General features: G+C 43.1%; 43 protein-coding genes (1 of these 43 cut by a window edge). 29 read left to right on the top strand and 14 right to left on the bottom strand.

Annotated elements, in window-relative coordinates; translation table 11 throughout:
• The 6 genes from OCU30_RS14480 to OCU30_RS14505 all read left to right on the top strand — a co-directional run.
• A protein-coding gene (locus tag OCU30_RS14480) for an AAA family ATPase (RefSeq protein ID WP_077314351.1) crosses the window boundary here: on the top strand, positions 1-432 show its 3' portion. 1101 nt of this gene lie to the left of the window's left edge; 432 of the gene's 1533 nt are visible here — the last part of the coding sequence; its start codon lies beyond the left edge, outside the window; it ends in the stop codon at positions 430-432.
• Entirely contained in the window at positions 429-1268 is an 840-nt protein-coding gene (locus OCU30_RS14485) for an HNH endonuclease (RefSeq protein WP_077314350.1), read from the top strand. Before OCU30_RS14480 ends, OCU30_RS14485 begins: the two co-directional genes overlap by 4 nt.
• Before the next feature lie 124 nt (positions 1269-1392).
• Entirely contained in the window at positions 1393-3393 is a 2001-nt protein-coding gene (locus tag OCU30_RS14490; protein ID WP_077314349.1) for an ATP-dependent nuclease, read from the top strand.
• A gap of 2 nt (positions 3394-3395) precedes the next feature.
• Positions 3396-5162, top strand: a complete 1767-nt coding sequence (locus OCU30_RS14495) for a UvrD-helicase domain-containing protein (RefSeq protein ID WP_077314348.1) — start codon at positions 3396-3398, stop codon at positions 5160-5162.
• A gap of 414 nt (positions 5163-5576) precedes the next feature.
• A complete protein-coding gene (locus OCU30_RS14500) occupies positions 5577-6107 on the top strand; it encodes a GNAT family N-acetyltransferase (protein WP_077314347.1) in 531 nt (176 codons plus the stop codon).
• Between the two features lie 705 nt (positions 6108-6812).
• Positions 6813-8399, top strand: coding sequence for a BCCT family transporter (locus tag OCU30_RS14505; protein ID WP_077314346.1), 1587 nt, complete (start codon positions 6813-6815; stop codon positions 8397-8399).
• 209 nt (positions 8400-8608) lie between these two features.
• On the opposite strand, the gene OCU30_RS14510 is transcribed toward OCU30_RS14505, so the two are convergent.
• A complete protein-coding gene (locus OCU30_RS14510; protein WP_077314345.1) occupies positions 8609-8980 on the bottom strand; it encodes a glutathione S-transferase N-terminal domain-containing protein in 372 nt (123 codons plus the stop codon).
• Positions 8981-9441: 461 nt separating this feature from the next.
• Between OCU30_RS14510 and OCU30_RS14515 the strand changes: the two genes are divergently transcribed.
• The gene (locus OCU30_RS14515; protein WP_077314344.1) at positions 9442-11376 is read left to right on the top strand and encodes a M6 family metalloprotease domain-containing protein; all 1935 of its coding nucleotides are present in this window, start codon (positions 9442-9444) and stop codon (positions 11374-11376) included.
• A gap of 347 nt (positions 11377-11723) precedes the next feature.
• Positions 11724-13283 (top strand): pectinesterase family protein, encoded by a 1560-nt coding sequence (locus tag OCU30_RS14520; protein ID WP_261821316.1) that lies wholly within the window; start codon positions 11724-11726, stop codon positions 13281-13283.
• Between the two features lie 119 nt (positions 13284-13402).
• Here the strand turns inward: OCU30_RS14520 and OCU30_RS14525 are convergent, their stop codons facing one another.
• Entirely contained in the window at positions 13403-13840 is a 438-nt protein-coding gene (locus tag OCU30_RS14525) for a DUF3859 domain-containing protein (RefSeq protein ID WP_077314342.1), read from the bottom strand.
• Between the two features lie 292 nt (positions 13841-14132).
• Between OCU30_RS14525 and OCU30_RS14530 the strand changes: the two genes are divergently transcribed.
• The 5 genes from OCU30_RS14530 (at position 14133) to OCU30_RS14550 (ending at position 18666) form a co-directional block, all read left to right on the top strand.
• Positions 14133-14738, top strand: coding sequence for a MarC family protein (locus OCU30_RS14530; RefSeq protein ID WP_077314341.1), 606 nt, complete (start codon positions 14133-14135; stop codon positions 14736-14738).
• Positions 14739-14833: 95 nt separating this feature from the next.
• Positions 14834-15835: a Gfo/Idh/MocA family protein gene (locus OCU30_RS14535; protein WP_077314340.1), complete on the top strand. Its 1002-nt coding sequence runs from the start codon at positions 14834-14836 to the stop codon at positions 15833-15835.
• Between the two features lie 156 nt (positions 15836-15991).
• Positions 15992-17173: an amino acid aminotransferase gene (locus OCU30_RS14540; RefSeq protein ID WP_077314339.1), complete on the top strand. Its 1182-nt coding sequence runs from the start codon at positions 15992-15994 to the stop codon at positions 17171-17173.
• A 27-nt stretch (positions 17174-17200) separates the two neighbouring features.
• A complete protein-coding gene (locus tag OCU30_RS14545; RefSeq protein WP_077314338.1) occupies positions 17201-17941 on the top strand; it encodes an ATP-dependent zinc protease family protein in 741 nt (246 codons plus the stop codon).
• Positions 17942-18279: 338 nt separating this feature from the next.
• Positions 18280-18666, top strand: coding sequence for a hypothetical protein (locus OCU30_RS14550; protein ID WP_077314337.1), 387 nt, complete (start codon positions 18280-18282; stop codon positions 18664-18666).
• A 426-nt stretch (positions 18667-19092) separates the two neighbouring features.
• Here OCU30_RS14550 and OCU30_RS14555 read toward each other — a convergent pair whose 3' ends face one another.
• The 3 genes from OCU30_RS14555 to fruB are packed head-to-tail and all read right to left on the bottom strand — an operon-like array spanning position 19093 to position 22956.
• Complete coding sequence (locus OCU30_RS14555) at positions 19093-20847, bottom strand: PTS fructose-like transporter subunit IIB (protein ID WP_077314336.1); 1755 nt, start codon at positions 20845-20847, stop codon at positions 19093-19095.
• Positions 20848-20862: 15 nt separating this feature from the next.
• Positions 20863-21813: a 1-phosphofructokinase gene (gene pfkB / locus OCU30_RS14560; RefSeq protein WP_077314335.1), complete on the bottom strand. Its 951-nt coding sequence runs from the start codon at positions 21811-21813 to the stop codon at positions 20863-20865.
• Positions 21814-21822: 9 nt separating this feature from the next.
• On the bottom strand, positions 21823-22956 hold the full coding sequence (gene fruB, locus OCU30_RS14565; RefSeq protein WP_077314334.1) for a fused PTS fructose transporter subunit IIA/HPr protein: 1134 nt from the start codon (positions 22954-22956) through the stop codon (positions 21823-21825).
• Positions 22957-23297: 341 nt separating this feature from the next.
• On the opposite strand from fruB, the gene cra reads away from it, so the two are divergent.
• The 3 genes from cra (at position 23298) to OCU30_RS14580 (ending at position 28586) form a co-directional block, all read left to right on the top strand.
• Positions 23298-24284: a catabolite repressor/activator gene (cra, locus tag OCU30_RS14570; RefSeq protein ID WP_077315076.1), complete on the top strand. Its 987-nt coding sequence runs from the start codon at positions 23298-23300 to the stop codon at positions 24282-24284.
• 123 nt (positions 24285-24407) lie between these two features.
• Positions 24408-25550, top strand: a complete 1143-nt coding sequence (locus tag OCU30_RS14575; protein WP_077314333.1) for an exonuclease SbcCD subunit D — start codon at positions 24408-24410, stop codon at positions 25548-25550.
• Positions 25551-28586: an AAA family ATPase gene (locus OCU30_RS14580; protein ID WP_077314332.1), complete on the top strand. Its 3036-nt coding sequence runs from the start codon at positions 25551-25553 to the stop codon at positions 28584-28586. It begins immediately after the preceding gene.
• 98 nt (positions 28587-28684) lie between these two features.
• On the opposite strand, the gene OCU30_RS14585 is transcribed toward OCU30_RS14580, so the two are convergent.
• The 4 genes from OCU30_RS14585 to OCU30_RS14600 form a co-directional block, all read right to left on the bottom strand.
• A complete protein-coding gene (locus OCU30_RS14585) occupies positions 28685-29596 on the bottom strand; it encodes a TonB family protein (protein WP_077314331.1) in 912 nt (303 codons plus the stop codon).
• A 4-nt stretch (positions 29597-29600) separates the two neighbouring features.
• Positions 29601-30032, bottom strand: coding sequence for an ExbD/TolR family protein (locus tag OCU30_RS14590; RefSeq protein ID WP_077314330.1), 432 nt, complete (start codon positions 30030-30032; stop codon positions 29601-29603).
• Positions 30025-30642, bottom strand: a complete 618-nt coding sequence (locus OCU30_RS14595; protein WP_077314329.1) for a MotA/TolQ/ExbB proton channel family protein — start codon at positions 30640-30642, stop codon at positions 30025-30027. Before OCU30_RS14595 ends, OCU30_RS14590 begins: the two co-directional genes overlap by 8 nt.
• Positions 30643-30717: 75 nt before the next feature.
• Positions 30718-33513 (bottom strand): M16 family metallopeptidase, encoded by a 2796-nt coding sequence (locus OCU30_RS14600; RefSeq protein WP_077314328.1) that lies wholly within the window; start codon positions 33511-33513, stop codon positions 30718-30720.
• Between the two features lie 139 nt (positions 33514-33652).
• Here OCU30_RS14600 and OCU30_RS14605 point away from each other — a divergent pair, with 139 nt between their 5' ends.
• On the top strand, positions 33653-36115 hold the full coding sequence (locus tag OCU30_RS14605) for a TonB-dependent receptor plug domain-containing protein (protein WP_077314327.1): 2463 nt from the start codon (positions 33653-33655) through the stop codon (positions 36113-36115).
• Between the two features lie 109 nt (positions 36116-36224).
• Here the strand turns inward: OCU30_RS14605 and clcA are convergent, their stop codons facing one another.
• Positions 36225-37667 (bottom strand): H(+)/Cl(-) exchange transporter ClcA, encoded by a 1443-nt coding sequence (gene clcA, locus OCU30_RS14610; RefSeq protein ID WP_077314326.1) that lies wholly within the window; start codon positions 37665-37667, stop codon positions 36225-36227.
• A 306-nt stretch (positions 37668-37973) separates the two neighbouring features.
• On the opposite strand from clcA, the gene OCU30_RS14615 reads away from it, so the two are divergent.
• A complete protein-coding gene (locus OCU30_RS14615) occupies positions 37974-38969 on the top strand; it encodes a CobW family GTP-binding protein (protein WP_077314325.1) in 996 nt (331 codons plus the stop codon).
• Between the two features lie 150 nt (positions 38970-39119).
• On the opposite strand, the gene ylqF is transcribed toward OCU30_RS14615, so the two are convergent.
• Positions 39120-40064: a ribosome biogenesis GTPase YlqF gene (gene ylqF / locus OCU30_RS14620; RefSeq protein WP_077314324.1), complete on the bottom strand. Its 945-nt coding sequence runs from the start codon at positions 40062-40064 to the stop codon at positions 39120-39122.
• Between the two features lie 544 nt (positions 40065-40608).
• Between ylqF and OCU30_RS14625 the strand changes: the two genes are divergently transcribed.
• The 10 genes from OCU30_RS14625 to OCU30_RS14670 all read left to right on the top strand — a co-directional run bounded on the left by OCU30_RS14625 (position 40609) and on the right by OCU30_RS14670 (position 53329).
• Positions 40609-42192, top strand: a complete 1584-nt coding sequence (locus OCU30_RS14625) for a carboxylesterase family protein (protein WP_159439125.1) — start codon at positions 40609-40611, stop codon at positions 42190-42192.
• Between the two features lie 798 nt (positions 42193-42990).
• Complete coding sequence (locus OCU30_RS14630; RefSeq protein WP_077314322.1) at positions 42991-43536, top strand: hypothetical protein; 546 nt, start codon at positions 42991-42993, stop codon at positions 43534-43536.
• Between the two features lie 17 nt (positions 43537-43553).
• Positions 43554-44081, top strand: a complete 528-nt coding sequence (locus OCU30_RS14635; RefSeq protein WP_077314321.1) for a hypothetical protein — start codon at positions 43554-43556, stop codon at positions 44079-44081.
• Positions 44082-44604: 523 nt separating this feature from the next.
• Positions 44605-46914 (top strand): FdhF/YdeP family oxidoreductase, encoded by a 2310-nt coding sequence (locus tag OCU30_RS14640; protein WP_077314320.1) that lies wholly within the window; start codon positions 44605-44607, stop codon positions 46912-46914.
• Positions 46915-47116: 202 nt separating this feature from the next.
• Complete coding sequence (locus tag OCU30_RS14645) at positions 47117-47578, top strand: hypothetical protein (RefSeq protein WP_077314319.1); 462 nt, start codon at positions 47117-47119, stop codon at positions 47576-47578.
• A gap of 37 nt (positions 47579-47615) precedes the next feature.
• Positions 47616-48062: a GNAT family N-acetyltransferase gene (locus OCU30_RS14650; protein ID WP_338061953.1), complete on the top strand. Its 447-nt coding sequence runs from the start codon at positions 47616-47618 to the stop codon at positions 48060-48062.
• 276 nt (positions 48063-48338) lie between these two features.
• Positions 48339-48857, top strand: a complete 519-nt coding sequence (locus tag OCU30_RS14655) for a sugar dehydrogenase complex small subunit (protein WP_077314318.1) — start codon at positions 48339-48341, stop codon at positions 48855-48857.
• Entirely contained in the window at positions 48857-50437 is a 1581-nt protein-coding gene (locus tag OCU30_RS14660) for a GMC family oxidoreductase (protein ID WP_077314317.1), read from the top strand. Before OCU30_RS14655 ends, OCU30_RS14660 begins: the two co-directional genes overlap by 1 nt.
• A gap of 1 nt (position 50438) precedes the next feature.
• Complete coding sequence (locus tag OCU30_RS14665) at positions 50439-51785, top strand: c-type cytochrome (protein WP_077314316.1); 1347 nt, start codon at positions 50439-50441, stop codon at positions 51783-51785.
• A gap of 302 nt (positions 51786-52087) precedes the next feature.
• Positions 52088-53329, top strand: coding sequence for an MFS transporter (locus OCU30_RS14670; protein WP_159439124.1), 1242 nt, complete (start codon positions 52088-52090; stop codon positions 53327-53329).
• A 60-nt stretch (positions 53330-53389) separates the two neighbouring features.
• Here the strand turns inward: OCU30_RS14670 and OCU30_RS14675 are convergent, their stop codons facing one another.
• On the bottom strand, positions 53390-54268 hold the full coding sequence (locus tag OCU30_RS14675; RefSeq protein ID WP_077314314.1) for a LysR family transcriptional regulator: 879 nt from the start codon (positions 54266-54268) through the stop codon (positions 53390-53392).
• 24 nt (positions 54269-54292) lie between these two features.
• Positions 54293-54868 (bottom strand): TetR/AcrR family transcriptional regulator, encoded by a 576-nt coding sequence (locus tag OCU30_RS14680; protein WP_077314313.1) that lies wholly within the window; start codon positions 54866-54868, stop codon positions 54293-54295.
• A gap of 125 nt (positions 54869-54993) precedes the next feature.
• Here OCU30_RS14680 and OCU30_RS14685 point away from each other — a divergent pair, with 125 nt between their 5' ends.
• Entirely contained in the window at positions 54994-55530 is a 537-nt protein-coding gene (locus tag OCU30_RS14685; RefSeq protein WP_077314312.1) for an HPP family protein, read from the top strand.
• Positions 55531-55593: 63 nt separating this feature from the next.
• Here the strand turns inward: OCU30_RS14685 and OCU30_RS14690 are convergent, their stop codons facing one another.
• Complete coding sequence (locus tag OCU30_RS14690) at positions 55594-57282, bottom strand: sensor domain-containing diguanylate cyclase (protein WP_077314311.1); 1689 nt, start codon at positions 57280-57282, stop codon at positions 55594-55596.
• Positions 57283-57671: the final 389 nt, after the last annotated feature.

The raw sequence follows: 57671 nt of genomic DNA on the forward strand, positions 1-57671 counted from the left end.
ACAATCGAAGAAAGAAGTTTAGTTTTTTTGGACGAGCCAGAGGCTCATCTCCACCCACCTCTTTTATCTGCTTTTATTCGCTCTCTTTCAGATCTTTTAATAAATAGAAATGCAGTTTCAATAATAGCAACTCATTCACCCGTGGTTCTTCAGGAGGTACCTAGAAGTTGTACATGGAAGCTTTGGAGAAGCGGTCATCTATCAAAAGTTGAAAGGCTTGAGACTGAATCATTTGGAGAAAATGTAGGAATATTGACCAGAGAGGTTTTTGGATTAGAGCATACAGATTCTGGATTCCACAATTTACTAAACGATGCTGTTGATAAGTTTGACAGCTATGAGGCTGCAATAAATAGCTTTGATAGCCAATTGGGGTTGGAAGCAAAAGGTATCTTGCGTGCTTTATATGGTGTGAAGAGAACTAAGGCATGAAAAAATTAACCCGACCAAATGATGACGCAGTAGTTGTCTTTGAGGCATGTATCGACCGTGTTCGAAATGCAGATCTCAAGCACCGATTACAATCTTGCTCAGTAGAAGTTGGTGAAGCATCAGCTGAATTTGACCAGAAAGCCTCTGTGGCAGAGTTACATACCATTGAGGCCAAAGAAAGTGTAGCGAATGTAGTTTCAGTTGATGAGATGAAAAAGGTCTACACAGATCGAATGGCTAAAAAATTAGCCCCAGGTAGAGTTTACTATGATAAATTAATGTCACTGCCCGAGCATGGAAGGTGTCCTCTATGTTCTCAACGAGTTGTGTCTACATTAGATCATCATTTACCTAAAGCTCATTATCCGTCTTTAGCTGTATCTCCATTAAATCTTATTCCTGCTTGTCAGGATTGCAATAAAATCAAAAGTGAAGATATACCGCTAAATTCAGAGAAAGAAACACTACACCCATACTACGATGATGTGGAAGGTTTTTTATGGGTTAAAGCAAAATTAACAGAATCAGTCCCTGTTGTTGTGGAATTTTATGTCGAACCTCCTGATGATTGTGATGATGTATTAATAGAAAGACTCAAGCACCATTTTATCACTTTTGATTTAGCCGCCCTTTATTCTTCACATGCAGCCGAAGAGCTTGCAAATATAGAATTTATAGCAAGAAAAATATTCGAAGATAGCGGTAGTATTGAATTAAGGGAGTATTTAAGTGATATGGCAGACAGTAGAAAACAGGTGAGCATAAATTCATGGCAGGCGGCTTTTTATACTTGTTTGTATGAAAGTAACTGGTTTTGCCAAAACAGATTTCAATAAAAAAGGCTAACAAGTTGCAGCACGCGGATAAATTACTCGCTGCGCTCCTAATTTACCGGTGAGCAAAGCGTTATGTTTTTTTGGAATATCAGGAAGTCTGTTTCACTCGTTTTAAGGAAAAAGAATGAAAATAAAAAGCGCCCGTATAAAAAACTACAGGCTTTTAAAAGATGTCTATCTAACTCTTGCTGACAGGACAACCCTCATTGTTGGGCGCAACAATGCGGGTAAGACTTCTTTTGCTGAAATATTTCGAAGTTTTCTAAGTCAGTCTGGAGCTAAAATTTGTTACGAAGATTTTAACCAGTCTTGTTTAGCCGGCTTTGAGGTGGCTTTAAATGCCTTTATGAACAACCACACAGATGAGGAAATTCGCCACCTAATACCAACGATTGAGTTGGAACTTCGAATCGACTATAAGGATGATGAGGACGATTTCGGAGCTTTAGGTGATTTCATAATTGATCTTGACGATACATTATTCGAAACCTGTATATTAGTTTCCTATCAGTTGAAAGACGGAAAAGTTAAAGAATTTTTTCATAATTTGAATATAGAAAATCGTAAAAAATACTTTTCAGATTTACGAAGCCTTATCAACCAGCATTTCGAACCAGCGATATATGCGATTGAACCGACTAATGCAGACAATAAAGTCAGACTTGAGTTTTCAGCATTTAAGCGCTTGATATTGTCTGGTCTTATAAATGCTCAACGCGGCCTTGATGATGAAACACATAGTGAACGAGATGTTCTTGGTAAATCATTGGGAAACATATTTAAAAGTGCAAACAGTATTAGTGCGCCTGAGGAATTTAAAGCTAAGTCAGAAGAAATCAATAAAGTTGTAGAAGAACTGCAAGAAAAAGTCGATACCGATTTTCAGGAGAAAGTAAAATCGCTTTTGCCAACGCTGAATATATTTGGGTATCCCGGCCTGAAAGATCCAAACTTAAATGCTGCTACAGAGTTGAATGTAAAATCACTTCTGGAGAGCAACACCAGAGTGTTTTACGAAGGCGATGATCACTTTACTCTGCCTGAAACCTACAATGGTTTAGGTATCCGAAATTTGATTTTCATTCTCTTTCGGATTTATGAATACTTCAGAGAGTTTCAGTCGCAGTCCACTCCGCCGAAAGGACATTTGATTTTCATTGAAGAACCCGAAGCCCATCTACACCCGCAAATGCAGGAAGTATTTATACGGCAGCTTGAGGAAATAGTCGGAGAGTTTCAAAAACAACTTAATGACGGAAAATTGTGGCCAGTTCAGTTTGTGGTCAGCACGCATTCTTCCCATATTGCCAATGAGGTAGATTTTAGCAAAGTGCGTTACTTTTTATCCAAGAGTGGAAAAGAGACTAAGGTCAAAGATCTAGGAGAAGCGTTTGGCAGCTATGAGGTTAAAGCGGACAAGGAGTTCTTGCAGAAGTATTTAACGCTGACTAAATGTGACCTATATTTCGCGGATAGAGCAATTCTTATCGAAGGCGCGACTGAAAGAATTCTCCTGCCAGAGATGATCAAAAAAGTGGATGATACAAAACAGCGCGGTTTACGCAGAAAGTATATGTCTGTGGTCGAGGTAGGCGGCGCATATGCTCATCATTTTTATAAATTCATTGATTTCCTTGAGCTTAAGACTCTGTTCATTACTGATTTGGATTCCGTAAAGAAGACCAAGGGTAAGAAGAATACAACATACCCAGCTTCCTGTGTGAGTGAAGGTACACATTCAAGTAATGCAGGCCTCTCCAATTGGTTTGGTATGGAAGGATACGCAAGTTTGGGTGATATTTACGCCAAAGCAGAAAAGTCCAAAGTTTCAGGATGCCGTAGAGTGGCATTTCAGGTCAACGAGGATGAAAAAGCTATATGCGGGCGTAGTTTTGAAGATGCATTTATTTTGGCAAATACAAATCTGTTTGAATTACATGGTTTGGGAGGTGTAGAGCTAGAATATTCCGTTTTTGAAAGAGCTAAGAAAATTGGAAATGAAAGCAAGGCCAATTTTGCCATTGAGTATTCTATGGAAAAAACAGATTGGGCCGTGCCTAAATACATTTGTGAAGGGTTGGAATGGCTGGATAGCGATGATGCAGTCAAGGCTGAGGAGGTTTAGCAATGACAAAGATAAGCCCAGCAGAGCAGGCATCTATCGAGGCGTTGGAGCAGCTCAGAAGCTGTATCAATAAACACCAGTGCTTCCGTTTGGAAGCTGGTGCAGGTGCAGGTAAAACCTATTCTTTGATTGAGTCGATTAGGTATCTGATATCCAGTCGTGCAGACGAATTTTTAGGTAATCGGCAGCGAATTGCTTGTATTACATACACAAACGTTGCAAAGAATGAAATAAAGGATAGAACGGATCATCACCCTGTTATTTTCGCAGATACAATTCACGCATTCTGCTGGAATATACTGCAACACTATCAGGTAAAGCTCCGAGAACACCTTTCTGATCTTGGTAAAAAATGGCAACAGCGAATTGATGAGTCAGGAGGCATTAATGACCAAAGGGTCAAGTATGATTTAGGGTTTCCGATGATTAATGAGCGAGAGATTAGCTTGCACCATGACGATGTAATTACATTGATGGCTTGTATGCTTGCCTACCCCAAATTTCAGAAGCTACTAAAAAGTAAATTCCCAATAGTGTTCATTGATGAATATCAGGATACCAATATTAAGCTTGCGGAAAGTATTGTCACCAATCTAATAAATAATGATTCAGGTGTAGTTATCGGTTTATTCGGTGATCACTGGCAAAAAATCTATGGCTCCTCGGCTTGTGGTTTGATCTCTAGTGACAAAGGAAAAATAGTAGAAATCGGAAAGAGAGCAAACTTTCGATCAGACAAAAATATAGTCAGATGTTTAAACAGAATGAGGCCAGACCTTCCGCAAGCTGAATCAGACCCAGACTCTGAAGGAGTGATAAAACTTTTCCATTCTAATGATTGGGTGGGGATAAGACGAGATGGGAAAGGTGGTGGACACTGGAAGGACGATCTTCCAGAAGAGAATGTAAGAGAACATATAGAGAAAACGAAAGAATTAATGTGTAGAGACGGATGGGATTTATCTCCTGACAAAACGAAAATTCTGTTCTTAACAAACAACCTTATTGCTAGTGAGCAGAGCTTTAAAAATCTTTCAAATTGTTTTCGCTATACAGATGACTATCTCAAAAAGAATGATAAATATATCCAGTTTTTCCTTGAGGTGATAGAGCCCACTGCACTTGCATACGAGCAACAGCAATATGGTGAACTGTTACAAGTCAAAAAGAAAAACCAACCACAGTTGAAATGCCAAGCTGATAAAACAGAGTGGATGAATAATTTAGGGAAAGTAATGCACGCAAGAGCCAATTCTACTATTGGCGATATGCTGGATATTTTGATGGAAACTAAGATGCCTAGACTTTCGTCTAAAATCGAAGAGGCAGAAGAACGATATAAGCAGCTTATATCAAAGCCTAATGAAGAGCTGGAAGAGGATGAATCAAAATTTATTAATAAGTTAAATAAGTTACGCTCAGTAAAGTATTCAGAGGTCGTGAGTCTGAGTGATTATATCGATGAAAAGACACCATTTTCAACGCAGCACGGGGTGAAAGGAGCGGAGTTTGACAATGTACTTGTTGTTTGTGGTCGTGGCTGGAATCAATATAACTGGAACCAGATGTTAGAGTGGATGGATGAAAGCTATCCCAAAGATAAGCAAGACACATTCGAACGAAACCGCAACTTGTTTTACGTCAGCTGTTCGCGAGGCAAGCACAATCTATCTCTGCTGTTTACGCAGGAGCTGTCTGAAAAATCAATTGCGGAACTAGAGCGAATATTTGGTCAAGACAACGTGTTGGGTAATCCGTTTGGGGTTTAGGCTCTCCTTGGGTTTCCTCGGTTCTATTGATTTAGACAAAACATAACATATTGCTGCACGCGGATAAATTACTCGCTACGTTCCCAATTTTCCGGTGAGAAATAAACAAGGCACCCATACTATAAATAAGCCATGTTCTACGTGTCATTCTAGCATTTTATAGTGATGTAATATTTGCATCGGTTAGTCTTTCTTAGTTTTAAACGATGAGTTGATGATTTTTATCGAAATTTACGTTACGCAAGTCTAGTAAAGTTCGACTAATATTGTTTAGATAGCAAAAGCTTAACTAGTGAGTGGAGTGGCTAAGCCAATAGCTGTTGTGTTTTTGCTCCTTTTCGGCCCGCTTCGGTCTACACTTTGTGGTCGAATATGTTATCGGACTTTATAAACCTAGTTAAATGCGATATATAAATGCAAGATGAAAGAATAAAATTGGTTCCACCTTCGTTGCATTATACGGATTCAATGTTTAAAGCGATTAACGCAAGCAAATCAGAATTATCAACGTTTTTACCGTGGGCTACGTCATTACTCTCAAAAGATGACTTGAAAGGTAATATACAATGGGCTGCCAACAATTTTGAAAAATTCTCCGATGAATTTTGGTTTAATATTGTTGAGATAAATACTGAGGAATTTATTGGTGCGGTAGGTTTTCTTATTCGAGACATAGCCGTTCCTTATTACGAAATTGGTTATTGGTTAAGCACCAATCAAGTGGGTAAAGGGTATATTACCAGCGCGGTAAAATTGGTAGAGCGATATGCTTTTTTAGAGCAAAGTGCTAAGAGAGTCGAGATTAAAATGGCCAGCTCTAACTCAAAAAGTCAGGCGGTTGCAACACCTTGTGGCTATCAATTTGAAGCTCGGTTAGCTAATGCTCGTCGCTTACCATCCGGTGAGTTAGACGATACTTTAATTTATGTAAAAACGGATTTATAACGAACGTGTATCAATTATGAGGATACGGGAACACCGGATGAGTTGCTCCTCACTTGAGCGGGCGTTATATATAAATGTAATCGAAGAGTTGTCAATTAATTTATTAACATGATTATAAAGGAGATAGATAATGTTAGAAATTTTACAATACGCGACAAGTGGTTTTTGGGTATTAATAGGCTCGACCATTTTCTCTTGCTCGGTTTTGGTAAGCATCGGTTGGGTTATCAATGCTATTTTGTTAGGTTTGAGAGGTGAAAAGTGTTCTCCCGGGGAAGTCTTAAGCAAACTATTTTAATCTCGGTTTACTGGGTACTGTTTGAAGTTCAACTTATATAACGACGCCAAAAGGCGTCTTTTTTATTGCTTTGTTTCTTAAACGAGCGTGCTTCTATTTAATATCCTTGGTAACTGATTACTGCAATAGCGGTTGGTGTTGCGCTATTTGGCAACGCGCAACCTGTTGTCTTTTTGCAAAACGTCACCGAATTCAATCCATGTAAAACGTACTGATAACATACGTACACGATTAAATATTTGACCTTAATTAGTGTGTTTCTACCTATAATTTGTTGCAAATTAGTTAACTATACTGGTACTATCTAAAAAAATCGATTAGAGCACTAATCAATTTTTGTGAAATTTACGGATTTTTTGCTTTTCCGTTTTTAAAAAGCACAGAGAACTCATTATTGAGGCAATACCATGGATGAAGCTTCGTTTAAGAAATACAGTATAGAAACAACCGATTATCAGGTGGGGCAGGACAACGTACAAAAATGGGGTTTTGACGTACACAACCCGGTCTTTGGTATCAGCGCAGGGCTTATTTTACTTTTTCTCGGGTCACTACTTTTTATTGATCCAAACGTCGCTAAAGAGGCGTTGAACTCGGTTAAAAACGGGATTATTGAACAGTTTGATGGGCTATTTATGTGGTCTGCAAATTTCTTCGTAGTCTTTACTTTCGTCGTCATGTTATCTCCACTAGGTAAAATTCGTATTGGGGGTAAAGAGGCGGTCGCGGATCACTCTCGTGGCTCTTGGCTTTCTATGCTGTTTGCAGCTGGGATGGGGATTGGCCTGCTATTTTGGGGCGTCGCAGAACCGACGGCTTATTATACCGACTGGTGGGGAACACCTCTTAATGTGACGCCGCTAACGCCAGAAGCAAAATCGCTCGCGATGGGGGCAACAATATTTCACTGGGGTATCCATGGCTGGGCGATCTACGCGATTGTTGCTCTTGCGTTATCTTTTTTTGCATTCAATAAAGGTCTACCACTGTCTATTCGCTCGGTTTTCTATCCTATTTTTGGTGATAGAGCTTGGGGATGGCTAGGTCATATTATTGATATTATGGCGGTACTGGCTACGTTATTTGGTTTGGCAACGTCGTTGGGATTAGGCGCTCAGCAAGCGACAAGTGGCATTAATTATGTGTTTGGTACCGACGGTGATTTTGGTATGCAAATGGCGGTGATTGTCTTTGTTACGCTGATTGCGATCATTTCGGTTATCCGTGGGATAGATGGGGGCGTCAAGTTATTGAGTAATATCAATATGGTCTTCGCTTTTTTACTCCTCGTTTTTATTACTATTGTCAGCTTTGATATTGCGGTTGAATCTGTGCCTGCCACGTTCATGGCTTATATTGAAAACATTATTCCATTGAGTAATCCGCATGGACGAGAAGATGAAACATGGATGCACGGTTGGACAGTGTTCTACTGGGCATGGTGGATTTCATGGTCGCCATTTGTAGGGATGTTCATTGCGCGTGTGTCTAAAGGCCGTACGGTTCGTGAGTTCTTATTTTCAGTCGTGTTTGTTCCGACCCTGATGACGATTATTTGGATGGGTATCTTTGGCGGTATCGCCTTGGATCAAGTCGCTAATAAGATTGGCGATCTAGGTACGAATGGATTGACCGATATTTCTGTCACCTTGTTCCAAGTATATGATCAACTGCCATTTGGGCACATTATTTCGGTCATTTCGATTGTTCTGATTTTGATTTTCTTTATTACATCGTCAGATTCAGGCTCGCTTGTTATCGATAGCATCACGGCCGGCGGTAAAATTGATGCGCCAATACCTCAGCGTATTTTCTGGGCGTCTGTCGAAGGTGCGATTGCTGCTATGATGTTGTGGGTTGGCGGTACAGAAGCGCTGCAAGCGTTGCAATCTGGCGTGGTGACGACGGCTCTGCCATTTACCTTTGTATTATTGTTAATGTGTTTTAGTTTAGTCAAAGGACTGAAAACCGAATTGCCACTTTATACTAAGTAAAGAACGAACCGAGTTACATTTTGAAAAGACCAGCTAATGCTGGTCTTTTTTCATTAGGTAATCAGTGAATCACTGAGCGTATGATAAAGCGCACTGTGCAGCGCCACCGTTATCAATGTGCCCTTTTATTACTGTCTACAAGTGATTACTGTCTAAAAAAATAGCATCTGTTATCAGACGCTATTACATAGGGGAGAGCTCAACGATGCTTAAGCAAAGCGGTTTTCGAGGTAGCTGATGATTTCAGATGATTCATACATCCATTCAACTTGGCCATTTTCTTCAATACGTAGGCATGGCACTTTGATTCTGCCGCCTCCTTCCAGTAACTCTTGGCGATGCTTGGAGCCTACTGAGGCATTACGTTTTTCAATCGGTAAATTGAGTTTATACATGGCTCGACGAGTTTTAGTACAAAACGGACACGCCGAAAATTGATATAAAGAGAACTTGGTCAGCTCTTGATTAATTGCTTTTTGCTTTTCTGGAGCGCGCTTTTTTTTCGTGCCACGGGTAATGAGATCAACCGCGATGATCAGATAGCCTAGTAAGTTGCGGATGAAATTTATCAATATTTTCATGTAGATGCTCGCTTGTTCTCGTATAAAGTACATGGGGGAATGTCAAACTATGGTCATTCTAACGATAAAAAGCGCATGATTTAAGAGGGAAGCGAACGTATTTTTCGATTTTACTCTCGTAGGTTTGACGATTTGGTTTATTTTGGCGTGGTAGTGGCGATCAACGAGTCGGTACTCAAGAGTAACCGTGAGTACTGAGCCTTTAAACATCGATGGGTTGTTTGTATTTTTCGTCAAGGCGCATGTTATTTTTTAATGTATCAAAGCCATCAATTAGGGAAAACGCTTAAAATTTTATTATTTACTCAAATATTAATTATTTATTGATGTAAAGTCACAAATTTAATTCGTGCTAAAACATCATCATAGATTATCAAATGATTTTAGATAGAATACTCTGCTCAATATGATTTGATTAAATTATTAGTCAAATCATTTTTTTAACTAAAGAGAATGATTCTATGAGAAAAATGACTCTGGCAACATTATTGTTGCTTTCTTTTAGCAGTGGCAGTGCGTATTCCGCCATCCCTTACCATGGTAAGCATATAGAATATAAGCAGCCAAATGGTGAGGTTATTACGCTCGTTTTAGAGGGTAACGATTATTATGCTGAGCAACGGACGTTAGCAGGACGTTTAGTTATATATGATAAAGATTTAGAAGGCATGGCGTACGCTAAAGTTTCCAGTGATGGAAAGTCTCTTGTTTCGACACATGAATTAGCGTCACAAAAGCCAAAAAAACAGGGGATATTGAGCGCCTCAAAATTAGTGACGCAGCCACAGAAAGGGTTAACTAATAAAGCCAAGCAAAGTATTATTCGTAAAAATCGCGACGCACTATTAAAAATTAAAGATCCTAATGATTACTTACGCAGTTCGTTAAGTGTCCAGAAAAAAAACAGTACGCTATCTGGTGAAGTTAAAGGTCTAACGGTATTGATTAACTTTCCTGATGAAAAAAGCGCGATTGATCGCTCGCAAATTAATCGCTTTTTAAATGATTTAAATTATAAAGAGTTTGGTAATTTTCAATCGATTCGTGGCTATTTTAAATCTGTTTCTGGCGGTAAGCTTGATTATACCAACACCGTTACTACGTATTATACCGCTAAGCATAATAAAGCCTATTATACCGACCCAAATGTCGCATTCACCGTGCGTACGCAAGAGCTTATCCACGAAGCGCTTGATTGGTTAGAATATCAACAAGGCTTCGATTTTTCGACGTTGACGACTAATAATAATGGCCTAATTAAAGGCTTAAATTTCATGTATGCGGGGGAAAGTGATGGCGCATGGTCACAAGGCTTATGGCCACACATGGGCGGATTGAGTCCACGTTTTTGTGCCGATGGTGTGTGCACCGATCGTTATCAAATAACAAACATTGCTCAAAGCTTATCAATTGGTACGTTTGCTCATGAATCGGGTCACTTAATTGCAGATTGGCCTGATTTATACGATTATGATGGCAGTTCGCAAGGCTCTGTTGCTAGCTACGGTATTATGGGATATGGCGGTGTTGGCTATCGTTCTAAGTATCATCCCACCCCGCCAGTGGCGCCATTACGTGACCTAGTCGGGTGGGAGCAGACGACAGAACTCAACCCTGCTGTAAATGCCAACGCGCCCACCGGTGAAATTATAAGTCAATCTGGCGCTAATCAAGCGTATAAATGGAGCAATCCTAACAACGCGGCCGAATCATTTTATATTGAAGCTATCCATCGTAGCGGACAAAATAGCGAGCAACCTGGTTCAGGGTTGGCTATTTTTCATGTGGATGAAAACGGCGATCGAGACAACGAATGGCATCCTTACATTCAAATGGAGCATGCTGATGGTAATCGAGACCCTGAAAATAATGTCAATCAGGGAGATGCCAACGATGTTTACAAAGAATATGGTGAATTTACTGCGACACTGCCTAACGCATTAACATCTAAAGGGACGAACTCTTTATGGTGGAGTGGTCAGAAATCAGGTTTAAATATTAGTCAAGTCTCGCAACCGGCGCAATCAATAAGCTTTGTTTCTTCCCCTAATCAAGCGCCGAGCCAAGGTGGTAATGATAATACTGATGATCGGGTTATTGGTACTTATACGGGCAGTATTAACCAAGGCCAGAGTATTATTGAACCCAACGGCAGCTACTTTGAATTTAACGGCCAGACTGTGTTTGCAGGCTTAAACTCGACAGCTAATACCGACTTAGGACTGTTCCTATATCAATTAGTCAATAACCAATGGACATTAGTCGCGTCTGCACGAAACAATAACTCACAACCAGAAACCATTAGTTATTCAGGTGGTAAAGGATATTATTACGTGGTTATTTCGTCTTATTCTGGAACGGCCGATTACAATCTGACGATTGCGAAGCAGCAATAATTCAAGGTAAGAGTCCGTAATCAAATGTTACGGACTCTTTATTGAATACTTATTATTCAATGGTGACTATTAAACCTTTTTATTATTATGGTTAATGGGGGCTAAGGTTACCATTGGCTAAATATTATTCGAAAACAATAGCCTTATTTAAACTGGGCATATTAAATGTTCTTCATGCAACTCGTGAAGCATGATTAGATAATGCGTTGATGATGAATGTTTATAATAAAAATTTAATTTATGGGAAATTTACATTTCTGGAACAAAGTTAATAGTTTAGTTCTATATGGTAGGAAAACATAATAGGCTTAGCTAAACTGAGTTTTTAACTAAACGGAATGAACGATATGCGTGACAAAAATTTAAAACGGACTTTTATATATACAATGTCTTTACTTGGAGCTGGGTTAAGTTTGACGGTTAATGCCGCCGATATTAATACCACTCAGCAGCAACCGTCTAATTTATCAACATCTACAGCGACGTATGGTTTTACAACACAATTAACGCCGAAACCTAATAGTTTTCCTGTTCCAGAAGATACTCAACTAAAAATGGTGTTTGATTCGCCACCAACTCTAGGGCATGGTTCGATTCGTATTATACGTAGCCGAGACAACGTAGAAGTAGATAAAATATCATTAACTGATGAAGTGGATTCCTTGGGGATAGACCCTTATCGAACGATTAAGACTAACCCCGTTCGTATTGACGGTAAAACGGTACGAATTTCTTTGCATGCTCATAAACTTGACTTAGGTGAAAGCTATTATGTGGTTATTCCTGAGAGTAGTTTCTTAAATGCGAATTTGGCTGGTCAAGCCTTTAAAGGGATCGGTAAGGAAAGCGGTTGGTCTTTTACCACGCGCTTAACAGAACCTGAGGTGAATAAGGAAAAATATATCGTTGGCAAACAAGGCGCTGATGTTGATTTCCGTACCGTACAAGGGGCTCTCGATTTTGTCATGGAAAATGTGTCCGTTAATGATCCTGTAACGGTGTATATTAAAAACGGTATTTACGAAGAGCCGCTTTACTTAAGAAGTAAAAACAACTTGACGATTCAAGGTGAAAGTAAAGATAACACGGTTATTCGTTATACCAATAATGAGCAAATGAACATTGGCCCTTCCGGACGTTCGGTATTTTTAATTGAAAATTCCGATTTATTAACCTTAAAGAGCCTTTCGTTAATCAATACAACGTTGATTGGTAATGGCGGACAAGCAGAAGCATTGTACTATAACAGTAATAATGGTCGTCTTATCGCGAGAAACGCCAATTTTATTAGTGAACAAGATACATTAAACCTCAAAGGATGGACGTGGTTTTATAATACGCTAGTGGCGGGGAATGTTGATTATATTTGGGGATATCCTAAAGCGTCGGTGTTTGAAAATAGCGAAATTAGAACGATTGGAGATTCTCGTGGATATACGGGAGGCGGTTATATTTTGCAAGCCCGTGTAAGAAATGAAAATGATCCAGGGTTTATTTTTCTAAACTCCAAATTAACCCGTGGTGAAGGGCCTTTAAATCATCCTGTTCCTGATCGTAAATTCTATCTGGCACGTAGTGGTGGCTGTAACGGTTGTTACGATAATATTGTATTTGTGAATACTAAAATGGATGAGCATATTCGCGACGTTGGCTGGGCTAACGCGGTATTGCCAACGCCAAAAGTTGCGACTCCTTATCAAGGCTGGAGAGAATTTAATACCATGGATCTGGACGGTAATAAAATCGATTTACTTGAGCGTTTACCGACTCACGCCACTCAGTTAACGCAAGAAGAAGTCGTGAACAATTACTGTTCTCGTCAGCAAATTTTCTCAGGTTACAATGATGGAATGGGCTGGGATCCAATGCCAGGCAACACCGCCAATTGTGAAAATGCCTATCACTAATGTGCGATAACAGTGTGATTAGCACAATAGGTGTCTAGTCTTAACGTAAATGTCGATGAGGACACACGCTATATTTAGTGTGTGTCTTTTTTTGTTTCTCTTTTGTCGCCCAAGCTTACCTAAAATCCCCGTTTTTTCCAAAATTGGTCGGCATCGTTGGCCACGACTTTAAAATCTTTCTCGGCAATCACTTTGCCTGCAATTTCCATTTCCATATGCCACGTTCCTAAGTTGCTTTCTAGGCCGTTAATCGGGCATTGTAGTTGAATGGTATCCCCCAAGTAGAAATTCCAATCGTTACTACGTACATACACTTCGCCATCAAATGGCTCTAGCACTTGGCCTTTTTTGTTGAGTACACCTGGGTGCTGGATAGAAAACTTGAGCAATTGGCCTTTGGCTTTTTTGATATTGACAGTAAAGCCAAATTCGACATCTTCACTCGCAGGGATGACCTGAGTAAACTCGCGAACTTTAGGGAGTTCTTTGGATTTTTCATCCCAGTGAGAATAGATGCCGTAGGAAGAAATTTTGATGACTGGGGTTCGTTTTGCCACGCCTAGGTACTCGTTGATTGATGATACTGGGATTCTACGTAAATCAAGATGTCGCTTCAAATTAAATGGCGGATGTGTGTAGGTGGGTTGGCTTTTTTTATAAAAAAATAACTGTATTATTAATATTTTGGGAGTGGGGAGGGAATACACACCGAGTAACAAATCCTAACCATATCGTCATCTTTTATCAGTAACTTTGTAGTATTATGGCAAACTGGATTGGGAATATTATTGATTAGCGATACAGTATACCGATACTCAATCGCGACGAAAAAGAAGGAATAAAAGGGTAGTGATAGACAAAGTGATTCATGATTTTCTTATTATATGGGCAACGGTGGATCCCATTGGCACTATGGCACTTTTTGCCGGGCTTACCGCAAGTTATACCGCGCAAGAGCGTAGAAAAACGGCCTATAAAACGATCCTGTATGCCGTACTTATTTTAATTGGTGCCATTGTTATTGGGCAATTATTGTTAGGTGCGATGGGGATTAGCTTGATCTCGTTTCAGGTTGCGGGTGGTGTGATTTTATTTTTATTTGGCTTACAGATGATCTTTGCAGATGGAAAAAAAGATGCAACGGGCGAACCTATGCATGATATTGCGATTTTTCCGTTAGCGGTTCCAGCGACTGCATCGCCGGGTGCTATTTTAGCGGTGATCCTAATTACCGATAATAATATTTATACTATTCAAGAACAGATGGTGACGTCTCTTACTATGTTGTCGGTGCTTGCCCTCACGTTAGTGCTGTTGCTTTTATCTGGCGGTATTATCCGCATTATTGGTAACGGAGGAGCCTCTTTACTGACTCGCATTATGGGGATGATACTCGCGGCGTTATCGGTCGAATTTATTATGGAAGCGCTCGGTATTGAGAAATGGGTAGGGTAAAGAATCGCCAGTTTGCAATAGGGTGACTCTGTACGATGACTCAATAAAGACGTAAGCATGTCTGCACGAGAAACAGAACAAGATAAGGAATATTTATGGATAAACGAGTGGTTCGCTGGGGAGTCGTGGGAGTAGGTAAAATCGCACATCGCTTGGTTGATGATTTGGTTAAGCACAGCCCTAATGGGATGTTTTACGGCGCTGCGGCACGAAACCCAGAGCGAGCGAAGGCGTTCGTGGAACAATTCAATGGGCAAGTAAGTTACGCTTCTTATCAAGAATTAGTGCAAGATGCCAATATTGATGTGGTCTACATTGCTACGATTAACTCGGCGCATAAAGCGCTGATTGAGCTTTGTCTCAAGCATGGTAAGCACGTTTTAGTCGAAAAGCCGGCATTAACTAATGTCGCTGATTGGGATGAGATGACATCGCTTGCTAAGCAAAAAGGGGTACTATTAGTTGAAGCGATGAAGACGCTAACGTTTCCAGCTTATCGTGCGTTACGCCAGTTTATTCAAGATAATCAACTCGTCATTGAGCATATTGACGCTGCATTTGGTGGCGCACTACCGTTTGATCCTAATAATCGTGTGTTTGATGGTAGCTTGTGTGGTGGAGCGTCGCTTGATGTCGGATTTTATCCATTATGGCTCTATGCTGATTTATGTGAATGCCTCGATCAACCGCTCGGTGAATTAACCACGGAGTTTATTCAAGATAATGTCCATTCCTCAGTCGATGAAACGGCGATTTATCACTTCTCCGGTGCGGTCAGTGGCAAGATTAGCGCATCTATTACACGAGATTTATCCAAAATAGCGACGTTAACCGGCCCAGAGTTAACGATTACGATTGCCGAGAAGTGGTGGAACCCGAAGAGCATTATGATTACTTACCGCGGAGAATCTCATCATATTGATACATCTCCTCGTGGTGGTGGCTTTGAGCATGAAATCGCGCACATGAATGATTTAATTCAGCAGCAAGCCATCTGCTCAGAGGTGATTAAACTAAGTGTTGGCCGCAAAGTGATTGAATGTGTAGAAGCTGGGCTTATTGCTAATGGTTTCACGCATCTTACCCAGATTAGCTAAATCCCCCTTACCTGTGTTTAATTACCACGTATAAGTGGTGAAAGCTTAAGCATGAAGTATCATGTGGTGAATAAATAAGGGAAAATTCAGTTTGGCTTTTGTCCAAGCAGTGATAAATTACCGTCTATTATCCGTAACACAAGGCAGTGACCAACTATGTTTTCCCATTTACCCGCACCGGTACTCGATACCATTATTTCTTTATCCGCCGCATATCAAGAGGATACTCGTTCACAGAAAGTGGATCTCGGGATTGGCGTGTATAAAAATAGCCAAGGTCACACACCAATAATGCAGGCGATTAGTGCTGCACAAACTCGTGTTACTGCCGCGCAAACCACCAAAGCGTACGTGGGTATTGCTGGCTGTGAACATTTTAATCAAAGTATGACGGACCTCGTATTGGCGGATACGTCTGCACACTCACGAGTGGCAACAATTCAAACTCCCGGTGCAAGTGGCGGTTTGCGTATGTTCGCAGATCTTATTAAATTTGCGCAGCCTGAGAGCACGATTTGGCTCTCAAATCCGAGTTATGTTAACCATGCGCCAATAATGGAAGCAGCAGGGTTGGATGTGAAGTACTACGCTTACTTTAATCCTGAAACAAAAACAGTCGATAAAGAAGCGTTGCTAACCGATTTAGCGCAAGCGGGTCCTAAAGATGTCGTATTGCTACATGGCTGCTGTCATAACCCAACGGGGGCTGACATGGATTTTGCTACTTGGCAAGCCGTGACGGCGTTAGCACAGCAGCAAGGTTTCACACCGTTTGTGGATGCCGCTTATTTAGGTTTTGGTGACAGCTTTGCACAAGATAGTGCAGGACTTCGCTATATGGCCGATCACGTAGACGAAATGATGCTAACTGTATCATGCTCTAAAAACTTCGGTTTATATCGAGAGCGTACAGGCGCGGCAATGGTGATTGCGAAAACCTCACAAGAAGCGGCCAATGCCAAAGGGAAGCTGTTGAATTTAGCGCGTTCTTCTTACACAATGCCGCCAGACCATGGTGCGGCACTTGTCAGGACTGTGTTACAGGACGATGAACTCAAGGCAAGCTGGATGACAGAGCTGAGTGAAATGCAGCATCGTTTGTTAAGCCTTCGTCAAAGTTTGTGTAAAGAGTTGAGAAATAAACTGGATACTTCACAATTCGACTTTATCGAGCAACACAAGGGCATGTTCTCGGTGTTAGGGTTAACCCCTGAACAGATGACACGCTTAAGGGAAGAGTTCGCGATTTACGGTGTGACTGATGGTCGTATCAACATTGCTGGGCTTACAGAAGACGCCATCCCTTACGTTGCCGATTCGATTACGAAAGTGTGTTAAGTCTTAACCGTCTAATTAGGTGAATGAATGAAACAACAATGGAAAATCTTAGTACCTCTGATGTTGAGCGGCGGGCTAATGGCATGTACGACCACAGCAACGCAATCTCCAGATACAGATGCGCCAACGAAAAAAGAAAGCTCTGTAGAGAAAGATAAAGCCACAACGCCAAGTGCGAAAAAGGATGTGGTAGAGCGTAAAAAGGAAAAGGACTCTGTTGTTAAGAACGAACAACCTAAACAAAAAGTCGTGAGTAAGCCGAAAATAGTACGACCGAAAGTAGAAGGTAAAAAATTGAGTGATGGGAAACTTATTCTCGGCTCAAAAGAATGGATTCATTTACCAGGTTTAAAAGAAAATCTTGATAGTCGTGTCGATACAGGGGCTACCACGTCTTCTTTGAGTGCGGTCGATGTAACGCCGTTTGAGCGTGATGGCAAAGACTGGGTCAAATTTAAAGTTGAGCACAATGGGATAAAAAGTGAAGAAGTGAGCATGCCAGTAGCTCGCTGGGTACGTATTAAACAGGCAAACACCGAGAAAGGTGAGCGCCGTGCGGTAGTGAATATGTGGGTTGAAATCGGGGATTTGAAAGAAAAAACCGACTTCACATTAGCTGACCGTACTCATCTATCGTATCCATTGCTATTAGGTCGTAGTTTCTTCAAAGATGTCGCTGTTGTCGATGTCGGCCGTACTTATGTGCAAGGTAAAAACTTAGAGCATGACGGCAAAAAAGATGACGATAAAAAGATGAAAACGGAATAGTGTGTTTTTCATTTTAAAATAGGTTAGCTAATAAAAACCAGCGCTGTCGCTGGTTTTTTTTGTCTATAGAACGCATCATCGATCCAGATATATCAAGTATGGCGTTATGCGCATGCAATACGACGTTGCCACATTCGACGCGTCCTACGTATGTGAATCCACAAACAGACTTCGATTATTGATACAAAGGTTCACCGGCGACAATATTCAACCACACCATAAAACTACTCGATGGTGTTATAGGGGATGGGGAGGCTGAGTGATATTATAGCTGTGTACTATCTACACCAACAGCGAATCATCATTCCCATTATTTCGTCATAATTAAGGTGAAACTTATGAAAGCTCCGTCATTTGCTCCGTTACTTTTGGGTCTATCATTTATTCTATCTGCGAGCAATGCATCGGCAAATACGGATGCTATCAATAACGTACACGACCAAAAATCAGTTTGTTTGAACGTAAGCTGTGAAGTCGGTGAGCTTTTTATTTACGATGTAGCAACAATAAAAAGCGACCTTGCACAGGTGTTCTCTGATGATACCAGCAAGCCTAAATCGTTTGAGCCTTCTGGCGGGCAATTAGTGAATCAAGACTATTATAATATGGCGACGTTAAAAGCCTCGTTTAACAATGATGATAGCAAAGAGTTGTCTAATTCTTATATGGCAACCATTGATATTGAAGCAAAAGCGTTGTTTTTGACGGTAAACCTCATTATCTAAACATTATCGCTGCTGTTGATGGTATTTGTGTAGACTCCAGACTTTATCGGTTCTGGAGTTTTTTGATCGTGCCTCTCTCGGTATTATCCACTGTCTTTATCGTCATTTGAGTTTGCCACTCTCTTCGCTGGAGAAGTCAGGCTATTTAGGTTAATGACGTCTGATTTAAATAGCGGTCGCTTATTAAACTTAACCTAACCGATGACTCCGTAACTAAGGGGATATCATTTTCGGTCCGGTGGTTTTTTTATTTCAGAGGGGGAGTAATAGAAAAACAAGAGTGACAGTGTTAACGCAAAAGGTCAGACAATTAGCATACCGCCAGCGATAAAAAAACCGATGCCGTAGCATCGGTTTTTTAGCGTCAGCGAATGAAACAATCCCATCCGTTTAGACAAATATCGATTGTTTCTTGTCGATTACTGCCTATAGTAAGTTACTTTCGACTTTTGGTACTGGCTTAATTGCTGAGTAGATAGTCGCAGTGACTACCGTACCAATCACAATCGCTAGAAGGTATAGCAGTGCATGTGAAATCGCACCAGGGATCAACAGTACAAATAGACCACCATGTGGCGCCATAAGTTTGATGTTGAAGTACATAGAAAGCGCACCAGTAATCGCACCACCAATCATACAAGATGGAATCACACGCACTGGATCTTTCGCTGCGAATGGAATCGCACCTTCAGAGATGAAGCATAAACCAAGAACAAAGGCTGCTTTACCACCTTCACGTTCTGCTGCAACAAATTTACGGCGTGCCACAAATGTTGCTAGACCCATCGCTAGTGGTGGAACCATACCCGCAGCCATGATTGCCGCCATTGGTAAGTATTGTTGTGAAGCGAGTAGACCAACACCAAACGTGTAAGCGGCTTTGTTAACAGGACCGCCCAAGTCGAAACACATCATCGCGCCAAGGATAATACCCAGTACGACTGCGTTTGCTTCACCCATTGTGTTAAGGAAGTCGGTCATTGCAGTCATAATTGCCGCAACTGGTGTACCAACCACGTAAATCATCACCAAACCGGTAAATAAACTCGCCACGAATGGAATAATCAAAATTGGCTTTAATGATTCCATTGAGGTTGGAATCGGCAATTTATCAGCAATCAGTTTCGCAGAATAACCTGCAATGAAACCGGCTAAAATACCACCAAGGAAACCCGCCCCCAGCGTACTTGCGAGCATACCACCAATCAGACCCGGAGCGAGACCAGGGCGATCCGCAATCGAGAAGGCAATAAAGCCAGCTAAAACAGGAATCATCAGTTTGAAGGCTGCGCCGCCACCAATATTCATTAATGCGGCAGGCAATGTACCTTCTTGTTCAAACGCTTTGATACCAAACACGAAAGACAGGGCGATTAATAAACCACCGGCTACCACAACTGGCAGCATGTGCGACACACCTGTCATAAGGTGTTTGTAAACGCCTTTTTTCTCTTCTGTTTGGCTGCTTTCTTCATTAGAAGCCGCACCAGTTTGTTGGTAAACCGTTGCAGTAGCAAATGCGTTATTGATTTCTTGCTCGGTTTTTTTCAATGCCGCGCCAGTGCTGGTACGGTACATTTTTTTGCCGACGAAACGGTCAAGCGCAACATCGATATCACAGGCAATGATAACCACATCCGCTTGTGAAATTTGCTCTGAAGTCAGTTGGTTTTTCGCACCAACCGAGCCGCGTGTTTCCACGTGGATTTCGTGACCTAGGCGTTTTGCTTCTTCGGTTAACGCGTCGGCTGCCATAAAGGTGTGTGCAACACCCGTTGGACAAGCGGTAATCGCGACAATTTTCTTCGCGCCGGTTGCGTCCGCTGCTGGAGCCGCTGTTGGCGCACTTGCTGTCGTCACGTTATCTTGCGTCAGCTCTTGTGCTTGTTCTGTGGCGGTTTTTAAATACGCCGCCGCATCAGCCATGCAAGCTGAGATGTCGCTTTGATAGACTTTTTTACCAACGAAACGTGATGTATCTATGTCAGTATTGGCAGCAATAACTACCACATCTGCTCCATCAATATCCGCTTGTGATAGAGGCGTCGCGTCAATCACTGAACTTTGGCATTCCACTTTCGCAGTCCAGTTGAGAGATTGAGCAGCTTGCTCTAGCAAGCCAGCGGCTATGATGCTGTTCGCCACGCCACTTGGGCAGGCTGTAATAATGGCAATATTCATAGTGATGACCTTGTCTTATTCAGTAAGTGCACTTACTGGTTTTAATTGGATTTTTTCTTGTAGGGTGTTTAATGCTTGTGCGTCATCTATACCAACGCCCACTTGGGACACGGCAAGCGCAGACAGCGCAGTTGCAAAACAAATCAGCTCTGATTTTTCCATGGCTTGCATATGCCCCCAACACATACCCGCTACGAGCGTATCACCGGCACCAACGGTACTGACGACATTCATACGAGGCGGTTGTGCGTGTAACCATTCGCCTTGGTTAAACCACATGGTGCCATTAGCGCCCATGGAGACAACAATATTCTCAATGCCTTTATCAGCGAGTTCTTCTGCTGCGACTCGACATTCAGCGGGCGTATGCAGCTCACGGCCAACAAATTGCGCCAGTTCTTCATCGTTTGGTTTAATTAACCATGGATGCGCATCTAGTCCTTGCGCTAACGCTGCACGACTACTATCAAACAGAACTTTTTTGCCCATTTGATGCAGTTTCTCAATCCATTGCGCGCATTGCTCTGCAGAAACCCCGGCAGGCAGGCTGCCAGCCATCACGAAGAAATCGTGATCCTCAGCTAAGCGCATCAATGTCTCTTCAAAGGCGGCAATCGCTTGTGCATTGACATGAATCCCAGGGAAGTTGATATCGCTGACTTCCCCGCTGGCTTCAACCAATTTAACATTGATACGCGTTGAACCAGCAATACGGACAAACTCGTCTTGTGCGCCCATGTCTTTAAACAGCTGTGCGAACATTTCTTGGTTATCGGCACCAAGAAAGCCTGTAACGGTTACATCTGCACCTAAGTCACTGAGTACTTTAGCTACATTCACACCTTTACCGGCGGCATGAAGATCGCTGTCTTTGACTAAGCTTACCGAGCCGACATTGACGGTATCAAGGTTACCGGTCAAGTCTAATGCTGGGTTTAGCGTAATCGTGACTACTTTTTTCGTCATGAGATCTCCTTAACTCTCGCCTAGGCCAGATTCGATCGCGGCGCCGATAGCGGCTAATGCTTCAGCGGCATCGGCACCTTCAGCGGTAAATTGCAGCTGGTGACCTTTTTTGACGCCTAATGCGATAACCTTCATTAAGCTCTTCGCATTTACCGAGCGGCCATCACCGTCTAGGTTGACTACTTTGATGGTTGATTCGAATTTTTTCGCTTCGGCAACCAACATCGCGCCAGGGCGAGCATGTAACCCGTGACCGTTTTTAATCACGAAGATTTGCGTATTATCGTCTCCTGACTCGGCGGAAACTTCTTCGCCATTGAGTAGTGCGACAACGCTTTGCGCCGAATCGGCACTCACTAAGTCTGCTTGTTGCTGTTTAAACACTAAGCTTGAAATGTTCGCCATCAAGCCTTGGTGTGCACTGTTACAACCTGCTACTGCGATCAATGCTTTAACTGCTTGCCCATCAATTTGACAATCTGCATTGGTAGACACGAAAGAAAGGCCTGTACGGGTAACCCCTTTATTGCTACTGACTAACCAAAGGCCATTGCCAAGTGATGTTGGTGCTTTGGTCACAAGGTCAGCAACGAAGTCAGCGTTTGCATTGCCTTTGTTTTTCAATAGACCACCAGCAACCGCGCTCAATTGGACGATATCGTTGGCTGGAAATTGTACTTGTACAAGCGAAGCATCGAGGTCGGCTTCAAATTGTACGTCACCATTGAGAATGGCGATGATATCTTTTTCAGTTTTAGCTGCTTTTAAGCTTTCTTCCACGCCATCTGAAGCAAGAACTTTGGTCAGTTGCTTCAAAATGCCGAGGTGCTCATCAGATTTAGCGGCGATACCGATCGCAACATAAACGGTGTTCCCATCTGCCCAATCAACCCCTGCAGGGAAGTGGTGGATAGCAACGCCTGTACTATGAACAAGGTCACGTGTGTCCGTCGTTCCATGTGGAATAGCGATGCCATTACCAAGAAACGTGGAATTCTGACCTTCCCGGTTCAACATTCCTTCTACATAACCGTCTGCGACGTAACCATTATCAGTTAGGTCGGCAGCGATCGCTCGAATCGCGTCAAGCTTGTCGTTCTGTGCTTGACCCAGTTTGATATCTTGCGTAGTAAGTTGCAGCATGTTTGCCCCTTTATATAGCCTTACGGCTTCATTGTTGTCACCACATTTCTTTGCTGTGGTATTTCGTTTGTGCTTTAGTGTCTGAACAAGCTGAATCGGTTCAGTAAAGCAGTCAAAAAATTCAGCGAAACCACTTTTTGTCAAAAATCGTTGGTGTTTCACAGAATCAAAAATAGTCTATAAAACTCAATAGGTCGATTATATTATGGCTTGGCTGAACACTTTAGCATGCTATACTGAATCGATTCAGCAAGGAATGCAACTGCAAAAAGTAAGAGGTCGTGATTTCTATGATCCGACGCACATTGACAGTAAAAGAGCTCAAAAACGAGACCAAAACTATGACCTTAGATAAGATCGCCAAGTTGGCAGGCGTATCGAAAACAACGGCGAGTTATGTCATTAATGGCAAAGCGCAGAAATATCGAATCAGTGAAAAAACGCAAAAAAAAGTGTTAGATATTGTGGCCCAGCACAACTATCGACCTGATCATGCCGCGTCCGCACTGCGTGCCGGCAGTAGCCGTTCTTTTGGTTTGATTATTCCAGATTTAGAAAACACCAGTTACGCTAAATTGGCAAAATTACTTGAACAGAACTCTCGTCAAGCCGGTTATCAAATACTCATTGCGTGTTCGGATGATAACCCCGATACCGAGAAAGAAGTCGCGAGCACGTTAATTAGTCGGCGTATTGAGGCTTTATTTGTCGCGAGTACGATGCCCAATGCCAGCCACTTTTATCAAAACTTACAAGCAATGGGGACACCAGTGATCGCCATTGACCGTCCCTTAGATGATGAGTATTTTGCCTGTGTCATCAGTGAAGATTTCAATTCCGCGTTAGAATTGACACGCTCAGTCCTCGACAACAGTGTTCGTAGCATCGGTTTGATTGGCGCATTGCCAGAATTGAGCGTATCGCAAGAACGTCAGTTGGGATTTGAAGATGCGATTGAACCTTATGGATTAGTCCCTTTATTAGGGTACGGAGAGCACTTTCATCGTAATGATGCGCGTACGGTATTTACCCGTTGGGTGGATGCGGGCTGTGTTCCAGATGCGGTGGTAGCGACGTCTTATACCTTGCTAGAAGGGATTTTAGATGTGCTGTTAGAGTATCCAGATTTAATGCAGCGTATTCGTTTGGCGACTTTTGGTGATAATCGCTTATTAAATTTTTTACCAACTAAAATTAATTCGATGCCGCAACAATTTGAATTAATTGCCGATAGCGCTCTAGAGTTGGCGCTTAATGCGTCGGCGAAACGTTGTCAGCCGGGGATTGAATTTGTGCCTCGTAAGCTCAAAATGCGCTCTAATGCGTGAGCCTGTTGGGGGCTGAGTTAACTCACGAGCAAATTGTCGGCAAATTGCTCGTATGGCTGTCGCAGCTAAGAAAGGACTTAGGTATACTGAGTCCATCTCTTTGCGCATAACGACAGGACATCAATGAAGTTTTTGCATACCTCCGATTGGCACCTTGGCCGTCAATTTCACAATGTATCGTTGCTCGATGATCAGGCCGCCATTTTAAATCAAATCGTTCAATATATTGCCGATAACCCCGTTGATGCCTTAATCATTGCGGGTGATATTTACGATCGTTCAGTTCCACCTGCCAATGCCATTGAATTACTCGATCAGATATTGACGACCTTATGCGAAGATATGAACGTCCCCGTGATTATGATTCCAGGCAATCACGATGGGGCTGCTCGGTTAGCATTTGGCGCCCGTCATATGCGTAATGCGGGTTTGCACATTATTGCCAATTTTGAGCAGATGCTCGAACCGGTCGTGTTATCGTCAGAGGACGCTGGCGAAGTGGCATTTTACGGTATGCCATATCATGATCCTGAAGTGGTGCGTCACGCTTATCAAGTGTCGCTCAGTAGCCATGATGAAGCGCACCAGTTATTGTGCGAAAAAATTACCGCTACCTTCAATCCGAATCAACATCATGTATTAATTAGTCACTGTTTTGTGGATGGTGCGATGGAATCAGATTCTGAGCGTCCACTGTCAATTGGAGGATCAGATCGGGTTAATCATGAACATTTTATGCCATTTGATTATGTGGCGTTAGGCCATCTTCATCAGCCACAGAAAAAAGGCTGTGATTACATTCGTTATTCGGGCTCGCTGATGAAATACAGCTTTTCCGAGCAGCATCAGAACAAAGGCATGACATTGGTCTGTTTTGATAAGCAAGGGTTTGCGGGAAGTGAATCGATCCCTTTAGTGTCTCCTCACGACATGCGCATTATCGAAGGAGAGCTACACACTATTATTGCCAATGCTGCGCACGACCCCCAACCGAATGATTATTTATTGGTGAGATTGACGGATCAGCACGCGATTTTAGATCCGATGGAAAAACTGCGTCAGGTATATCCGAATGTGCTGCATATTGAAAAGCCGGGCATGTTAATAGGTGTCGACCAACCGGTCACTAGCCAGCGTTTAAAGCGCAGTGAAGTCGATATGTTTGCAGATTTTTTTAATGAAGCGCAGCAAGCCAATCTGACTAGCGCGCAAGCCGAGGCGATTGCCGCTGTCGTGCATGAATTAAAGCAAGGAGACAGCGAATAAATGCGTCCTATTTCTCTGACATTGCAAGCCTTTGGGCCATTTGCCGATCAGCAAACGATTGAGTTTGATCGCTTTGGCGCCGCGCCATTATTTTTGATCAATGGAGCAACGGGAGCGGGTAAAAGTTCGATTTTAGATGCCATATGTTACGCCCTTTATGGCGAAACCACGGGAAGTGAACGCACGGGCGATCAAATGCGTTGTGACTATGCCGATCCTAACCTATTGACGTTTGTCCGTTTTGCCTTCGCTCTGGGGGATAAGCAGTATGAAGTTGAGCGCTACCCAGAGCAACAGGTACCGAAAAAACGCGGCGAAGGATTTACACGTAAAACTCATAGCGCCACGTTAATTCGTCGTGTTGAGGAAGAACAAACACTGCTCGCGAATAAACCGACACCTGTGCGCAAAGCCGTGGAAGAGCTGCTGGGTTTAGAGGTCAATCAATTTCGTCAGGTGATGGTGATCCCACAAGGAAAATTTAGAGAGCTGCTTATTGCCAACTCTAAAGATCGTGAAGCTATTTTTGGTCAGCTTTTTCAAACGCATATTTATACACAAATTGAGCGCGCTTTATTTGAACGGGCCGCGGGGATACGCAAAGAAAAAGACGAATTTGATAATCAAATAAAAGGGGCGCTGAATGTCGCAGCGCTGGAGAACGAAGGGGAACTGGATAACGCCATCGCTGAATTGACGCCACGATTAGCGCAGAGTCAAGAAGCCTACAAAACGTCACAACAGCGGCGAGATAATGCCAAACAAGCTTTGCTTGATGCGCAGCAATTAGTTAAACAGTTCAACCAGTTAGCAACGCTTAAACAGGCGTTACATCAATTAAACACGCAACAAACGAGTATCGATGCTAAGCGTCAACAGATCAAAAATGCCGAGCAAGCCGCACAGTTGGATGTCGCATATTCTCAATATAAAGATGCGCAAACTCAAACGGTGCACAGTCAGCAGCAGCAGACGAACGCTCAGCAAGCCGTCAACGATGCCACCCAGGCGCTGACACAAGCGCAAACCGAGTACGATGAGGTGCAAGCGCAGCAAACGGCGTTGCCCACGTTAACGCAAGAGCATTATGATTTGCAGAGTATGGAAAATAATGTTCGGCAACTCCAAACGCAGCAACAGGCATTGAGTCAAGCCCAGCAGACGTTGCAGCGTACTCAACACAAACGTCAAGACATCGAACGTGCTATAGCAAATACTGAGCAGCAATTGGTGCAACAACGTCAGCAATGGGAGCAGGCTGCGCAGCAACGTGCCGGCTTAGAAGGGCAGAAACTCGCATTGACACAGTGTGTCGAGTTGATCAATAAACGACTGAATGAAAGTAAGTTATTGCGCCAATGTAGTGAAAAGCAGCAGGCAATGCAGGCATGTAATAACGACTATAACGCGGCAAAACAAACGAGCCTCTCGGCAGCTCGTTATGCCGATGAGCTTGAATTGAAGTGGCATCAGAATCAAGCAGCTATTTTAGCTGCTCGTTTACAACCCAATCAAGCTTGTCCAGTGTGTGGTAGCCATGAGCATCCTCATCCTGCGCAAAGTAATAGTGACACTGTCACTAAAGAGCAGGTGCAAAGCGCACGACAACAGCAAAGCCGCGGTCATCAGCAAGAATTGTCGGCAGCGACTGCGTATCAGCAAGCGAGCGCGGATTTGCATTTTGTGCAGCAACAACTGAGTGAATTGCAGGAAGACTTAGCACAGCAAGCCAGTTTAGATGAGTTGCAGCAGCAGCGCCAAGATTTGCAGTCCACGATTCAAGAGCGAGAAGCCATCAATCTTGAACGTTTTGCTGAGCAAATACGTCAAACAGAGCATCGTCTTACCCAGCATAAACAGCAAGCCGAGCAATTGCATGATGAAACAGATAAAGCTCAGCAATATTATACTCAGTTAGAAACGGAGGTGAATCGATTACAAGCATCGTTACACCCCGATTGGAATACACTTGATAAAGTGCTGGCACGTAAGCAAAGTGTTGAGCAGCAAATGAAAGCGTTAACCACGCAGCTGCAAAATGCTGAGCAGCGTTTAAATCAAGCGCGCTCGGCGGCCGCCGCAGCGAATGCGTTTGCCGAGTCGGCCGCTAAACAACTAGAACAATGGCAGCAATCGCTTGAGACAATGCATGAGGCATGGCTAAGAGCACTGCAACAAAGTCCATTCACCGATGAGGCTGCCTACCAGCAGGCGCGTTTGTCTCATGATACCCGAACAGCACTTAACCAAGATGTTCACGCATTTGATGAGCAATTAGCCCGATTAACTGGTCAGTTAGAAAGCTTGCAGGCTCAGCTTGCCGAGCACACCATTCCCGATATTGTACCACTTGAAGCGACGCTTGAGGCTTGTCAAACAGAGGTCACTTCTGCCTTTAATCAAGTCACTGAGCTTGCTTCACGCATGGATAATTTACGTCAAGTCAAAGCGAAATTGGTGGACTTGTATGCGCGCAATCAAGCGTTAGAAGCCAAATATCAGGTGTATGGTACGTTAAGTGATATTGCGAACGGCCGCACTGGAGCGAAAGTCAGCTTACACCGCTTTGTACTAGGGGTCTTGCTCGATGATGTGTTGATTCAAGCGTCGCAGCGCCTACAAATCATGAGTCGTGGCCGCTATTTATTGAAGCGTAAACAAGAACGAGCGAAAGGTAATGCCGGCTCAGGGTTAGATTTGATGGTAGAAGATGGCTATACCGGGAAATGGCGTGATGTGGCGACGTTATCAGGGGGCGAGTCATTTATGGCAGCGCTATCGTTAGCATTAGGTGTCTCGGATGTTGTACAATCATACAGTGGTGGTGTCCGTCTCGACACGCTATTTATTGATGAAGGGTTTGGCAGCCTTGATCCGGAATCGCTCGATTTGGCCATTCAAACCTTAGTGGATTTACAGCAAGGCGGGCGAACCATTGGGATCATTTCGCATGTTAGTGAACTTAAAGAACAAATTGCGCTGAGATTAGATATTCAAGCGTCCCGTTTGGGGAGTCACATTCAGCTGGTGTCTTAGTCCGTTTTCATCGTCTTGCTTAAAGACAACCTAAGATGAAATAACAGGGTGCAAAACAAAACAGGGAGCCGCTCACTCCCTGTTTTTATGTATATCGCTTAGTGAATGCGATAGTCAATATCCATGCGGTAACGACGATTTTTCCAATGTACGTCACTGGGAGGTGTAGGGAAGGGCTCTGCTTGTTTCAATAGGCGAAGCGCGGCTTTATCAAAGGCGCGTACGTGCGCGCTTTTCTTAATGGTATAGTCAAGTACGTGACCTTGTCTATCGAGCACAAATTGCAGTGTAACCGTGCCACGTTTCCGACGAGGATTTAAAACGCGTGGCGTCTTTTTATGTTTGAGCAAATGTTGACGTACTGCAAAATCAAACCGATTGCTATTACTGGCACTGGCGGCTTGGTCACCGGTTCCCGTTTCTTGGACGCGTGGCTTATTTTGGCTTGAGCCATTTTTTCCTGCTTTTCCTGCTGTTTGTGCTTGCGAAGCCTCTTGTGGTCGTTTCTTTGGCGTACTTTTAACGGGCTTTTTGACCACCTTTTCAGCTTGGGGTTGTTTTTTCGCTCGTTTCCGCACTGGCTTTGCTTGTTGCTTTTTAGGCGGAGTTTTAGTTGACTCTGCTGTCTTGGCCGGGGTGATTGGTGTTTTTTCTCGCTTAGGTTCTGTCTTGACTGGTTTGGGTTTTGGTGTGGTTTTTTGCTTAGTCGGGACAGAGTCAGCGGTCTTAGAAACCACTTGTTTTGTTTGAGCAACGACCTGTTTTTTCACCGGTGGTGTATCCCTAGGTGCCGGTGTTTCTGAAGACAGGTTTGCATTCTGCGGTGTTTGCTGTGCTTGCGCAACGGCTCCGGCAATCGCTGATTGCATCCCTACGCTAATGGCAAAATGATCTTTGTCTAGAGCCATAACTTGTTGTGGCTCTGGCACACTCCATAGCATCCAAATAGCGCCGTGCAGAATACTAGACGCAATGACACAAAGAGTGAGTCGTAATGAAGGCGCAAACATATGTTTATCGATTTCCTGGTCGGTCTAATGCAATGTGAGTGACATCAAGGCCGACAGATTTAATGGCGGAAAATAACCTAACAATGCGCTCCATAGGGACTTTGCGGTCGCTATGGACCACGACACTTAATCCCGTGGGTTGTGCGTCTTTTTTTGTTCGCAGCTGTTGTATTAACGTGTTGCGATCAGCAAGCGGTTGACCATCTAAGTACCAATGATCATCGTCAACCAATAGTGCGATATTAATCACCGTATGCTCAACAGTGTGAACCGCGGGCTGCTCTGAGGCTTTCGGGAGGTCCACTTTCATCGAAGTCATTGGGACGTTGATCATCAGCATCATAAACGCAATGAGAACAAAAATGACATCAATCATCGCCGTCATACCATCATTGGTGGTCGGCTCGTCATCCTCTAATTCATTAATATCAATCATGGTGCGACTCTTCCAATTGAATGCAATGGGAGAAGTGATTTAATACATCAGCAGCCTCTGCTAAGTGGCGACGAATACGTGAACGCAACAAAGCGTGAAACATCACACAGATAACCGCGATAATCATACCGACGGCTGTGGTCGACAACGCTTGCCATAATCCATCGGCAACTATCGAAGGCTCAACCGGCCCTTTACTCAGTCCAATATCTCGAAATGAACGCATCAAGCCGATAATCGTGCCTAATAACCCTAACATTGGGGCTAAAGAGGCAATGGTCGTCAGCCCTGATAAACGGCGGCGCAGTTGGTTAGAATAGCGTACGAGCATTATCTTAATGGCTTCATCACGCACCTCTTTATTACTGTGACGATGTTCAATCAGCTCAGCGACCACATAACGGTAGCCAGTATTGGCTTGTTGTAAAATATCGAGGGCGTCGGCCAGCTTATGCTTATGTAGCGCATCAAAAATGGCTTGATTGGCGGTCTTGCCTAAGCCACGTTTGCCGATGATGAAGGCAAAGCGATCGAAAATAAGGGCGATGGCAATGACTGAGCTCAACGCCAGTGGTACTCCGGTGAGTATTACCCAGATATCATCCTGCATAAATAACGTCCTTAACGGTGGTGTCGAATGGTTTTATTGAATATTCAAATACGCTCAGGCGATTGTGGACTAACATCAATGCGAGTGCTCCGTATGCGGTAAGCGAATGACGATTGCTTCATTTTTAAACGGCAATAATGATTCAACAAGGTGATTGAGCGTGTCTAACGTCACGGATTGTTCTAACATCGGTAATGACGTTAAGTAATGCGGTGTCTGATAACGTTGATAACTCAACGCAAGACGACGTAATAAGGTTGGCGGGTTCGCCATTTTTACCGCTTCATTCTTGGCAATGGTATGACGAAGACGCGGTAAATTCTCGTGTGGTAGTTGTTTGGCGAATTGTGCCATGACACGGTGATAGGCATCGATCATTTCTTCAACGCGCTCTGGTGCGGTCGTCAATGTAATACTAGAGCGTACGCGATCATCCTTATCTAAACTCAACTCGTAGCGTGTGCTATAAATGCCACCAAGTCGAATACGTAGTTCATTCTTCAGTGCTTTTTTGATCATAGGGTTAAGCGTTGATAGTACAAAGCTCTTTTCAGGGGTCCACACCATTGGCGCGTCACTTTTGATGGTTACGGTCGCCATATCATTAGAATAGGTTTTCTGAGTTAAGCGATGTTGACCTGCTGGAAGAGAGAGCGAGCGTGGTACTAAGGTGTCCTGACGCTGGATGCTCGCTAATGCCGGTAACACGATAGTTTTGATACGTTGCTCCGGTATATCTCCGACAATGAATAGATTAACTGGTTGCTGCTGAAGTTCGTTCGCCGTTTGTTTAAATGTTGCTAATGGTGTTTGTTTTAGAGCCTGCGGCGTGATACGAGTGTCCGCTGGGATACCGAGCAGACGATCCCGCTCTTGTTGCTGCTTAGAGGGTTGTGTCGACTCTTTGAGTAGCGCGGCTTTCATTGCTTTAACGCTATGCAAGTCAAATTGCCACTGAGTTTGCTGGCTATGGTAGATTTGCATCAGTTGCGTCAAATCTTGTGGGTGGATGGTGGCGGAACCATCAAGGGTTTGGGCATTTTGGCTCCAGTGCCATTGTACGCCTTGCTCGTGCTGAAAACGTCGTACGTCTTTATTGGACGCAAAAGCCAAATCCGATTGCGCCCAGATTTGATGTGCTACCTGCGATAACCAAATTGGTTGTTGCATATTTTGGTAGCCAGCGTTTGATAGCGCTTTAACATAGACCATATTACGTGGTGTCGCTTGCTTTAACCATGTGACAGTGTCACCGTTATTGAGTTGCCAACGGGTAATAGTGTGTTGGTAGTGACGTGCCTGACTTACTATATGGGCGGGTGGCTTTGGCAGGGCAGGCCAGTCGATATTCACATCAGGCTGAGATTTTTTTTGCTGATATTGTGAATATTTAGGTTGAGCCGCCGCGAATACTTGATTAGCAAATGTAGCTTGTAGGTGTTTGACCTGTTGCGGCGTCGGCAGCGTTCTTTCTTCGCCACCAGGGATTTGATAATAGAGAAATTGATCTTTTGCCGACAGTAATTCACGTAAACGTTGGTTTAATTGTTCAACCGTCATGGCATCAATCCAGCGTAATAGACGTTGAGATTTTTGTGCGTAATCTTGTTCCACGCTTCCTTGTAAAATCGCAGATGTGATTTTGTCATCCCATTTGGCATAGTCGCGCTTCGCAATAAGGCGTTGATTACGTTTTATCACGTTACGAACTTTGTGTTTGAGGGTATTAAGCTGTTGCTGTGTTATGCCATTTTGCTTAAGCCGTTCTATTTCTTGTAATACAACGTGCAACCCCTGCTTATGTTGAGAAGTCTTGGTATACAGAGCGAACAGTATCCGATTATTGGTAGGCGATTTTAAGCGTAAATGTACAGACAAGTTATTGTTGTCAGATGGTTTATGCTCAGAAGTTTCATGACTATAAAATGTTTGGCTGCTTCCTCGTAGCAAAGGAGGTAGGAGTTTACGTAAAAAGTAATGTTGTAAACGTTGTAATTCGCCCGCTTGGGTATTTTTTGCCAGTAACGCACTGCGCAATCCAAAGACGACGGCAGAGGTACTGCCTTGTTCATCTTGCACCTGACCAATTTTTAAATGGTCGTACAAAGGCAGTTCGACATAAGACCGTTCAGGTACAGGTTTAGCGGGCTGACGAGCAAAATGTTCTTGTAGAGCTTTGGTAAAGACCTGAGGGTCAATAGCGCCACTGGCCACAATTGTCATGTTTTCTGGTACGTAAAAACGGTGATAAAAGGCGCGAATTTGCTTAGCTGTAATCGCATTGATATCTGTGGTATCGCCGATTGTCGGTCTGTCCACATAGCGCGAACCATTGCGTACGATACGTTTCTTCTCTTCACTAATGCGGCGGCCAACACTGTCCGTTAAACGCTTTTCTTGTAAGATCACCTGTCGTTCAACTGCCCATTCTTTACTTAAAATGCGCGCACTGAACGCCATATCACTTAACAAAGCAATGGATTGATTGAGATCGAGTGAATCATCGGGTCGTGTTCGAATCATAAATTGGGTATCGGTTTGCCGCGTATGGGCATTAACTTGTTTTCCCGTTTCCCAGCCAATGGTATCTAGATAGTGATGAATGTCGGATTGGTGTTGGCGGTTAGCACGAAACACCATGTGTTCGACAATATGTGCGAGACCCTTTTGACCAGCGGGATCGTCCACTGAGCCGACATTAATGATTAATCGTAAGTTAAATGGATCACTGGATTTTGGACTCGGGTAGAACACATACTTAAGGCCATTATCTAGTTGGCCATGGTGAACTTTAGGGCTCCATTCTAATGGAGTGGCGTTGGTCAAATGACAAAAAGCCATTAACGCGATGACAAGCGTAAAGCAGCGCATAAACTTCTCTGTATAGCGACAAATATTAAAAATTTAATACTAATGATAACAGTTATCATTAGCACTTGTATTGGTGGGTAATACTAATGTATTATTTTGGCAAATACAAAATATTTTTTTAATTGCAGTAGGTTATATAATGAAAGTCACTTATCTAGCGGCTTTGATGATGGCTAGTGCACCAATGAGTTATGCGGCTGAAGATGTCGTGGATCTTGGTGATATGGAAATCGTTGAAGAAGGTCAAGCTCACAATTCCGCTAAATCTGCCCCTTTATACGAAAGCTATGATCCTATTGATTCAGGTTTAGGCGTAATCAGCGAAGAAAGTATTAACAATAGTCGTACTGGTGGTACGGATACGACAGAATTACTGCGTCGTATGCCGGGCGTACAATTGGATAAGTCGTCGCAGCAAGCCGCGAGTAAACGCGATATCCAATCGATTCGACCAAAAGATTTCACGATTTCAGGTGGGCCCATCTATGGGAACAATGTACAAATTGATGGAATTTCTATGAATTCGTTGCACGATGTCTATCAACCGAATGCTGATAACGATGCTAATGGCATTTATGGGCAAACCAGCCAAACCTTGTATGTCAATCCTGATTTACTTGGTTCGGTTGAAGTCTATGATTCTAATATCTCGGCGCGTTACGGTGAATTCAGTGGTGGGGTGGTCAATTACGAAGTTCGTAAGCCCAAACGTGAATTTAGTTTTAAATTCAGTACAGAATTTCAAAACGATAGTATGGTGCGCTATCACAAACCTGACTTTGACGACCCAGAAGATGCAGAGGAGTTAGACGATCCGGCGAATTTTAGTAAGTCTAATTCATCGGTGACTTTTGATATTCCATTGACCGATAAGCTGTACACATTATTTGGTTATTCTTATTCCGAATCGACAGTGGAATACGAAAAAGACGCAATATATGGCGGCAAGTCCTATGACAATGGCGATACTAACCAAAACTTCCTTCTTAAGGCAGAGTATCTTTACCGTGATAATTTAACGTTTGAAGGGCAAATTCTTTATAGTCCGTACGAAAGTGAACGAGATTTACCTGCACGTCGCAATGATCATATGGAGAGTGATTCATCCGGATTACAGATGTATGTGAAAGCGTCTGGCTATAAAGGCGCGACCGACTGGATGTCGAAACTCGCCTATACTAATAATGATTCAAGTCGAGATTGGGCCGTACCTTTGGTACGGATGCGGGGTAAATACTTGGATTGGTGTGGTACGACTAGGAACTGTTTTACAGGCGGGCTTGGCGATCTGGATCAAACTCAAGATGAATATTCTTGGGATACCGAGTTTTCGACCCATTTGACCTCTGGTTTGCTGAACTATGGATCAAACGTGACGTATACACAAGTGAGTAAAGCTCGTGGGCAAGAGGCGAATTATTATTACCTTGATAAAGGCGCAGAAACAGACAGTTTTAATTGTGAAGCTGGCGATCCATCGTGTGTTCCGACGAGCGCGACACGAAGAAAAGTCACCCATCCTGCTTATGATGTTGATATCGATTTCTATAAATATGCACTGTGGGCGGAATATCTAAGACAGATTGGCTCGGTTGAGATACGTGCTGGGTTGCGCTACTCCTACAATAATTACTTTGAAAACCATAACATTGCGCCGCGTTTAAGCGCCGATTGGGAGTTTTTAGACGACACTTATCTCACTCTTGGGGCGAATCGTTATTACTCAAAATCAGGGTTTAGCTATGCGATTCGTGAGCAAATACCGTACAGTAGCTGTACTGAACGTGAATTAAAAAATGGCAGTGATGGCTCCTATGGCGGACGCCCAGGTCCTTGGTCTGATACGTGTAAGAGCGGTCGAAGTCAGGATTATTATTCTGCCGATATTAATACGCCATATAGTGATGAAGTATCAGCGGCGATTACCGTGCCCACGTTCTTAGATGGACAATTCCGCGTGAAAACGGTTTATCGCCAAAACCGTGACCAATTGGCAAGCAGTGATCTGCACAAAGACACGAAGCCGTACTACTATACTCTGACCAATGACGGTAAGACCGATTATTATGAGTATTCTGTAGAGTGGCAGGGAGCGTATGATAATCACGCCTTTTCTGCTAATGTCACGTGGTCGAAAACGAAAACATTTGGTTACAGCACGTATTTAGCATCTCAAGATAACGTGGATGACGTTGTTTACTATCACGGAAAGACGATATCTAGGAGTGAGCTCTTCTCCATGAGTTCTCGTGATAACTTTGCCGCGCCAATAAAAGCGACTGTCGCATGGAATGCAAGGTGGTTAAATGGTGATTTACATACAGGGGCTCAGCTTCACTATTTAGGTAAGTATGAAAGTTTGTCTGATACAGGAGACAATTACGAAGACGCAGGTGGGAGTCGCTACGATATCTACGATGAAGTAGAGGATAAAGCCTTAACCACGATTTATCTTAATGCGTCGTATCGAGTGTTTAAAAAAGACAATCATCAAGCCCTTGTGACGTTGCGTATCGATAACCTGCTGGATGAAACCACGGGGATCAGCTCCGACTATCAAATGGGTAGGGCGTACTGGCTTGGTTTTAGTTACGAGATGTAGCAGTAAAGGTCATTCTGAGCTAAAAAACCGCCGAAAGGCGGTTTTTTAGGTAATCAAGGTTGTGAATATAAGGAGAAAGGGGACATGCAGCCCAGAGTTACAGGGTGATTTACTGTGTTTCTCTTTCCGCATTTGGCGCGTTCGTCACAGCCGGGATTTTTTGCGTTAACGCAAAATCTTGTTGCTGCAGTTTGTCTTTTTTCAAGGTGCGGCGTAGCAGTTGACTGTATATCGGTTGGCCGCCTAGCATCTGCGCAAAGATAACCGCGCCCAAACTGGTAATAATTAACGGCAAAATAAGGTAGTAATTGTTGGTCATTTCAATCACGAGTAAGATACCTGTGACAGGTGCGCGAACGGTTGCGGCAAATAATGCGCCCATACCTGCAATGGCGAACATCCCAGGTTCAATGTCCATTTCAGGAAACATATTGTGTACAATGAGTCCAAAGGCATAACCAAATAATGTGCCGAGTGCAAGCATTGGAGCGAAGATACCCCCTGGTGCGCCTGATCCGAAACAGATTAAGGTCGTAACAATGCGCCCAACAAACAACAGCAACAAGAAACCGGCCGCATAGCCACCTTCGGTAATATTCGGAATTAACCAAATACCGCCACCAGTAATTTGTGGCATATATAGCAACATTAAACCAAAGCATCCACCAATTGAGCCGCCGACTAATAAAAATCGTTTGCGATTATTGTGGTGTAATTGAGAGAAAAAATCTTGTGATTTGGTAATTAAGCTATTAAAGATAACGCCAAAAATTCCAAATAATACCCCAAGTAATAAAAACAAACTCAGTGAAGTCAGTTCTGGGGCATGATATTGCGGCATAGTAATAACCGCGGCTTGGCCGTTAATATAACGGAAAACAATATTGGCCATGACAGCGGAAATAATAACGGCTTTAATTGAAATCAGTGTATAACGAAATTGCGGGCGCATTTCTTCGACCACAAACATTATTCCAGCAAGGGGCGCATTAAATGCGGCGGTTAAACCACCAGCCGCCCCTGCGGCGAGTAGGGAGTGACGGGTATCTTGGTTACGAACACGGAAGATATCTGAAATCATTCGCCCAATCGCTCCGCCCATTTGCACCGTAGGACCTTCACGTCCGAGTACCATGCCGGAGCCCAATGCGCCCATGCCTCCGAAAAATTTCACTGGTATCACGCGCCACCAACGAACAGGCCGCATACCGTCCATTGCTCCTTCAATTTCCGGAATACCTGAGCCTGCGGCTTCAGGGCAAAAACGGTGCGTGAGATAATAGCCAATAATGGCTAGGATGGCACTAATAAGAAAAGCGGCGAGACCAAGAGGAAGCATACTGACAATTTGATTGGACAACCATTCGGTGCGGTTGTCTGAGACAAGATGAACGGCTTTTTGAAAATAACTGCCGATTAAGCCTGATAATAAGCCAACAATAACAGAGAGCAATAAGACGGATATGGGTTTTTTATCGATAGAGAGAAATTGATTGATGGTATCTTTTGGAACTTTGTGTAATAGACTGTGCGTTATCTCTCGGGCGGTCATTATCAGTTAAGCCTTTTGGTGTTGACGTGGTGAATTCAGGGATTCAATTTCGATTATACGCTTGTCATGCCATTACCAAACCACGATATATGGAATGTTCGATTGCAAATTTGATGAAATAAGCGCGTAGTATGGCATGAAAAATACGATCTCCGTATCAAAGTAATCGTTATTATCAAATATAAGTACAAAAATACCTTGTTTGTGATCAACGAAAGTAAACACACCGTAAAAATATGCGTTGCCAAACTGAAAATGGTGCTTCTTAGGTGATTTCGTTATACTCGTCACATAAAGGAGAACACTATGCCAAATAAGATACCGACCAATATCATTACAGGATTTTTGGGCGCCGGAAAAACCACAACTATTTTACACCTTCTAGAACAAAAGCCAGTGCATGAAAAGTGGGTGGTGCTTGTGAATGAGTTTGGTGAAATAGGTATTGATGGAGCCATGATGACCGAGCAGGGCGCATGGATTAAAGAAGTGCCTGGTGGCTGTTTATGTTGTACGGCGGGTGTGCCGATGTCGGTCGCACTGACCGCTTTGTTAAGAGAACAACCCGATCGCTTATTAATCGAACCGACAGGATTAGGCCATCCTAAAGAAGTGATTGCCAAACTCATCGCGCCGCAATACATCGATTATGTCGAGCTGAAAGCGACAGTCGCGCTGGTGGACGCGCGCCAATTAAGTGATGAAAACTATACGCGTATTGCAACCTTTAATGACCAATTAGACTGTGCCGATATTGTCATGATGAGCAAAGCTGATATGGCAAGTGATGATGACAACGCTCGATTCGCCGAGTGGATTACACAGCAAACACCGGTAAAGTTATTTAGTGGCCCGCTGAAACAAGGCCAGTTACCACTAGAGCTTTTAGACATGCCACGTATTGAGGGTAGCGCGTCGACACATATCGATTCGCATCATCATGAGCATGCCTTAGAAGAGCCGCAGTTTGTAATTCCGCCAGGAGAGGCATTTATTCGCCGTGAAAACCAGGCGGATGGGTTTTATAGTTGTGGTTGGTTGTTCGGTGCGGAATACGAGTTTACGTTTGATGATATTTTTTCTGTGTTTAACGACTTAACGGCAGAGCGAGTGAAAGCTGTTGTGAATACTGACGAGGGTTGCTATGCATTTAATGTTTCTGATGGTGTGGTATCAGTCAATGAGTTGAGCTTAACCGGATTTGAAACACGGATAGAAGTTATCGATCGACAGTTAATGCCTTGGGACGATTTAGAGGCGCTGTTGCTATGTCTTGCCGGGGTGACAACGCCTGCATCGTAGAATGATAGGTATGCATTCCTGCATAGTGTGACTAAGACACGACTCTGGTGGAGTTAAGTCTCAGTAATCGAACGTCAATAAAAAAGTGACGCCTTCGCGTCACTTTTATCAATCAAGCTTGTCAAATTGTTTTCATAACGCCTGTTTGGATTAGCGTTTATTACGTAAATAACGCTTGCGACGTTCTTCTTTAATTCTCGCTTTATCTTCTGCTTTTTGCGCCGCTTCAATTTCGACTTGCACCAGTTCATCGGTGATCATTTCTGGTCGCTCTAACGTGATTTGTCCTAAAATACCTTGGCGCAATTCGTGCAAAAGAATTTCGGATGCTTTGTGTAAATCAACGCGGCCACCTGCACGCAGTGCGCCGCGTTTACGACCAATCGCTTCCATCCACTCGATATCCGATTGGGGCGCTTCTTCTAATTGATAACGTTCCATTAAACGTTCTGGGTAATATTCGGCAAGATATTCAACCGTATAAAAAGCAACTTCATCGTATTCCATTGCGGTATCTTTTATCGCACCTGTAGCCGCAAGGCGAAAACCACTGTGTGGGTTTTCGACTTTAGGCCATAGAATCCCGGGAGTGTCCGATAACACCATACCGTTTTGTAAATTAATGCGCTGCTGACGGCGAGTCACTGCGGGTTGGTTACCGGTTTGCGCGATAGTGCGTCCGGCAAGGCTATTAATGATCGTGGATTTGCCAACATTTGGAATCCCCATGATCATGGTGCGAATGTTTTTACCTATTTCTTCGCGATGTGGGGCAAGTTTGCGGCACAATTCCATGATTTTGGTTACTTCAGAGGCTTGAGACGTCGTGATAGCCATGGCTTTCACGCCTTGCTCTTGTTCTAAATGCTCAATCCATAACTCTGTGGTTTTATGATCGGCTAAATCACGTTTATTCAAGACTTTGACAACGGGTTTGTCTCCACGTAGTGATGAAATCAGCGGGTTTTCACTACTAAACGGTATACGGGCATCCAAGACTTCAATGATAACATCGATTTGTGGAATGACTTCTTCGATTTCTTTACGAGCTTTATGCATATGACCCGGAAACCATTGAATTTTATTGCTAATCATTTGAAAGATATACCTTTATTTATTAAGGTTAAGCGGGTGAAATACCCCCAGCTGGCACGGATAGAGCCGACTCTATACTCATTGCCCAAAAGGCCCTATTTACCGCCCATTGCCACAACCATATTTGATGTGATCATATTAACATTTTATAGTTTGGACGAAAACGCTGATGGTAAGTATTCATGGGACATGTTTGTTTAGAGTATGAGTGAGCCTGCTTAGCGCATCTCATCCAATGCGAATAGTTTGATAAAAGATCGCTCTCACAAAAGTTTTGCAAGCGCATTGACGACTTGCATGACTATGATTAATGTTTTTAGCATTATAACGGATTGTTACCATTTATTGGGCAAAACCCGAGACGATGTTAGTACTATTTCTGACGTCGTCTCGGGTTTTTTTGTAGATAAAGCCGAGGTAGTCCGGCAATCAAAATATTCGAACAGATAATTTGGGTGAAGGTATGATATTGAATCTGGTAACAAAGCTGAAAAATTCAGCTATATGTGCGCTACTCTCTTGTGTCGCGTTTAATGTAAGTGCGATGGATAAACGCGTAGATTTACCGCAGGGTCACGTAGTCGGAGTGAATAACGCACAAGAGACCGTCAATCAATGGTTGGGAGTGCAATATGCGCAACAGCCTGTCGGAAAGCGACGTTGGCAAGCGCCGCACCCACTGCCTCAGTCGGACAATACCTACCAAGCCAATAAACTGGGCCATCAATGTACCCAAAATGGTAAGAAAGGCGTCGTGGGGCAGGAAAGCTGTTTAAGCTTAAATATTTATCGACCGAATAACGATGAAACATTGCCGGTACTGGTTTATTTTCATGGCGGTAATAACCAAACGGGCAATGCATCACAGCTTAATCCAGATACCTTTGTTAATGATTTGAATGCCGTTGTCGTGACCGTGAATTATCGATTAGGTCCATTAGGATTCAATCCACTCAATGTATTAAAAACGCAGGATAAAGCACAGGCATCCGGTAATTTTTCTCTTTTAGATCAGGCCCAGTCTTTAGATTGGATCAAAGACAATATTGCGCAATTTGGCGGGAATCCCGAGAATGTTACGGTATCAGGCTTTTCTGCCGGTGGCCGTGATGTGATGGCGATGCTCATTTCGCCTATTTTTAAACATAAGTTTCAGCATGCGATAGTATTTAGTGGTGGCATGACAACTGCCGATGTTGGTAAGAGCCAAGCTATTTTCGCCAAAAGAATCGCGCATTTAGCCGTGCAAAAAGGGGTTAAGCCGGATGAAAGCAGTGCTCGTAAATGGCTTAAAGGTAAATCATCATCGGCGAAACAGTTTCTATATTCGTTATCTGATGCCGACTTAGTAAAATGTTTCCCTGAAGCGGGTATTCGTATGAGCCGTTTCCCTCATTTATATCGCGATGGTTATGTGTTGCCTAAAGACGGCTTTGCCACCCAGGCGTACAATTCAGTGCCTATTATGATGTTTACTGGGAAAAATGAATTTTCTTTTTTTGCCTTGTCAGATCCTTACTTTGCCCAAAAATCGATCTTAACGAATACCGAGCATTATTTAGATTATCAATTTGTCTTTAAATACGGCGGTATGCTGTATAAGCGCTTCAATGTAGAACGTTCTGCTAGCCAAATGATCGATGCCTATGATGCGCCCATTTATACCAGTGAAGTTAATTATGGGGCGAATGCACAAATTGCAGGGAAGAGTTTTAAAAAATTCGGTTCATTCCATGGCGTTTATCTACCATTGCTGGATAGTTCCATGGCGCCATCACCGTTTGCACCAGGGTATAAGCAAGAAGGTGCTCGTAAATTGGCGAGTATCATGAAACGTCAGTTGACTTCCTTTATTCATAATGGCCAGCCGAGTGTGTCGATTACGCCGCAGTGGGGCCCATGGAATCAAACCAGTAAAGCGAGAGGCCAATCGATCTACGTGATGGACGCCAATAAAAAAGCGGCAATTACGTATTTATCATCCACAGATTATTCGGATGAAGACGTCTTCAACATGATGAAAAGTGACGTATCGCTTTCTGAAAAGAAAAAATCTTTTTTAATCAGACACGTGTTAAATGGACGCTGGTTCAGTCAAACCATTGACCGATTAGAATCGGCTCAGTAATCACACCACGTCCAGCCAGTGCAACTAATGTGATTCGGCGTAGTATCTAATGACTTAGGTACTACGCTGCCTTTCTCTCTGCTTATATACCTTGCTTTGTGCCATAGCACGATTGCATATTGAGTGTTTATCATAAACCACCAATGATGTGTTGCTACGTCCATAGATCATTCTAAAACCTATCCTATTAAGGCGCTTGGCCGAGCGTCTATACGCTAGACACAGCATGCAAAATATAATGGTGATAATTTTGTTGACGTATTACTTTTGGTATCTATGTTGCAGCTGTCATTAACCACCTATAAATACATGTTTAAATTAATGTTTTACATTATTCACATGAGTGACGCGAAGGTTTAAATGTCGAGCGCGGTGAATTCGCAATGTCGACTAGGTTGCCTGTATTGACGTGAAATACGGGATTATTGAGCACAAATGCCAGTGTTGATGTCCGGAATGTAACGTTTATCCGTTTGACCTATTCATAGAATAAATATGAAAGAAAATACAAAACGGTGAGAGTCATTGACCAGATGTCATGGCCCCAATGTAATTTTATATTCCTTGCATTTTTATTGGTGATACCTCTCACAATAACTTTGTTTTAATGCCTTTCTCTGTCTTATTTATGATAAAACCATGACTTTAACATGACATTGTGCGCAAAAATTCTAATTCTATTTAGAGCTTATTATCAATGCTCGGCTTGATACCTGAGAGCAATAGACATTGTATTTAAATGCGTTAATCGTGAATTTTTGGTTTTTATGCTCAATGATGAAAAGGAGCGCCCAAAGTATGAATTATGATGATCTCTCAGTAGGAAAGTCTCGTGACGATATAGGCACTATGCTTGTTGTCGATCAAATCACTCGTGATGTCGTGCGCCAAATAGATTCGTTACTTACATCGCATCAAGAGTTAATTATCGTTGAACCAGAGCTTTGCCTTTCTAATCCCGTGATAGCTCACCTTATACTTGAGCGATTACAAATCTTATCATCTGGTATCAAAAAGCTGACATTCGTAACGCAGACTCCCTCGAACAATCTAGAGTCTGATTATTATGAGCAATTTATGGAACGTTACCAGTTCCTACCTACCATAGAGTTACTTGTGTTATCGGAATCTGAAGAGATTGAATGTTGCCTGATAACCAGCAGTAAGGTTTTAAAAGTGAATGCAAAGAGTAAACCACGTACCTTTAATCTAAACGCAGACAAGCCTTGCGTATTAGAGACATGCAATGCGGCTCAACGCGTGATATTAAGCCAAATTATTCAGCAGCTTATTGATGAAAATGAACATCAGATGGTGGTTTTTGAGACCCATTATATTAATTAAGCTAAGCGGTGATGGTAATGAGTCAAATTCGCAAGCCATTACACGTAACTATCGATCCAGTTGTTCGCTCGCTGACCGTTGGTGAGATAACCGTCCCACTGTCAGCAAAATTGTTAGCGCTTTATGCCTTTATTGTCTTTACACAAAACCGTTCCATTACGGTTAATCAAGCGTTTATGGCTGATACGAGGCACTCGAGACGTTATTTGAACTATGTATGGTTTTTACGCGGCGATGTGCGTATCTATCAAACCTTTGGCCTTGAAGATGAAGGGGATGTTAAATATCAACGATATGAGACTTTGTTACCAATAACAGCTAAGTTTATTCAGGAAGTCCGTGCTCAAATTCATGCTATTTTACGCCGCACATTACCTGCTGATATGGTTGACATAATAAAAATACACTCTGATGGCATTAAAGGTAGCTGTACCTATCATATTGATACGGCATTAGAGATTGGCATTGTCGACGCTCGATATTGGCCTCATTCGCAAGATGAGGAAATGAATCAAAAATGTGAACTTTACGAAACACAGGTGTAAATTCCTTTGTTGAATAATGTCACAAATACGCGATGGCGACAGACGCTGGTCAATATTAGCAGTTGACGTTTGCTGGTGTGAGGAGTAGTTTTTGTGCCACATGGCCTTACTAAATTGTAAGTTTATGTGGCAACGATGATAAAATAGCGTCGATTCATTACTTACCATGTATCACCAAATAACGAGTTCTTTAACTGTGCATCATCGTTGTTTTCTGATAAGCCCGAATGCATCCTACCTTTACACTATATTGGTGGGATAACTGTATCTATGATTCGGGTATAAAGAGTAGTTTCATAATAACTTCATTTAAAACATAAGTTTATTAAAGAATAGGCTAGAGGCAGCGTCGCTGTTTATCTGTGCCATAGCTCAATTGGCAAGTACCGTGTTTGGCGTATAAAACGATGATTCGTTTATTGAGACGAATACCCAATAAGAGGTGAACCGTCTGAATAAAACCGGTTTAACGTAGTCCATGTAATGCAGGTTACATCTCTACGTAGCATGAGTGAGAAAAAGTATGAGTATAAAACAATATAATGGTTCAGCTGGTGGTTGGGGTGCATTGAAAAGCACGACGAAGCATCTTTTTCAAAGTGAGAATGTCGCTAAAAACCTTTCAAATCTGATGAAAACTAACCAAGATCAAGGGTTTGATTGTCCAGGCTGTGCTTGGGGGGAGAAAGGTGTTCCTGGGCGTTTTCGCTTTTGTGAAAATGGCGCGAAAGCCGTGAATTGGGAAGCGACGTCGAAAGGCGTTGATCGTGATTTCTTTAGCCAATACTCCGTGACTTGGCTAAATAAACAAACTGATTATTTCCTTGAGTATCAAGGACGCTTGACCGAGCCAATGCGTTATAACGAAGAAACGGATCATTATGAACCGATTAGTTGGGATGATGCGTTTGCGTTAATAGCCCAGCACTTGAAAGCGCTGGATAACCCGAACCAAGCAGAATTTTATACCTCAGGGCGGACGAGTAACGAAGCGGCTTTTATCTATCAACTTTTTGCCCGACGCTTAGGCACCAATAACTTCCCTGATTGCTCTAACATGTGTCATGAAGCCACTAGCGTGGCTTTAGCAAGCACGATTGGTATTGGTAAGGGCACCACCAAAATCGATGATTTTGAAGTGGCGGATGCGATTTTTCTATTCGGACAAAATCCAGGTACCAATCACCCTCGGATGCTAGAAACACTGTCTAGTGCCTACCGCCGAGGGGCGAAAGTGGTCGCCTTAAATAATTTGAAAGAACGTGGACTGCAGCGTTTCACCAATCCTCAGCACCCTTTAGAAATGCTAAGTAATGGATCTACCCCGACAACGAGCCATTATTTTACCCCTAAACTTGGTGGCGATATGGCGATTGTTCGTGGCATGGTGAAATCTTTGCTAGCTCGCCACGACGCCGCCATGTCTGAGGGCAGCTCGGTATTTGACCTAGAATTTATTGCTGAGCATACACAAGGTATGGATGCATATTTAGATCTTGTGCGTGCGACTTCATGGGACGATATTGTTGAGCAATCTGGGCTATCGTTTGATGATATCACTCAACTGGCGGATATTTATCAAGCCGCAGAGCGAGTGATTGTCACTTGGGCGATGGGGATTACTCAACATAAACACTCGGTCGCGACGATTCAGGAATTGGTAAATTTACAGCTTCTATGCGGGCAAATCGGTAAAGAAGGCGCGGGTTTGTGTCCGGTACGTGGTCACTCGAATGTGCAAGGTGATCGTACTGTAGGCATTAACGAAAAGCCGAATCAAACCTTCCTTGATAATTTTGAAGCAGTATTTGGTTTTAAACCACCACAAGAGCATGGACATAACGTCGTTAATGCGATTGAAGCGATGTTACGTGGTGATAGTAAAGTTTTCATTGGAATGGGAGGAAACTTAGTTGCCGCAGCTCCAGATACAGAGCGTGTCGCGCAAGCGATGCATCAATGCAATTTGACAGTGAACGTCGCGACTAAGCTTAACCGTAGCCATGTTAATCCTGGTAAAGATTCTTTGATTCTACCTTGTTATGGACGTACAGATATCGATTTACAAGCATCTGGCGAACAAAAAGTGACAGTGGAAGATTCCTTCTCTATGGTGCATTCGTCTAAAGGGCAAGTAAAACCCTTGAGTTCATCAATGCGTTCAGAAATCGCTATTGTCGCCGGTATGGGAAGTGCAACGTTTGGAGCACTTGATCCGGTTGAGTGGCAAGCGTTAGCGGATAACTACGACCGTATTCGAGATTTGATGGAAGCGATGTTGGCAGGCTTTACTGACGTAAATACGCGTATGGATGAACCCGGTGGTTTCTATTTGGGAAACTCTGCGCGCGAACTGACTTGGAATACCCCTCAGGGTAAAGCTCAGATCTCAGCCAATAGTTTACCAGAGTTTGTAACAGGGCTTGATACGGGCTCGATGACTGATAAACGCGTGTTTGTCATGCAAACCATGCGCTCACACGATCAATACAATACAACCATTTATGGCATGGATGATCGTTACCGTGGCGTATTTGGTGAACGTAATGTGGTCTTTATGAATGAAGATGATATGCAAGAGCAAGGTTTGAGCAAAGGCGATCTGATTGATTTAGAAGCATTGTGGAATGATGATATTGAGCGTCGTATCGAGGCGTTTAAAGCGGTACCATTTGATATTGCTCGCGGTAACGTCGCCGCTTATTTCCCTGAAGCCAATGCGCTGGTGCCGCTGAGCAGTAAAGGAGATTTGTGTGATACGCCAACGTCTAAATCGATTAATGTCTGTATTAGCCGTACACAGGCTGAACCTTGGTTAGTGACCAGTGCTTAATCGCGAATAGCACACCAATGTGAGTATGTAAATTCAGCGTAATTAGCTCCTAGTCATACATTTTGCGCCATCATACGCCGGTTATCGAGAGATAAGCGGCGTTTTTTTATGCGTATCATTGGTCATCAGCGTAATATCGGCGGTACCAATCGTACTTAGTATAAGATTTGGGTATGATGTCCTTTTTATTGCACATACTCTGATGATTAATAAACAATCCTTGCGTCAACAGTTACTACAAATATTGCACGATCAACGTGCCAATGCATTGACCGCCGCTGATAGCGCTCATGATGCGGCGACGCATGAGCAAAGTGTCGCAGAAACTCAATATGATACGGTGGGTTTAGAAGCCGCTTATCTCGCGCATGGTCAATCGCAACGAGTCATGGAATGTGATGTGATGATTCAACGTTTAAGCGCGTTGGCATTACGTGATTTTACCGATAACGATGAAATTGGCTATGGCGCACTGGTGACACTGAGTAATAATCAAGTCTACTGGTTATTACCAGTATGTGGCGGGGCACGATTAAAATATGCTAGCGTAAGTGAGCAAACGATAACCGTTGTCACAGATCAATCGCCATTAGGACAAATGTTAGAGGGCGCAGAAATCGCAGAAGTACTAGCCAACGGGCATACTATTATCGCGATTTGTTAAAGGATGTTACTTAATAAAGCCAAGGAGAAAGAGTTCAATGAACGAGGGCAATATCACATATCGTGAAATGCAATTAAGCGATTATGACGCAGTTATGGCGTTATGGAGCGAAGCTGAGGGCTTGAGCCTCAAAGATGCCGACTCAAAAGAACATATTGCGCGGTATTTAGCACATAATCCTCGACTCAGTTATGTGGCTTGGCAGTCTACTATTCTAGTAGGAGCCGTGTTAGTGGGGACCGATGGACGGCGTGGCTATCTGCAGCATTTGGCGGTACATTCGCATTATCGTGGTCAGGGAATCGCTCGCCAGCTCATTGATCGCTCTTTGAACCAGTTAGCCGAACAAGGTATTGCCAAAACGCATCTATTTGTACTAAATGACAACACACAAGCTCAGCATTTTTACGAGAAATTGGGTTGGTTTGCTCGTGATGAAGTGCGAATGTATTCATTTAATCGTAGCGAGAATGACAACGTATAATAAACAACTATTGTCAGTTGTTTATTCTATTATCGTGTACAGATGTAAAGATTCACCGGTATCAATAAGACGATAGACTTAATGAGGGCAAAAGATATTATTGATAAGTTTGTCATAGACATAGTGTATATTAGCAACGATGGAAATACCGTTACTTTCTGTTACAATGAGTAAGTGTAAGTTAAAGCGAGGTTAATCATTAGCCTCGTTTTTTATTATCACCACGATTACATACAACTCAGAATAAGCAGTAAATGCAGAATACACGGGTGCGCTATGAACAATGATTCTTCAAAAAATCCGTCATCATCCCATGATAAGACGCGACGTAATATCATCAAAGGGCTTGCTTCGACCAGCCTATTGTCCCTTTTTCCAACCTTTAATGTTATAGCTGATTCCCTAAGAGATGATGTGCCAGACGCGTTTGTCTCTGTGTCAAAAGCACTCACGCAGCGAGACGTATTGCCTGAGATGCTAGTTCAACGTTTTTATCAGGCGCTGCAAGCAACCCATCGTGGATTTGCACAGCAAGTTATGACACTAGAGCAAGAAATGAATCAATTTAAGACGCAGAACTTTGCCGATAAATTGAGTCCTGAATCTCAACAAACAGCAAAAACTATTTTATCGGCTTGGTACACAGGCATCGTCGGCGATGGTCCAGAGGCTCAGGTAGTTACTTATCGTAACGCTTTTGAATTTTCTGCAGTAGAAGAGGTACTCACACCACGTAGCTATTGTCCGAATAAGCCGGGCTTTTGGGCCGCTAAACCTATGGAGAAAAACGCATAATGACTACTAAAAAAGCAGACGTTGTTGTTGTTGGTTCCGGAGTCGCAGGCGGCTTAGTCGCTAATGAACTCGCGAAAGCGGGGAAGTCTGTACTGATATTAGAAGCTGGGCCTCGGTATTCGCGCGGCGAAATTGTCGAACGTTTTCGTAATCAGCCGAATAAATCTGACTTTATGGCGCCTTATCCGTCCACGCCATATGCGCCGCACCCTGAATTTAACCCTAATAACGGGTATTTAATTCAAAAAGGTGAGCAAGCTTATGATGCTCAATACATTCGTGCTGTTGGTGGTACAACTTGGCATTGGGCTGCTTCCGCATGGCGCTTCATCCCTAACGATTTTAAATTACAGTCTATCTATGGGATTGGACGTGATTGGCCACTAGAATATAAAGATCTAGAGTTTTGGTATCAACGAGCAGAAGAAGAACTCGGTGTGTGGGGGCCCAATGATGAAGAGTTAGGTTCACCACGTTCTCATCCTTACCCGATGTCTCCACTGCCGATCTCGTACAATGAAAAAGTAATTAAAGATCGTTTAAATCAGAACGATTTTTATGTTGTTACAGAACCCGTCGCACGTAACAGTCGTCCTTATGATAATCGTCCTACCTGTTGTGGCAATAATAACTGTATGCCGATTTGTCCGATAGGCGCGATGTATAACGGCATTACTCATGTTGAGAAAGCCGAAGCGAACGGCGCAACGGTTATCGATCAAGCGGTCGTCTACAAAGTAGAAAAAGGGGCGAACAATAAAATTGTTGCCGTGCATTATTACACTCCTGATGGCGAGTCAGTGAAAGTGGAAGGTGACTATTTTGTATTGGCTGCGAATGGCATTGAAACGCCAAAATTGATGCTGATGTCAGATGTGGGCAATAGCTCTGATATGGTTGGTCGTAATTTGATGGACCACCCAGGTACTGGTATTCGTTTTTACGCGAGTGAAAAACTGTGGCCAGGACGTGGCGCTCAGGAAATGACGTCGATTGTTGGCTGGCGAGATGGTGATTTCCGCTCTCAATATGCAGGTAAAAAATTGCACTTGTCGAATATGAATCGCACCGATCAAGTGACGGCAGAAATTCTAGCGCAAGATCAGTTACGCTTGGGCGATGTTCTGGATAACGAAATTCGTGATAAAGCGGCTCGATTTGTGCAGTTAGATAGTTTCCATGAGTTACTGCCTCATCCTGAGAACCGTATTGTTCCTAGTGCTAATCAGAAAGATGCAATGGGTATCGCTAAACCTGAATTTCATTACGCCATTGATGATTACGTTAAGCGTAGTGCGGTACATACCCGTGAAGCGTATGGCAAAATTGCCAAGCTTATGGGCGGGACTGAGATTCAATATCGCGACGAATTCTCAAACAACCAGCATATCTGCGGTACGGTGTTAATGGGCTCAGATCCTAAAGACAGCGTCGTCGATAGTGATTGCCGTACCCATGATCACGATAATCTATTTATTGCCAGTTCAGGCACGATGCCGACGGTAGGGACAGTTAATTGTACATTAACGATAGCTGCTCTGGCTCTGCGTATCGCCGACACACTCAGCAAGGAGGTATAACATGCGCTATAGAAGTCTGTTTATCGCAGTGATTCTTGTCGTATTTATTGGTGTTGGCGCGATTGTGAGTGGTCTTTGGCAACCCACGACCCATTCACCTGCCGATATCCAGCAAATTAAGACGACTGACATTCCTGAAGGAATGAGTCGTGGCAAGTATATCGCAACTATGTCGGATTGTACTGCATGCCACACGACAGATGAAAGTCAACCGTTTGCAGGGGGGCTAGCAATGCCATTGCCAATTGGTACATTGTATTCAACGAACATCACTCCTGATAAACAAACCGGGATTGGCAATTATAGCTTGGCAGATTTTAAGCGTGTGCTACGCCAAGGTATCCGTAAAGATGGCAGTAACCTGTATCCAGCGATGCCTTACACCGAATACACCAAGTTATCTGATGATGATATTAGTGCATTATATGACTACTTTATGCACGAAGTTAAACCAATCAAGCAGGAAAACCATGAGAGTGATATTCCTGCAATATTAGCTATGCGCTGGCCTTTATCGATTTGGAACTGGATGTTCCATACTCAAGGTGCTTATCAGGAGAATCCGGATAAGAGTGCCGAATGGAACCGTGGTGCGTATCTAGTGCAAGGTGCGACACACTGTGGAACGTGTCATACGCCACGTGGTATTGCTATGCAACCTATTGCCGGTGATGAACAAACGAAAGGGTTTTTATCGGGGGCCGATTTAGGTGGTTGGCATGCCTTTAATATCACCAGTGATGATAAACATGGTTTAGGCTCATGGAGTAATCAAGAGATTGTTCAATACCTAAAAACGGGCTCAGTAGCGGGTAAAGCGCAAGCAGCAGGTACCATGGGCGAAGCCGTAGAGCATAGCTTTCAATACATGAGTGATGACGATCTTAATGCTATCGCGACGTATTTACGCTCGGTACCAGCCGTCAGCCAAGAAGGGCCATCTCGGTTTACGCAAGGGCAAGCAAAGCCTCAAGATATGGCTGTACGCGGTGTCCCTTTAGATAAACTGACGAAAGATCAGCAAGTACAATCGTTGTACATGGGCAACTGTGCAGCGTGTCATGGCGCCGATGGTGGTGGTTCGCCGGATGGTTACTATCCTTCGCTTTACCACAACAGTGTGGTGGGCAGTAACAAGCCAAATAACCTCATTCAAGTGATCTTGACTGGGGTGCATCGTAAGACACAATCCGCTGATGTGATGATGCCTGCGTTTGGTCGTCAATTGTCTGACCAAAATGTTGCAGACATCGTTAACTTTGTGACAAAAAACTATGGTCAAAAAGAGGCCAAGGTCACACCTGATGAAGTGAAAGCGTTGCGTTCACAAACAGAAGCGACGCCTTAAGCCTTGAACTGACAGTGCTTAATTTGAGATAAGAATAAGAGTGAAGCGCAAGCTTCACTCTTTTTTTATTGATGGGGCAATGAATACGGGTCGTCGGCGCTATATTGCCCGGTGCGTGTGACTTCATCGTGATCGGGCTGGCTAGATAGCTTGGTATGCTCATGACCTTACTAAGAAGATAGGTTAAATAAGCATAATCATAACGCATTGAACAGCAGCATTTGTATCTATAACTGCTGCATTTATGGGTATTTTCTACGGATAGTGTGCATGCAAAAATGCATACAACAAAGGAGGAATCAATGTCCCATTCGATAATGAATAACAATGATCAACAAGTTGCTAAGGCAGCGGATCATAAACCCATTCTATTTTTTCTCGCATTATCATTAGTGACGGCACTTATTAATAGTAGTGCACCCACGCCACTATATCCTTACTATCAAGACCGCTTTGGATTAAGTTCAACCATGCTTAGCGTGATTTATGGTGCTTACGCTGCTGGAGTCATTGTTTCATTACTGGTCGTCGGACAATTGGCGAAACGCATTACGGATAAACGCGTTTTTATTCTACCCGCACTCGGTGTTGTGCTAGTGGCAGGCATTGTCTTTTGTTTTGCTGATTCTTTTGCTTCGTTGTTTGTGGCTCGTCTTCTTACTGGTATAGGAACTGGCGCATTGACGGGGGCTGCCAATGTGTCTTTAGCCAAAATAGGGCCGAATGATAAAGGTAAAACTGCCGCCCTTATTGCAGTATTATCGTTTACGTTAGGTTTATCGATTGGACCACTTTTAACTGGACTTGCGATACATTATGAGTTTTATCCGGCGCAGGCGCCTTTTCTTGTGATTTCTCTGATGGCGTGTGTGGCGTTTTTGGGCGTGCTTAAATGCTGGCCGCGAGCACTGAAAACCGTGTCAGCGGAGAAAATATCGGCCAACCTATCTGCTGGTAACATTGAAAATCGTCCGGTCTTTGCTTTGTGTGCTGCGACATTATTTTTATGCTGGATGGTCGCGGCATGTATTTTGACCTTTGGTCCGAATTTGTCGCAACGCTTTTATCATGGTGCAAGCAATAGCAACTTATACTTTTCATTTCTCGTTACCTTTTATTTATTGATTGCAGGAATTAGCCAAATAGTGTGCAAAAAATGGACGGCGTTAGTATCGGTTCAATATGGTTATCTGATTCAAATTCTCTCGTTTGTCATCATTGGCAGTGCTATTGCTTGGTCATCGGCGTTGTTAGCATGTGTTGGTGTGATCTTGGCCGGGTTTGCATATGGTGCATTATTTGTTGGATCGGCGCGCTGGGTGAATCAGATGGCGACACCGGCTAATCATGCCAAAAGCATTGCGCTATTTTATCTGGTTGCTTATACCGCCAATTGGGTGCCGATCATTTTAGGTTGTGGGGTCGATATACTGGGTCTGACTCGGGTTATGTTGGGCGCCTTAGTCGTATTTAGCCTAGTAGAAGTCGGGCTACTTGCTACGATCAGTAAGCAGCGTGTTGCCTGGTTATCGTCAGAGAGTTAAATACTATTATCGTCAGTATATCGTTAATTAGCGATATACTGACGACTGTCGCAAAGAGTATTAAGACTCATAAAAGCTCGTGAATTGTTTAACAATTTCGTCAATCACTAAGCGATATTTCGGTGTATGGGTTAAATCTGGATGTAAAACTAACCAGATATCGACGTAATCGTTAAATTCAGGAATCAGTTTAACTAAGCTGGGATCGTTGTCTGGCACCATAAAATTGGAGATGAGACCGATCCCTAATGAGGCACGTACACCTTCAATTATTGCATGCTGTGAATCACACTCCATCACGACTTGGCTGGCATCAATGGTTCCATCGAATACTTGATGCCAGTGACGTGGCACGGCTTGTTGATGAAACATAATCAGCTGATTGAATGACCGGACATCATCGAGAGAGTTGAGCGAGTGATTCGCCGCTAGCTCGGGAGAAGCATACAATCCCATGGTGATGGTCGCGAGCTTACGTACGACGAGATCATTATCACTCGGGCGCTGACCACGAATCGCGATGTCGGCTTCTAAACTACCGATATCAGTGATCGCAACGCCGGTTTTCAGCTTAATCGTCAGTTGTGGATTCAACGATTGTATACGTTGTATTGCGGGAATTAAAAAAAAGTGGGCGAGTGTATCTGTGGTTGCAATGGTTACCGAGCCAGTCATTGCATTTGTTGCACTGTCACTTTTTCTTTGGATTAGCGCAAATTTCTTATCAATGGCGGTAATATCAGGCAACAGTGAAGCCCCAAATTCGGTCAAGCTTAACGCTTTAGTGGTGCGGTGAAACAGCTTTTGTCCGAGTTGACGTTCCAATGCATTCAAACGACGACCTACAGTGGCTTGGTCGACCTTCAATGCCCGTGCAGCGCCGCGCAAGCTATGACATTTGGCTATTTCACAAAAGTACTTGGCATCATCCCAGTTCATGGTTTTTCCTTAGCGATGGGGGACTTAATTTTGTAGTTCTAGCGCTTTGTCGGCAGGTAAACCGGCAATGCTGAGCATGAGATCTCGAAAAACGTCACTATTTTTTGGTAAGTCATCAAATTCGGCACGCACAATCATCCCTTCTAGCAACACCATAATCGCTTCGGCTTGTTGTGAGGTAGTCGTCATGTCGGGCTTGGCTAAGCATTCTTGAATTAAGCCTTTTAGCCACTGCTTATGATGTTTAGCAATGTGAATAATCTCCGTATCCGACGATTTAAATTCGGCGGTTGCATGCATGAACATACATCCGTGAAAACATGGACTTTTGAACCACGCTAAATGCCAATCGAGAAGTGAATTCAGTTTTGCTTCGCAACCAGATACCTTGCTAATACACGCCGTTAAACTTTCTTCAAAGTCTTGATGACGGCGATGAAGTACGGCTTCAATCATTTTATTCTTACCAGCAAAGTGGCGATACATCGACGTTTTGGAAACGCCTGCACTGTCTCTAATCCAATCAACGCCGACAGCAGTGTAGCCATGTAAATTAAATAACTGCTGTGCGACATCGAGGATGTGCTCTTTTTTACTCATACGTTCCTCACTTCCCACCACTTAAAAAAGTGTTTGCACTATGTGAACAGATCTGTACTATAAATGCAAGTGTACATATCTGTACACATTTAACATTTAACATTTTGAATCAAAAGGAAAGGAATATGAATAAGTTGAAAGGCGGTGGCACATTGCCTGATCGAGCTTCGTGGCGGCAATTATGTAATGGGTTAGTGGGAGGAACTACGGGGATCTTCATGTTAGCGATGCTCGGCGAATACACGGGCGTGCCTTGGCTAATGGCGCCATTTGGAGCGACTTGTGTGTTGTTATTCGCGGTACCCGCTTCGCCGTTAGCACAACCTCGTAACGTGATTGGAGGTCATATGGTGACAGCACTTATTGGCATCATGGTGTTGTATTTGGCTGGAAACTCACCGCTGGCATTGGCGCTTGCTGTTGGACTAGCGATCATGTTGATGCAGGCTTTGCGTGTGGTTCACCCACCTGCGGGGGCAAATCCGATTGTCATCATCCTTGCCGGAAAAAGTGTCATAGGGCTGAGTTTTCTGGTGACTCCGGTATTGTTCGGAAGTGTTGGACTGGTGTTTATTGCCTCGTTATTGAGTAATTTAGGTAAACAAACACCTTGGCCTACCTATTGGCACGGCGTAAGACGAAAGTCGCAGAAACAACCTTAGGAAACAGAGTGGGGTGGATGCTCGCTTTTGGATGAGCACTTAACTGACGTTTTTCTTTTAATACTAACTTAATAAAGCGTCAGTTTGGCTGATTCGATTGCGCCCAGCTTGTTTCGCAATAAAAAGCTGTTGGTCTGCTCGGCTCAGTAAATGCTCTAAGGTATCATTGCGAATCAACTCTGAAAGACCAAAGCTTGCGGTGACCGTAATCATTCCTTTAACCGTGCGCAGTGGTGTATTTTCTAACGTTAGTCGGATTCTTTCCATCAGTATACTCGCTTCGGCCATGGTGGTGTTAGGTAGTAAAATAACAATTTCTTCTCCTCCCCACCGGGCGATGATATCGTCCTCACGTAAGTTATTAGTAAGGATATGAGCGATATGTAGTAACACCTGATCGCCCGTATCATGCCCATAGGTATCATTAATAATCTTAAAATGGTCGAGGTCCATCATGACACAGGCCAGTGATGTTTTCTCATCGTAAGCCGATTCAAGCGTGGGGGGGCCATATTGATAAAACGCCCGACGATTATAAAGATTGGTAAGTGGATCATAACAAGACAAGTGTTTATTTTTAATTCTTTCACTTTCAATATCTTTTAAACGGATCGTAATAATAATGGCTAAAATAATTGCTTCACACAACACACCCAATACGGCGCCATGATAAGTATAATAGTTGTATGGAATAAACCCCCATATGGTAAAGGTGGTCGTTAATAAACCAACCATACTGCACAGTACAGAAAATGAAAAACTTTTTGCATCTTTAATTTTATTAATGCTCAATAAGCCAGTAATAATCATTAGAATAGAAGACAGTGTTAAATAGCTAAACGCAAAGCGTGTTGTATTTATATGGTCAAATTGATAGGCGTAATATATAAAAACCACTATGCCACATAAACTATAGAAGATTAATAGTTTGTAAATCTTTGGTATATGGCGTGATACATCAAGGTAGCTAACTACAAATGCAACCCCACTAATACCATGCAATATCATCAATGCTAGGGTCGCATAATCTTGAAGAAATGTAGAGTTAGGATAAATCCACGCAAAACCATAACCGTTGTAGGTAATATTTACACAGATAAAGCAACTAATATACAAGCAGTAAAATAACGGATAAGGCTGTTTTAGCGTGATATATAAAACTAAGTTAAAGCCAATCAATGACGCAAGGATGCCATACACAAACGCGCTACTAAAATGAATAAATGTATCGTTATTCGTTGCTTCCTGAGGTGACAGTAGCTGAATTGGCAAGGTCATTGGATCATTCGAAGAGGCCGATATGAGGATATGATGTTTTCCTGGTGGGATTTTCATCGAGATTGTATAGCCTAAGCCTGGCACTAAGTGTTCATCTGCTGGCAGATGGCTATCCCCAGTTTCCCAGTGTTGAACTAAGAGGCCGCTTTGGAAAAGATAAACATTAATATGGTCAATCCATGTCTTGCCGACAGTTAAACGTCGACTAAGTACACGCTGTCCATGATTCGTAACGCTTAGTTGTACCCAGGTAACGTTGTCAGAAATACCTAATGATAATAATGAGCGCTGGCTGGTATGGGTATCGCCTAATTGAAATCTGGCTTGTGCCTTATCAAGCGATAGCGTATGCGGGTCTTGAAAATATTCGATAGTATCGAGAGTGGTGATTGGACGGGAATCCGCAGCTGCGAGCGTAGGGAAACCGTATAACAAGATGAAAAAACTCGTAAATAATAGGCGCAGCGCTAGCATGAACTATCTCTCGTATTGTTGACATCTTAAATTAAACGATCTACATACATTTGTCATGACTATTGTCAATGAATAAACTATTTTTCTTAATAATAAGAAATATGTCATTAAGAATGATTTCGTACTATAAAATTATACTATTTTCATGAGAACCACTCTTTCGGCGACAAGGCGCTAAATATTGCCTAATTCTCCTCATTACTTTTTGTTAATGACTACGAGCGAGACGGCAAGAAACGACGTAACATTACAAGAAAACGACTGAGCGACTGGTCGCCGTCTTTTATCGGCGTTTGTCGCTTCTATCGGTGCCTCCTAATCGTGTGATGAAAAGAGACTGCTCAACGATTCTCTGGATTAAAGTATGCTCAGACAAGAAAGTATCTAAG

It is taken from the genome of Vibrio palustris (assembly GCF_024346995.1).
Taxonomy (GTDB): domain Bacteria; phylum Pseudomonadota; class Gammaproteobacteria; order Enterobacterales; family Vibrionaceae; genus Vibrio; species Vibrio palustris.

What these genes read in the sequence shown, in the direction of transcription:
- OCU30_RS14485 (WP_077314350.1), top strand. Translation starts at nt 429, where the DNA reads ATGAAAAAATTAACCCGACCAAATGATGACGCAGTAGTTGTCTTTGAG.
- OCU30_RS14490 (WP_077314349.1), top strand. Translation starts at nt 1,393, where the DNA reads ATGAAAATAAAAAGCGCCCGTATAAAAAACTACAGGCTTTTAAAAGAT.
- OCU30_RS14495 (WP_077314348.1), top strand. Translation starts at nt 3,396, where the DNA reads ATGACAAAGATAAGCCCAGCAGAGCAGGCATCTATCGAGGCGTTGGAG.
- OCU30_RS14500 (WP_077314347.1), top strand. Translation starts at nt 5,577, where the DNA reads ATGCAAGATGAAAGAATAAAATTGGTTCCACCTTCGTTGCATTATACG.
- OCU30_RS14505 (WP_077314346.1), top strand. Translation starts at nt 6,813, where the DNA reads ATGGATGAAGCTTCGTTTAAGAAATACAGTATAGAAACAACCGATTAT.
- OCU30_RS14510 (WP_077314345.1), bottom strand. Translation starts at nt 8,980, where the DNA reads ATGAAAATATTGATAAATTTCATCCGCAACTTACTAGGCTATCTGATC.
- OCU30_RS14515 (WP_077314344.1), top strand. Translation starts at nt 9,442, where the DNA reads ATGAGAAAAATGACTCTGGCAACATTATTGTTGCTTTCTTTTAGCAGT.
- OCU30_RS14520 (WP_261821316.1), top strand. Translation starts at nt 11,724, where the DNA reads ATGCGTGACAAAAATTTAAAACGGACTTTTATATATACAATGTCTTTA.
- OCU30_RS14535 (WP_077314340.1), top strand. Translation starts at nt 14,834, where the DNA reads ATGGATAAACGAGTGGTTCGCTGGGGAGTCGTGGGAGTAGGTAAAATC.
- OCU30_RS14540 (WP_077314339.1), top strand. Translation starts at nt 15,992, where the DNA reads ATGTTTTCCCATTTACCCGCACCGGTACTCGATACCATTATTTCTTTA.
- OCU30_RS14545 (WP_077314338.1), top strand. Translation starts at nt 17,201, where the DNA reads ATGAAACAACAATGGAAAATCTTAGTACCTCTGATGTTGAGCGGCGGG.
- OCU30_RS14550 (WP_077314337.1), top strand. Translation starts at nt 18,280, where the DNA reads ATGAAAGCTCCGTCATTTGCTCCGTTACTTTTGGGTCTATCATTTATT.
- OCU30_RS14555 (WP_077314336.1), bottom strand. Translation starts at nt 20,847, where the DNA reads ATGAATATTGCCATTATTACAGCCTGCCCAAGTGGCGTGGCGAACAGC.
- pfkB (WP_077314335.1), bottom strand. Translation starts at nt 21,813, where the DNA reads ATGACGAAAAAAGTAGTCACGATTACGCTAAACCCAGCATTAGACTTG.
- fruB (WP_077314334.1), bottom strand. Translation starts at nt 22,956, where the DNA reads ATGCTGCAACTTACTACGCAAGATATCAAACTGGGTCAAGCACAGAAC.
- cra (WP_077315076.1), top strand. Translation starts at nt 23,298, where the DNA reads ATGACCTTAGATAAGATCGCCAAGTTGGCAGGCGTATCGAAAACAACG.
- OCU30_RS14575 (WP_077314333.1), top strand. Translation starts at nt 24,408, where the DNA reads ATGAAGTTTTTGCATACCTCCGATTGGCACCTTGGCCGTCAATTTCAC.
- OCU30_RS14580 (WP_077314332.1), top strand. Translation starts at nt 25,551, where the DNA reads ATGCGTCCTATTTCTCTGACATTGCAAGCCTTTGGGCCATTTGCCGAT.
- OCU30_RS14585 (WP_077314331.1), bottom strand. Translation starts at nt 29,596, where the DNA reads ATGTTTGCGCCTTCATTACGACTCACTCTTTGTGTCATTGCGTCTAGT.
- OCU30_RS14590 (WP_077314330.1), bottom strand. Translation starts at nt 30,032, where the DNA reads ATGATTGATATTAATGAATTAGAGGATGACGAGCCGACCACCAATGAT.
- OCU30_RS14595 (WP_077314329.1), bottom strand. Translation starts at nt 30,642, where the DNA reads ATGCAGGATGATATCTGGGTAATACTCACCGGAGTACCACTGGCGTTG.
- OCU30_RS14600 (WP_077314328.1), bottom strand. Translation starts at nt 33,513, where the DNA reads ATGCGCTGCTTTACGCTTGTCATCGCGTTAATGGCTTTTTGTCATTTG.
- OCU30_RS14605 (WP_077314327.1), top strand. Translation starts at nt 33,653, where the DNA reads ATGAAAGTCACTTATCTAGCGGCTTTGATGATGGCTAGTGCACCAATG.
- clcA (WP_077314326.1), bottom strand. Translation starts at nt 37,667, where the DNA reads ATGACCGCCCGAGAGATAACGCACAGTCTATTACACAAAGTTCCAAAA.
- OCU30_RS14615 (WP_077314325.1), top strand. Translation starts at nt 37,974, where the DNA reads ATGCCAAATAAGATACCGACCAATATCATTACAGGATTTTTGGGCGCC.
- ylqF (WP_077314324.1), bottom strand. Translation starts at nt 40,064, where the DNA reads ATGATTAGCAATAAAATTCAATGGTTTCCGGGTCATATGCATAAAGCT.
- OCU30_RS14625 (WP_159439125.1), top strand. Translation starts at nt 40,609, where the DNA reads ATGGATAAACGCGTAGATTTACCGCAGGGTCACGTAGTCGGAGTGAAT.
- OCU30_RS14630 (WP_077314322.1), top strand. Translation starts at nt 42,991, where the DNA reads ATGAATTATGATGATCTCTCAGTAGGAAAGTCTCGTGACGATATAGGC.
- OCU30_RS14635 (WP_077314321.1), top strand. Translation starts at nt 43,554, where the DNA reads ATGAGTCAAATTCGCAAGCCATTACACGTAACTATCGATCCAGTTGTT.
- OCU30_RS14640 (WP_077314320.1), top strand. Translation starts at nt 44,605, where the DNA reads ATGAGTATAAAACAATATAATGGTTCAGCTGGTGGTTGGGGTGCATTG.
- OCU30_RS14645 (WP_077314319.1), top strand. Translation starts at nt 47,117, where the DNA reads ATGATTAATAAACAATCCTTGCGTCAACAGTTACTACAAATATTGCAC.
- OCU30_RS14650 (WP_338061953.1), top strand. Translation starts at nt 47,616, where the DNA reads ATGAACGAGGGCAATATCACATATCGTGAAATGCAATTAAGCGATTAT.
- OCU30_RS14655 (WP_077314318.1), top strand. Translation starts at nt 48,339, where the DNA reads ATGAACAATGATTCTTCAAAAAATCCGTCATCATCCCATGATAAGACG.
- OCU30_RS14660 (WP_077314317.1), top strand. Translation starts at nt 48,857, where the DNA reads ATGACTACTAAAAAAGCAGACGTTGTTGTTGTTGGTTCCGGAGTCGCA.
- OCU30_RS14665 (WP_077314316.1), top strand. Translation starts at nt 50,439, where the DNA reads ATGCGCTATAGAAGTCTGTTTATCGCAGTGATTCTTGTCGTATTTATT.
- OCU30_RS14670 (WP_159439124.1), top strand. Translation starts at nt 52,088, where the DNA reads ATGTCCCATTCGATAATGAATAACAATGATCAACAAGTTGCTAAGGCA.
- OCU30_RS14675 (WP_077314314.1), bottom strand. Translation starts at nt 54,268, where the DNA reads ATGAACTGGGATGATGCCAAGTACTTTTGTGAAATAGCCAAATGTCAT.
- OCU30_RS14680 (WP_077314313.1), bottom strand. Translation starts at nt 54,868, where the DNA reads ATGAGTAAAAAAGAGCACATCCTCGATGTCGCACAGCAGTTATTTAAT.
- OCU30_RS14685 (WP_077314312.1), top strand. Translation starts at nt 54,994, where the DNA reads ATGAATAAGTTGAAAGGCGGTGGCACATTGCCTGATCGAGCTTCGTGG.
- OCU30_RS14690 (WP_077314311.1), bottom strand. Translation starts at nt 57,282, where the DNA reads ATGCTAGCGCTGCGCCTATTATTTACGAGTTTTTTCATCTTGTTATAC.